Origin of the sequence: Desulfonatronovibrio magnus (assembly GCF_000934755.1) — a bacterium.
In the GTDB taxonomy this organism is placed as follows: domain Bacteria; phylum Desulfobacterota; class Desulfovibrionia; order Desulfovibrionales; family Desulfonatronovibrionaceae; genus Desulfonatronovibrio; species Desulfonatronovibrio magnus.
This window is the reverse complement of the sequence record NZ_JYNP01000037.1, coordinates 1-57,671: the sequence shown is the minus strand read 5'-3', so window position 1 is coordinate 57,671 and position 57,671 is coordinate 1. Positions and strand designations below refer to the sequence as shown.

At 45.8% G+C, this 57,671-nt stretch carries 41 protein-coding genes (1 of these 41 running past the window's edge); 20 read left to right on the top strand and 21 right to left on the bottom strand.

Going from position 1 to position 57,671, the window contains the following annotated elements; translation table 11 throughout:
* The 4 genes from LZ23_RS05200 to LZ23_RS05185 form a co-directional block, all read right to left on the bottom strand.
* A protein-coding gene (locus LZ23_RS05200; protein WP_045212197.1) for a type II secretion system F family protein crosses the window boundary here: on the bottom strand, positions 1 to 1,024 show its 5' portion. The gene continues 179 nt to the left of window position 1, outside the view; the window shows 1,024 of its 1,203 coding nt (coding positions 1-1,024); the start codon lies at positions 1,022 to 1,024; its stop codon lies off the left edge, out of view.
* Positions 1,025 to 1,103: 79 nt separating this feature from the next.
* Positions 1,104 to 2,591, bottom strand: a complete 1,488-nt coding sequence (locus LZ23_RS05195) for a GspE/PulE family protein (RefSeq protein WP_045212195.1) — start codon at positions 2,589 to 2,591, stop codon at positions 1,104 to 1,106.
* Positions 2,584 to 4,647, bottom strand: coding sequence for a secretin GspD/PilQ domain-containing protein (locus LZ23_RS05190; protein ID WP_045212193.1), 2,064 nt, complete (start codon positions 4,645 to 4,647; stop codon positions 2,584 to 2,586). The genes LZ23_RS05195 and LZ23_RS05190 overlap by 8 nt, the downstream gene beginning before the upstream one ends.
* Before the next feature lie 158 nt (positions 4,648 to 4,805).
* Positions 4,806 to 5,603: a PDZ domain-containing protein gene (locus LZ23_RS05185; RefSeq protein ID WP_045212192.1), complete on the bottom strand. Its 798-nt coding sequence runs from the start codon at positions 5,601 to 5,603 to the stop codon at positions 4,806 to 4,808.
* 820 nt (positions 5,604 to 6,423) lie between these two features.
* Between LZ23_RS05185 and LZ23_RS05180 the strand changes: the two genes are divergently transcribed.
* The 5 genes from LZ23_RS05180 to LZ23_RS05160 all read left to right on the top strand — a co-directional run bounded on the left by LZ23_RS05180 (position 6,424) and on the right by LZ23_RS05160 (position 12,686).
* Complete coding sequence (locus LZ23_RS05180; RefSeq protein WP_045212190.1) at positions 6,424 to 6,972, top strand: hypothetical protein; 549 nt, start codon at positions 6,424 to 6,426, stop codon at positions 6,970 to 6,972.
* 54 nt (positions 6,973 to 7,026) lie between these two features.
* Positions 7,027 to 8,277: an efflux RND transporter periplasmic adaptor subunit gene (locus tag LZ23_RS05175; protein ID WP_052507132.1), complete on the top strand. Its 1,251-nt coding sequence runs from the start codon at positions 7,027 to 7,029 to the stop codon at positions 8,275 to 8,277.
* Between the two features lie 5 nt (positions 8,278 to 8,282).
* The gene (locus LZ23_RS05170; RefSeq protein WP_045212208.1) at positions 8,283 to 11,357 is read left to right on the top strand and encodes an efflux RND transporter permease subunit; all 3,075 of its coding nucleotides are present in this window, start codon (positions 8,283 to 8,285) and stop codon (positions 11,355 to 11,357) included.
* 17 nt (positions 11,358 to 11,374) lie between these two features.
* Positions 11,375 to 11,671 carry a PG0541 family transporter-associated protein gene (locus LZ23_RS05165; protein ID WP_052507131.1) on the top strand — a complete coding sequence of 99 codons (297 nt, stop codon included), beginning with the start codon at positions 11,375 to 11,377 and terminating at the stop codon, positions 11,669 to 11,671.
* A gap of 97 nt (positions 11,672 to 11,768) precedes the next feature.
* The gene (locus LZ23_RS05160; protein ID WP_084590899.1) at positions 11,769 to 12,686 is read left to right on the top strand and encodes an AEC family transporter; all 918 of its coding nucleotides are present in this window, start codon (positions 11,769 to 11,771) and stop codon (positions 12,684 to 12,686) included.
* 83 nt (positions 12,687 to 12,769) lie between these two features.
* Here LZ23_RS05160 and LZ23_RS05155 read toward each other — a convergent pair whose 3' ends face one another.
* Both LZ23_RS05155 and sfsA read right to left on the bottom strand, forming a co-directional pair.
* Positions 12,770 to 13,645 (bottom strand): DMT family transporter, encoded by an 876-nt coding sequence (locus tag LZ23_RS05155; protein ID WP_045212187.1) that lies wholly within the window; start codon positions 13,643 to 13,645, stop codon positions 12,770 to 12,772.
* The gene (gene sfsA / locus LZ23_RS05150) at positions 13,639 to 14,343 is read right to left on the bottom strand and encodes a DNA/RNA nuclease SfsA (protein ID WP_045212185.1); all 705 of its coding nucleotides are present in this window, start codon (positions 14,341 to 14,343) and stop codon (positions 13,639 to 13,641) included. Before sfsA ends, LZ23_RS05155 begins: the two co-directional genes overlap by 7 nt.
* 733 nt (positions 14,344 to 15,076) lie before the next feature.
* On the opposite strand from sfsA, the gene LZ23_RS05145 reads away from it, so the two are divergent.
* The 3 genes from LZ23_RS05145 to amrB all read left to right on the top strand — a co-directional run bounded on the left by LZ23_RS05145 (position 15,077) and on the right by amrB (position 19,823).
* Positions 15,077 to 16,096 carry a sigma-54 interaction domain-containing protein gene (locus LZ23_RS05145; RefSeq protein WP_198145904.1) on the top strand — a complete coding sequence of 340 codons (1,020 nt, stop codon included), beginning with the start codon at positions 15,077 to 15,079 and terminating at the stop codon, positions 16,094 to 16,096.
* A gap of 193 nt (positions 16,097 to 16,289) precedes the next feature.
* Positions 16,290 to 18,977 (top strand): tetratricopeptide repeat protein, encoded by a 2,688-nt coding sequence (locus tag LZ23_RS05140; RefSeq protein WP_198145903.1) that lies wholly within the window; start codon positions 16,290 to 16,292, stop codon positions 18,975 to 18,977.
* A gap of 45 nt (positions 18,978 to 19,022) precedes the next feature.
* Complete coding sequence (gene amrB, locus LZ23_RS05135; protein ID WP_045212181.1) at positions 19,023 to 19,823, top strand: AmmeMemoRadiSam system protein B; 801 nt, start codon at positions 19,023 to 19,025, stop codon at positions 19,821 to 19,823.
* Between the two features lie 105 nt (positions 19,824 to 19,928).
* On the opposite strand, the gene folD is transcribed toward amrB, so the two are convergent.
* The 4 genes from folD to LZ23_RS05115 form a co-directional block, all read right to left on the bottom strand.
* On the bottom strand, positions 19,929 to 20,780 hold the full coding sequence (gene folD / locus LZ23_RS05130) for a bifunctional methylenetetrahydrofolate dehydrogenase/methenyltetrahydrofolate cyclohydrolase FolD (protein WP_045212179.1): 852 nt from the start codon (positions 20,778 to 20,780) through the stop codon (positions 19,929 to 19,931).
* A 2-nt stretch (positions 20,781 to 20,782) separates the two neighbouring features.
* The gene (gene eno, locus LZ23_RS05125) at positions 20,783 to 22,075 is read right to left on the bottom strand and encodes a phosphopyruvate hydratase (protein ID WP_045212177.1); all 1,293 of its coding nucleotides are present in this window, start codon (positions 22,073 to 22,075) and stop codon (positions 20,783 to 20,785) included.
* Between the two features lie 15 nt (positions 22,076 to 22,090).
* Positions 22,091 to 22,894, bottom strand: coding sequence for a type III pantothenate kinase (locus LZ23_RS05120; RefSeq protein WP_045212176.1), 804 nt, complete (start codon positions 22,892 to 22,894; stop codon positions 22,091 to 22,093).
* A 144-nt stretch (positions 22,895 to 23,038) separates the two neighbouring features.
* Positions 23,039 to 24,151, bottom strand: a complete 1,113-nt coding sequence (locus LZ23_RS05115; protein WP_084590898.1) for a (Fe-S)-binding protein — start codon at positions 24,149 to 24,151, stop codon at positions 23,039 to 23,041.
* 861 nt (positions 24,152 to 25,012) lie between these two features.
* Between LZ23_RS05115 and panC the strand changes: the two genes are divergently transcribed.
* From panC to LZ23_RS05080, 6 genes are all read left to right on the top strand, one after another.
* Positions 25,013 to 25,858: a pantoate--beta-alanine ligase gene (gene panC / locus LZ23_RS05105; protein ID WP_045212171.1), complete on the top strand. Its 846-nt coding sequence runs from the start codon at positions 25,013 to 25,015 to the stop codon at positions 25,856 to 25,858.
* A gap of 100 nt (positions 25,859 to 25,958) precedes the next feature.
* Positions 25,959 to 26,318, top strand: coding sequence for an aspartate 1-decarboxylase (gene panD / locus LZ23_RS05100; RefSeq protein ID WP_045212169.1), 360 nt, complete (start codon positions 25,959 to 25,961; stop codon positions 26,316 to 26,318).
* On the top strand, positions 26,311 to 26,976 hold the full coding sequence (locus LZ23_RS05095) for a DUF502 domain-containing protein (RefSeq protein ID WP_045212168.1): 666 nt from the start codon (positions 26,311 to 26,313) through the stop codon (positions 26,974 to 26,976). Before panD ends, LZ23_RS05095 begins: the two co-directional genes overlap by 8 nt.
* A complete protein-coding gene (gene metK, locus LZ23_RS05090) occupies positions 26,973 to 28,142 on the top strand; it encodes a methionine adenosyltransferase (RefSeq protein WP_045212166.1) in 1,170 nt (389 codons plus the stop codon). The genes LZ23_RS05095 and metK overlap by 4 nt, the downstream gene beginning before the upstream one ends.
* Positions 28,143 to 28,868: 726 nt before the next feature.
* On the top strand, positions 28,869 to 29,675 hold the full coding sequence (locus LZ23_RS05085) for a MotA/TolQ/ExbB proton channel family protein (protein WP_045212164.1): 807 nt from the start codon (positions 28,869 to 28,871) through the stop codon (positions 29,673 to 29,675).
* Between the two features lie 154 nt (positions 29,676 to 29,829).
* Positions 29,830 to 30,732 carry a DMT family transporter gene (locus LZ23_RS05080; RefSeq protein WP_045212159.1) on the top strand — a complete coding sequence of 301 codons (903 nt, stop codon included), beginning with the start codon at positions 29,830 to 29,832 and terminating at the stop codon, positions 30,730 to 30,732.
* 244 nt (positions 30,733 to 30,976) lie between these two features.
* Here the strand turns inward: LZ23_RS05080 and LZ23_RS05075 are convergent, their stop codons facing one another.
* From LZ23_RS05075 to LZ23_RS05060, 4 genes are all read right to left on the bottom strand, one after another.
* On the bottom strand, positions 30,977 to 31,399 hold the full coding sequence (locus LZ23_RS05075; protein WP_269745160.1) for an alpha/beta hydrolase family protein: 423 nt from the start codon (positions 31,397 to 31,399) through the stop codon (positions 30,977 to 30,979).
* Between the two features lie 21 nt (positions 31,400 to 31,420).
* The gene (locus LZ23_RS05070; RefSeq protein WP_045212153.1) at positions 31,421 to 33,298 is read right to left on the bottom strand and encodes a hypothetical protein; all 1,878 of its coding nucleotides are present in this window, start codon (positions 33,296 to 33,298) and stop codon (positions 31,421 to 31,423) included.
* A gap of 777 nt (positions 33,299 to 34,075) precedes the next feature.
* Complete coding sequence (locus LZ23_RS05065) at positions 34,076 to 35,407, bottom strand: amidohydrolase family protein (protein ID WP_045212152.1); 1,332 nt, start codon at positions 35,405 to 35,407, stop codon at positions 34,076 to 34,078.
* Between the two features lie 407 nt (positions 35,408 to 35,814).
* On the bottom strand, positions 35,815 to 36,591 hold the full coding sequence (locus LZ23_RS05060) for a hypothetical protein (protein WP_045212151.1): 777 nt from the start codon (positions 36,589 to 36,591) through the stop codon (positions 35,815 to 35,817).
* 244 nt (positions 36,592 to 36,835) lie between these two features.
* On the opposite strand from LZ23_RS05060, the gene LZ23_RS05055 reads away from it, so the two are divergent.
* Entirely contained in the window at positions 36,836 to 37,345 is a 510-nt protein-coding gene (locus LZ23_RS05055; protein WP_045212150.1) for a hypothetical protein, read from the top strand.
* A gap of 547 nt (positions 37,346 to 37,892) precedes the next feature.
* Here the strand turns inward: LZ23_RS05055 and LZ23_RS05050 are convergent.
* Entirely contained in the window at positions 37,893 to 39,194 is a 1,302-nt protein-coding gene (locus LZ23_RS05050) for a sigma-54 interaction domain-containing protein (RefSeq protein ID WP_045212149.1), read from the bottom strand.
* Positions 39,195 to 39,523: 329 nt separating this feature from the next.
* A complete protein-coding gene (locus tag LZ23_RS05040) occupies positions 39,524 to 45,076 on the bottom strand; it encodes a hypothetical protein (protein WP_045212146.1) in 5,553 nt (1,850 codons plus the stop codon).
* Positions 45,077 to 46,315: 1,239 nt separating this feature from the next.
* Here LZ23_RS05040 and LZ23_RS05030 point away from each other — a divergent pair.
* The 3 genes from LZ23_RS05030 to LZ23_RS05020 all read left to right on the top strand — a co-directional run bounded on the left by LZ23_RS05030 (position 46,316) and on the right by LZ23_RS05020 (position 50,594).
* Positions 46,316 to 46,891 (top strand): flavodoxin family protein, encoded by a 576-nt coding sequence (locus LZ23_RS05030; protein ID WP_045212143.1) that lies wholly within the window; start codon positions 46,316 to 46,318, stop codon positions 46,889 to 46,891.
* 587 nt (positions 46,892 to 47,478) lie between these two features.
* Complete coding sequence (locus LZ23_RS05025) at positions 47,479 to 49,269, top strand: PAS domain S-box protein (protein WP_045212141.1); 1,791 nt, start codon at positions 47,479 to 47,481, stop codon at positions 49,267 to 49,269.
* A 266-nt stretch (positions 49,270 to 49,535) separates the two neighbouring features.
* Positions 49,536 to 50,594, top strand: coding sequence for a radical SAM protein (locus LZ23_RS05020; protein WP_084590897.1), 1,059 nt, complete (start codon positions 49,536 to 49,538; stop codon positions 50,592 to 50,594).
* A 2-nt stretch (positions 50,595 to 50,596) separates the two neighbouring features.
* Here the strand turns inward: LZ23_RS05020 and amrS are convergent, their stop codons facing one another.
* The 3 genes from amrS to LZ23_RS22335 all read right to left on the bottom strand — a co-directional run bounded on the left by amrS (position 50,597) and on the right by LZ23_RS22335 (position 54,881).
* Entirely contained in the window at positions 50,597 to 51,760 is a 1,164-nt protein-coding gene (gene amrS, locus LZ23_RS05015; RefSeq protein WP_052507129.1) for an AmmeMemoRadiSam system radical SAM enzyme, read from the bottom strand.
* A gap of 1 nt (position 51,761) precedes the next feature.
* The gene (locus LZ23_RS05010; protein ID WP_045212140.1) at positions 51,762 to 54,191 is read right to left on the bottom strand and encodes a fused MFS/spermidine synthase; all 2,430 of its coding nucleotides are present in this window, start codon (positions 54,189 to 54,191) and stop codon (positions 51,762 to 51,764) included.
* Between the two features lie 180 nt (positions 54,192 to 54,371).
* The gene (locus LZ23_RS22335) at positions 54,372 to 54,881 is read right to left on the bottom strand and encodes a hypothetical protein (RefSeq protein ID WP_052507128.1); all 510 of its coding nucleotides are present in this window, start codon (positions 54,879 to 54,881) and stop codon (positions 54,372 to 54,374) included.
* Positions 54,882 to 55,921: 1,040 nt separating this feature from the next.
* Here LZ23_RS22335 and LZ23_RS05000 point away from each other — a divergent pair.
* Entirely contained in the window at positions 55,922 to 56,107 is a 186-nt protein-coding gene (locus LZ23_RS05000) for a hypothetical protein (protein WP_045212138.1), read from the top strand.
* Entirely contained in the window at positions 56,107 to 56,412 is a 306-nt protein-coding gene (locus LZ23_RS04995) for a DUF2325 domain-containing protein (protein WP_045212136.1), read from the top strand. The genes LZ23_RS05000 and LZ23_RS04995 overlap by 1 nt, the downstream gene beginning before the upstream one ends.
* 43 nt (positions 56,413 to 56,455) lie before the next feature.
* On the opposite strand, the gene LZ23_RS04990 is transcribed toward LZ23_RS04995, so the two are convergent.
* Both LZ23_RS04990 and LZ23_RS04985 read right to left on the bottom strand, forming a co-directional pair.
* Entirely contained in the window at positions 56,456 to 56,878 is a 423-nt protein-coding gene (locus LZ23_RS04990) for a DEAD/DEAH box helicase (RefSeq protein WP_045212135.1), read from the bottom strand.
* Positions 56,829 to 57,356, bottom strand: a complete 528-nt coding sequence (locus LZ23_RS04985; RefSeq protein ID WP_045212133.1) for a hypothetical protein — start codon at positions 57,354 to 57,356, stop codon at positions 56,829 to 56,831. Before LZ23_RS04985 ends, LZ23_RS04990 begins: the two co-directional genes overlap by 50 nt.
* Positions 57,357 to 57,671 lie beyond the last annotated feature (315 nt).

The following is a 57,671-nucleotide window of genomic DNA, read 5'->3' as shown; positions in this document are numbered from 1 at the left end:
CGGCTCTCTGACCGGCGCTCAAGGCAGTGAGGTACATGTCTGGAAAGATGTCCTGTCTGGCAAGAACCTGCTCCAAGGGATTGCCTGCAGCCACTTCTGAGGATGCCTCGCTGATCTGTTTTTGGAAAAATAATGAGCCAGCCCCTTTGGAAGCACTGTTCATGGCCTGGACCAGAGATATGCCTGATTTAAGCTGAAATGACAGCAGGCTGGAAAAATCGGCCAGAATGGAGTTGCGGGCCAGGGGGATTTTCCAGATTAAACTGTCTCGCCTGAATTTCAGAGCCGGATATTTTCGAAAGCAGTACCGTATGATTAGAAAAAGACAGATAAAAGTCATAAAAAGAGGCAGGCCATAAGTGTCAAGCCAGTGGCCTGTACTTAGAAGCAGTCTTGTGCTAAGGGGAAGTTCCTGCTCTGTGGCAGAAAAAATCCCTGCCACACCGGGCAGTACTGCGGATAATAAAAAATATACAGCACCAATGCCTATAAGCACAACGATCATTGGATAAGACAGGGCAGTAATGAGCCTGCTTTTCATATCGTGCCGTTTTTCTTCATAAAAGGCCATTTTTTCAAGAATTTCGCCTAACTTGCCAGATTGCTCCGCTACCTGTATCATGCCGATATAAATTGATGGGAAAGTTTTGGGGTGGCGCATCAAGGCTTTTGAAAAAGAGGAACCTGATTCTACAGAATCCCTGATATCCAGCCATATTCGACCAGAACTGCCTTTATTCATGCGTCCCAGGATATCTAAGCTCTGGGCAAGTGAACCTCCTCCCAGAAGCATCATGCTCAGGTAGTAAAAGGCCTCATCCAGACGGATGCTGTTTTTAAATGGATTCAGTGTCTTAAGTTTCCATTTTCCACTTAGAACCTCTTCTCTGACCTGAGACAGACTTACAGGCGTAAGCTGCTGCTCCATGAGACGTCTGAAAGCAGAGTTCCGGCTGTCTGACTCTAAATATCCCTTTCTGGTTTTTCCCTGGGTGTCTAAGGCTTTATAGCTGTAAGTCGGCATATCAGTGAATTTGTCTGTGTTGCGATAAGTTCTGGCAGGTTATGAATCTGGTTTTTTGGAAAAAGCGTAGTGACCCGGACTAAAACCTTGTTACCCGCAGTACCTCTTCTATGGTTGTTTTGCCCTGGGAGACTACCTGAAGACCATGCTCCAGCATACCTGCATGTCCGGAAGAACGAATTTCGGCGCGTATTTCTTCCACAGTGCACTTTTTTATCATCATGCCGCGCAGATTTTCGGTGACCGGCATGATTTCAAAAACTCCCTGTCGTCCCTGAAATCCTGTCTGGCGGCACCTGGCACATCCCTGACCCACAACCTGGGTTGCCATGTGTATGTTCTGCCGCTCTAAGATGGACCTTGTTGCAGTGCTGATGCTGGTTTCAACAGAGCAGTGAAGGCAGTTCAGCCTGACAAGGCGCTGGCCCACGGCCATAATCATGGAAGATGCCAGTAAAAAAGGTTCAATGCCCATTTCCAGCAGCCTGGTTATGGCTGTTGGCGCATCATTGGTGTGCAGGGTAGTCAGGACAAGATGCCCGGTTAGAGAAGCCTGCACAGCAGTGGATGCAGTTTCATGGTCCCGAATTTCTCCTACAAGAATGATGTCCGGGTCCTGACGCAAAAAACCTCTGACAGCTTTGGCAAAGCTTACTCCGGCAGCCCGGTTGACCTGGACCTGGTTAACACCTGTTAGATGGTATTCCACAGGATCTTCCACGGTCATAATATTTATTTTGTCATTAATAACTTCAGAAAGTGCGGCATACAGGGTTGTAGTCTTGCCGCTTCCAGTGGGTCCTGTAACAAGGATAATGCCAAAAGGAGAAGACATGATGGAGCGTAAACTCTCGACATCAGTGCTCTGCAAGCCCAACTGGGAAAGGGAAAGGATATTTTTGGTCCGATCCAGGACACGCAGTACTGCCTTTTCACCGTTGAGAGTGGGCATGGTGGAAACCCGCAGATCAATTCTTTTATTTCCCACTAGAACATCAAACCTGCCGTCCTGAGGAGCTCTCGTCTCTGCAACATCCATTTTGCCCATGACCTTGATGCGGGCCAGAACTGTTGGCTGCACCCTCGTATCAAGTTTGCGCACTGTATGCAGCTCTCCATCCATGCGGAAGCGAATGGCAAAGTGTCTGTCATGGTTTTCAAAATGTATATCGCTGACTCCCTGGCTTATGGCCTGGTGCAGGGATTTGTTTACCAGACGGACAATGGGTGCGTCTTCGTAAGACCAGCCAAGCAGATCTCTGTCTGCTCCCTGAGAATCTATATTCTGATCGTCTTCGTGGGAATGGGAGTCGCTTTCCTCTTCCCATAAAGACAAGGCCTGTTCAAGGGCAGGATAGAATACTTCTTCGTCAGCTATACTTGTACGTATGTTTAAACCGAGTTTCCAGACGAGATGGTCCGCCTGGATAATGGCTTCAGGCGTTAGAAGCATGACATTAAGCACTCCGTTTTCAAGACTGACCGGAAGAAAGTGGTTACGCTGAGGAAATGCCAGGTAGGCATTTACGACTTTTTCAGGGAGTGAATTAAGATTGAAATCATTCATTACGGTCAATAAGAGGCTCTGGCAGATACATATTCATATCAATTTCATAGGATTGTCTTTGCTTTTCAGATCTTCCCCAGAACTCTCTTTCCAGAATTTCTTCATGTCTCTGTCTTGCCTGACGGACCTCATCCATGCGTTGTGAGGTGAGTTCATCAGCCTGCTCCAGGGTTTCAATTATGCGCGCGCTTAAAAAAACCATGAGAGTTGATTTGGGAGCAACAATCCTTTCCCTTCTGAACAGCCAGCCTATGCCGGGTGCTTTGGAAATGCCGGGTACTGCTCTGCGTGTCTGTGAAAAGGCATTTTCAATCAGACCTGAAATGACCATGGTGGAACCGCTGGGCAGCTGAACATTGGTTCTGGTATTGCGGTTCATGGTGATGGGGGCCAGATTGTCTGTGGCGTCAATGACGTTCTTGACCTCCTGTTGCACATCAAGGCGAATGACCCCGGATTCAGTATTAATAATGGGGGTGACCAGCAGTCTGATACCTACATCGCGATAGTCAAAACTCTGAATGACATTGTTGTTCTGGTCTACTCTTTCGCTTACGAGGTAAGGCCTGTTTTCACCAATAAAAATTTCTGCCTCGGAGTTGTCAAGAGTCATGATCTGAGGAGTTGACAGGATGTTGAAGTCAGTTGCTGTTTTGAGGAAGTTGACCAGGGCTCCGAGAGTGGAAAATTGTTTACCTGCATAGGTTATTGTGTTGCCAAGAGCTCCTACGGAAAATCCGCCAGGTGCCACAGGAGGAGCCGGCCTGGACAACAAAGGTCCCAGACGTGAATCAGGAGCGACAAAGCCTCCTGTGACTATGCCGTCAGCCCCTCCGCCACCTGCAAGCCATTCCACCCCGAAATCCTGACTGTGCTCCAGAGTTGTTTCTACTATTAGGGCCTCCACAAATACTTGTGAAAGGGGACGGTCAATATGTTCCACGATGCGATCAACCTTGGAGACCATGCTTGGATCTGCCAGCACCAGCAGAGAATTTGTTTCCTTGTCAGGGGATACAACAAACATTCTGGTGCTAAGACGACCCTGGTCCCTGTCACGAGTGGCGTCCGGAGTACTTAAAAGCTCTCGCAGCACTTCAGAGGCAGTTTCAGCTCTGGCATTTTTTAAAGGATAGATGATAAGGCCTGTAGATCGCTCTGATATGCTATCTAAACTGTCAATCAAACCCTGGACAGTACTGATCTGGTCCCGGTCTCCAGCAACCATAAGAGAATTGGACCACTCTACAGGCAGGACAACAGGGGCTTCTCCCATGCGGCCTCGCTCTAAAAGGCCTTGATACAGTTCTACAATTTTAGATGCAGCGTTGACAGCGTCTGCCTGATCAAGGTGAATGAGCTCAGCTGTCCAGTCAGTTCCCAGACTTTGCAGAGTTGCAGCAATATCAGAGATTTTGTTAATGTTCTGTCTGGTGTCGCGTACAAGCACTGCTCTTGCCGGCGGAACCTCTTGAATAAGACCGTACCTGGAAATAAAAGGCTTCAAAAGTTCGGCTGCCTGACTGACAGGAGTATTCTTGCTCAGCTGGATGATTGTGGTTATAAGCTCTTGATTTTCTCCCGGACCGTGTGGGTATAAGAAGGGATCTGTTACACCCTGCACAATGGGGCCCGGCAAGATATATAAAATTTCGTCCCGGGAAATAAGTTCAAGATTGTTCCCAGCTAAAATGCTTTCAAACACAGCAAGCAGTTCCGGCTCACTCATGGGCTCGCTGGTGTGCATGGTGATGGTGGCTGCCGGTATATGGTCTTCCCTGAAAACAATGTTGCTGCCTGTGAATCTACTGATAAAGAGGATGAATTCTTTAAGAGCCATACCGTCAAGGTTGGCGGTCATCTCTCTGTTTTCCAGAGCTTCATCCCGGGCATGTGCATCTGCAGAAAAAACAGTCAAAGGTTCAAAGGGCAGTGTTGCCAACGCAAACCATAATAGCAGTATTAGAATGGCTTGTGACAGCGCCCGGAGTGAAAACAGGGACAATATTGTATGTTTCTGGCTGGAAGAAAACAGAACTGGTTTTTTCTTACGCATTTTTTACCATTTTATGTGTCGGAAGTTTCATGTCATACTTAATATTGGGGTTAAAACCCTGTTGTGACGGTTTGGCACGAGGGCTGTACCGGCTTCAGGACTGTCCCCAATTGACTTTTCTGAAACGCCTGATGCTCCCGGTTGCAGGCTCAGCCGCATTAGTTGATTTCGATGACAATGCTCATGTTGTCGCCCCGGCGCAAAATGTCCATGGTGACCAGAGAACTTTGGCTCAGGGAGGAGTATGCTCTTAAAAGTTCTGTTGGCCCACTGATCTGTCTACCATCAATTCTAAGCAGCACATCACCTCCGCGCAGACCAATTTTCTGCAGAATGGATCCAGGACGAATATTGCTGATCTCAAAACCTTTTGTTTGTCCCTGATGGGAATAAGGACTGAATCTGGCCATTTGCAGAAGAGAGTTGGGGTCATTTACTATGGGCGCTACATCCTGTCTGGTCATGGTTATCCGGTTAGATGAAGCCTGGCTTTGGCTGTTGGCAGTTCTCTGGCCTTGCTTTTCAATTTGTTGCCATAGGGCCAGGGTCCTGGTTTCACTGCCGGACTGCCATGTGCTTGAGTGGAAGTTTACGGCCACAAGACGCCATCCGTCAAGGGATTCACCAAGCGCAATGAGATGAGGCTGCTGCTGAACATTAACGAGAGCGAGTTTTTCATCTCCGTAAAATACTCCTGCCAGTCGCCAGTCTGAAGGGTCTGATTCCGATTGCACCTTAAGTGGTCTGGGTGATACGTCGGGTATCTCAAGACGAAGAAGGTTGGTGGAAAGAATGACGCCTTCCATGGATGGTTCTGAATCCTGCAGGGGCGCACTTTGCTCCTGCAAACCTGGAATTACTGGACTCACTGACCTGAACTGTACGTAGCCTGATATGAGATAGGCTATGCCAAGTCCGAGGAAAAGAGGCCATAAGGATATCAGTCTTGCTATCATAAAGTCTGTTTAATGGTTAGTAACTTACCGTTTCAATCCTGTAGAAAATAACAAGAAAGTTTTTTTAACCTTGAAAGAGCAATAATGCCCAGGAACCTTATTCTTCAGCCTTCAGTCTGAAAAGTACGGTTATCACCCCAACTTAACGATTCGTGTTTAAATTGAGTTGTGGGCACAGCCCGCATTAGTATCTGAATTACTGAGTGAAAATTAACGCCACTGGCTTCCAGGTTACAGTATGAGCATCATTAATAGTACACTGAAACATATATTTACAAAATGCCAAATTTTTTAAATATCGCTGTAGTATTACAGAGATTATAAAATTAATTGTGTTGACCCGGATTGAGGGATAATTTATCAGCCCATTCAAAGAATAAGTTCTTAATAATTACTTGGAGCAAGATATCACCATAGCGACGCTTTTTTATGCTGGAAGGGGACTTGCTCTTTTGCCGCCAAATAGTCTGCCTGTTTTACGGTTTGAGATCGGCAAAAGTGCCTGCACCCTCTCTCGTACACAGGGGCAAATTTTTACCTGGACAAGTATTTTTAGAGTGAAAAAGTCTGTGACAGCTAATTCTTTTTAATGTAGTTTTTTGTCTTAAGCAAGAGCGCTTTGCATGAACCAGTGAAATCTGTTAAGCATTGCTCTTTGACTTTGCTGTTCATTTTTTTTGTTTTCTGCTGCAGGATTGAAGCGGTAAGTCTAATAATAACCACATCAGTTCAACTATTTGCATAGATAATGCTTTGTGTTTGGAGTTAAACTTGACACGACAAAAGCGCTGAGCTGATACACTTTCAAAAGGAGGAAATAATGAGGTCCAACGAATTTATACTTTATAGTGGCGGGGCAAAGGGTGCTGAAGCCTGTTTTTGCGAACTGGCGGAAAAACATGGTTTTGACGAGGTTAACTATAGCTTTGAAGGCCACACCATCGAAAGAACCAGAGGAGTCAGATATCTGACCAGCGAGGAACTTGCCAGAAAAGACGTGAGCATTACATATGTTTCCGGTCTCATGAGCAGAACTTATTCTCGGGCTCCAATATTCCGCAAGGTGCTGCAGACAATATGCTGGCAGGTTTCCAGCGGTATGGAAATATTTGTTGTAGGTCAGATCCAGGATGACAAAACTGTCAAAGGAGGAACCGGGTGGGGTGCTGAGTACGCCAAAATCTGTAACAAACCTTTATATGTCTTTGATCAGGTCAAAGAAAACTGGTTCAGATGGAATGAAGGAGAATGGGCTGAAATAAAGGAGCCGGTTATTTCTAAAAATCATTTTACAGGTACAGGCACCAGATTTCTTGAGTCCAACGGCAAAGAGGCGCTCAAAGAGTTGTTTAAAAGATCATTTGCTTAAGCCGCTGTTGGTAAGACAGGGGGAAGGGTCAACTCGTGCTGGAGAATAAATGTTATGAGTACAGAAACTCAATACAGGTCCGATGAAAGGAGCACCACCCGGAAGGTGATGCTCAAGCTTTTTGGTCCGTGGACCTTTTTTATTATAATTTTAAGTGTGGCCGGATATTTTTTCATGCAGACCATGGGGCAGGAGGAAGAAGAGGTGCAAGCACCTCAACGCCCTCCTGCTGCTGTGGAAACTGCAAATGTTATTGAGGTTACACTGAGTGAAACTGTTCGCGGCATCGGCACATTGAGGCCTGCTCAAAGAGTTGAGATTAAACCGGAAACTGGAGGCAGGATAGGTTCGATACACTTTCAGGAGGGCAGCTTCGTAGAGCAGGATCAGATACTTTTTTCTATAGAGGAGCAAAGGCAGGTGCAGCGCTTGACCTCCAATGAGGCGGCCCTTGAAGAAGCAAAGGCCAGGAAAGAGAATCTGCGGCGCAACTATGAACGTTTTGCCAGTCTTTTTGAAGAAAATTTAATTGCTGAAGATAAATTTGACAGTGTGAAGACAGACCTGGAATCAGTGACCGCTGAAGTCAGGCGCTTGTCGGCTCAGGTGGCTCTGGCAAGAGAAGACCTTTCTGATACTGTGATCAGGTCACCTTTTTCAGGTTATATTTCCAGGCGTCTGGTTGATACTGGAGCATATGTTTCCTCCGGGCAGGTACTGGCTTCCATGTACCAGACCTGTCCCTTAGAAATTTCAGTTATGATTCCAGAACTTTATATACCGAGAGTAGCTGCTGGTCAGAAGATTCATGTCCAGGTCTCAGCTCATCCGGATCAGAAGTTTTCCGGCCATGTTACTTTTATAAGCCCCACAGTTGACGAATCAACCCGTAGTTTTGAGATCAAGGCATCCATACCCAACCTTGAAAATATGTTGAGGCCCGGCTCTTTCGCTTCGGCCCAGCTTATACTGGGATACAGACATGATACCAGGATAATTCCGGAAAGATCTCTTGTGGCTACAAGAGAGGGTTATCTGGTTTTTGTGGTGGTAAATGATCAGGAGGTTGTTGAAAGCAGAAATATTGAAATCGGGATGCGCAGGCCGGGTCTGGTAGAAATTGTCAAAGGCCTTGAGGTTGGAGAAGAGGTTGTGGTGGCCGGGCATATGAATCTCAATGACGGCGCTGCAGTCAACATTGTGAAGCAATTGGGAAGTGACTGGGCAGAGCTTGATGAACCCACTGCTCCCGGCTCGTCCGGCAGTGATCACATTGTGACCGATCAAGCTGTTGACGGAGGTTGATACAGGTGATCTGGAATTTTTGTATTCGCAGGCCGGTGATGACCATTGTCATCTTCATGGTTTTCGCAATTTTTGGAGCATATGGCTATTTACAAATGCCTGTTCAGGAAAATCCTGATGTTGAATTTCCTGTGATCAGTGTGACTGTTGTATTGCCCGGTGCAGCCCCGGAAATCATCGAACAGGAAATCATCGACCCCCTTGAAGCTGAGATCAATGCCATTGAAGGTCTCAAGGACATTACATCAACTGCAAGCGACGGCCTGGGCCAGGTGGTGGCTGAATTTGAATTATGGCGCAACCAGGATCTTGCTGCTCAGGATGTGCGTGATGCAGTGGAGCGGGCCAGAAGGATGCTCCCTCAGGATGCTGAATCACCTATTGTGCGCAAGCTTGACCTGGATTCACAGGCCATCATGTGGATAGCTCTGGTGGGAGATGAGCGCTGGGATGAGATCAGGCTCAGTGAATACGCGGATAATATACTAAAGCCCCAGTTGGAAACTCTACGCGGCGTGGGCCAGATCATGGTGGGCGGAGCCAGGAATTATGCTGTTAGAATCATAATTGATACTGAACGCCTCGCTGCTTATGATCTTGTTATTGATGATGTGGTTAATACCATACGAAGTGAAAACGTAGATATTCCCTCAGGCCGTATTGAAGGAGTGTCGAGAGAATTCTTGATCAGAACTAAAGGGCAATTTTCGGAAGCGGAGCCCTTTAATGATTTGATTATAGCATACAGGGACGGTTCTCCTGTTCGACTGTCTGATGTTGGGCAGGCTGTTGACGGTGTTGAAAGTGACCGGCAGATTGCCAGATTTTCAGGCGAGCCGTCTGTGGGGCTGGGTGTTGTAAAGCAGACCGGTGCCAATACTGTTGAGCTTGCCGAACTTGTCAGGTCCAGGGTCAAGGAGCTCGCTCCGGGATTTCCTCCCGGGCTTGAATATCGACAGGCTATGGACGCATCCATTTATATCAAGGAAAACATCAATGACCTGCAGACGACGATTCTTATTGCGGCTTTTCTCGTGGTCTTTGTTGTCCTGGCATTCTTGCGCAGCTTAAGAGGAACCATAGTGGTAGCTCTGGCCATTCCGACCTCTCTTCTCATTGGCCTGGCTTTTATCAATATAATGGGCTTCAGCATCAATGTTTTAACCATGCTGGCTCTGATTCTGGTTATAGGCATTGTAGTAGATGATGCCATTGTTGTGCTGGAAAGAAGTTTTTATCATATGGAAAATGGTGCTTCGGCTGTTCCTGCTGCGAGAGTGGGTACCACGGAAGTTGCTTTTCCTGCGCTGGCCAACTCGCTTTCTCTTGCAGCTGTGTTTATTCCAGTTGCCTTTACAGGGGGAATAATAGGGCGTTTCTTTTTTGAATTCGGGCTTACCGTAGCTGTCACAGTATTTGCTTCAACGTTTGTCGCCCTGACTCTTACCCCAATGCTCTGCTCAAGGCTGCTGAAATATCAGAAGCGAAAAAGTTTTCTTTACCAAATGTCGGAACGGCACCTGAAAAATTTTGAGAGAGCTTATGTATGGGTCCTCAGGGGGGCCTTCAAGCGAAGGGGGCTTGTGGTAGCTGTGGCCATTTTTGCCTTTTTTCTGGGCATTGCCGCATTGATGAGCATCCCTCAGGAGTTTCAGGCTGATGAGGACAGATCAAGATTCATGCTTGTTTTTGAAACCCCGGAAGGCTCAACAATCAGGGAGACAGATGCTTTTGCAGCCAAGATTGAAAAGGCCCTTGCTGATGACCCTAATATCAGTCATCAATTTCTTGCAGTAGGACTTGGCCCGGCCGGACCGGGACAGCCCAATAGAGGGATAGCTTTTGTAACCCTGACTCCGCGACAGGATAGGGAAAAGCATCAAAGTGAGGTAATGCAGAATTTTCGGGGTGTCATGGCCCAAATCCCGGATGGACGGGCTTTTGTGCTGGAATTGACACCTGGTGGAGTTGGGGGCTCGCCAATTGAAGTTGTGTTAAAGAACCCTGATCTGTACGAACTGGATGAGCTGCAAAATGAAATAATGGGGTGGATGCGTTCCCGCCCGGAATGGTTTGTAGGGGTCAGGACCAACCTTGAGCTGAACAAGCCTCAGATCGATGTTTCCATAGACAGACAAAGAGCGGCCGAGATGGGTGTATCTGTTTCAGGTATATCCAATACATTACGCTACATCCTGGGAGAAGTGGACATATCCAAGATTGAACGTCTCTCGGAAAGATATGATGTTATTACAGAGGCCAAGGGCAGGGGCAGTATGACCCCGGATTTCCTCAGAAGTATATATGTCAAAAATAATGATGGCAGCCTGATATCTTTAGAAAGCTTAGTAACCATAGAAGAGACTGTCGGGCCCAGTCAAATTCATCGTTTCAACAGGATGCGCTCAGCAACCATTTCTTCATCCATTCCACCGGGAGTGGCCATGGGTGATGCAGTAAATCTTCTTGAAGAGCATCTGCAAACAGAGCTGCCACCTCAGGCTGAGTTTGAAATGGCAGGTATGTCGCAGGTTTTTGAAGAGTCATTCTATTACCTGACCATTACAATTATCTTTTCCATTATTTTTATTTATCTTGTGCTTTCTGCTCAATTTGAGTCTTTTGTGTATCCGCTGACCATTATGACTTCTCTGCCCCTTGCAACGGTTGGTGCTTTTGGATCATTATGGCTCATGGGAATGAACTTTAATGTTTACGCTTTTATCGGGTTGATCATGCTCATGGGGTTGGTTACGAAAAATGCGATCCTGCTCATTGACTATACCAATGTACTTGTGGCCAGGGGCAGAAAACCCATGGAAGCTGCTCAGGAGGCTGCGCGGGAAAGATTCAGACCTGTCCTGATGACTGCCTTTTCAACCATTCTGGGTATGATGCCTATTGCGCTGGGATTCGGTACAGGCGGTGAAGCCAGGTCTCCCCTTGGCATTTCCATTGTTGCCGGGCTTTTCACTTCAACCGCTTTGACTCTGATAGTCATTCCAGTTGTTTACACCTTGTATGACCAGTTACAGAGCTTTATCCTCAGACTCTGGGGGGTAGAGGCAAAAAACGTCTGACAAGTCACGAGAGAATTATGAAATTTGTACATATCAGCTTCAGGTTTGAGTATACAGACAACATCGATGCCTTATTAGATAAACATCGCATAGATGATTATGTGCGCTACCCAATGGTGGAGGGCAAAGGCCAGGATGGCAAGCACATGGGGACTCAGGTTTTTCCGGGCAATTTTACTGTAATCCAGGCCCGGGTTGAGCCAGATCAGTTCCCGGGCCTTATGAGCGATCTGCAGGAGTTTCGCTCCAGTAAATCTTCACATCAGCATTTAAGAGTCATGGTGCTGCCTGTAGAAGACAGCCTGGGTTTTTGAGCATTTCACCGGGGAGACCCGGGATTGATCCTGAGTTTAATTTTGAAAAATAATCGGTAACTTTTTTGCATGCAATGCCCGCTTTAGAGAACCATAATTGTATAATGTATTCCTGGCACTTTCCCCAATCTTTATTTTGATTGTCATGGGCTGGATTTTCCAGCGTGCTCAATTTCCTGGTCCCACATTCTGGCCTATGGCTGAGAAAATTACATATTTTGTTTTTTTTCCGGCATTATTGTTTTTAAGTCTATATCAGGCAGACTTCAGTGAAGCAGACTTTCCTGTTTTAATCGTTGCAGTAAGCGCTCCCATGCTTGCTGTTTGCCTGTTAATGCTTTGTTTCAGGCCGCTGATCAGGATATCTGATCCTGCTTTTTCCTCACTCTTTCAGGGAGGGCTAAGACCTAATACATATGTAGGCATTTCTGCAGCGTACATTTTTCTTGGTGAAACAGGCCTCACTTTATCTGCTATGGTTATCGCAATAATGATTCCACTGGCCAACACCATAAGTGTGGCCGTAGTAACCAGGATGGGTGACAACCACAGCAAGGGGTGGCTGCGGGCTTTTAAATCTTTGCTGACCAATCCGCTGATTATTGCCTGTGCAGCGGGCATAGTGGCTAATTTGTCAGGCTTAAGGCTGGGACTGGGAACGGATGAAGTTGTGGGCATTCTCAGTCAGGCATCGCTGTCTCTCGGGCTTCTCGCTGTGGGCGCGGGGCTTGAGTTCAGGGGATTAGTGTCAAAATGGCTGCCAATTTTCTGTTCAAGTATTTTCAAGCTGGCAGCTTTGCCTCTCTTGATGGGCTACTTTGCATTATGGCTTGGTCTTGAAGCTGAAGTGGTTTTTGTTGCGGTTATTTTCGCATCGCTGCCATGTGGTGCTGCAGCCTATGTGCTGGCCAGGCAGTTGGGAGGCAGCTTAGATATGATGGCGGCAATCATAACTGTACAGACCGTTGCTGCCATGATCAGCATGCCACTGATACTGGGTCTTTTTTCCGGGTGAGTGCAACAGATAGATTGGTAAAAATATCGCTTCAAACCTGTCTGCCCTGAGTAACAAATCCGAATAATTTTCTGTAAAGCTGATCATTCCTCAGCCCTGATACCTGCCTGCATTATTACTCCGCTAATAATTACTGCTGCTCCTGCGTAACCCCAAAGGCCAAGATTTTCCTGCCAGAATAAATATGCCAGCAAGGCTGCCACAACCGGTTCCATGGTTGCGACTACAGCAGCCTGGGAGGCCTTAAGTCTGGCCAGACCTCTGGAATAGACAAAGTATGCAACATAGGTAGTGAAAAAACCGAGAAAAATCAGAGCAGGCCAGGCATTAATATCTGGCCAGGTAATATTGATGAACGGGATAAGCCCAAGAGCTCCCAGAATGAGGATCCAGAAGAAAATTGTGACTGGATGGTAACGGGCAAAAAGCTTTTTGCCGAAAATATAATACAGTGCGTATGTAAAACCGGCAATCAGTCCGAAGATAATGCCCGCAAGGGAAAATTCATGTCCGGCAATATCGTCGGAAGCAGCGGAAATCATGGCCACCCCGACAATGCATGCAGTGATACTGAGTGCTCCGGGTAATGATATTTTTTCCTTGAGAAAAATCATTGCCAGCACAGCCACCCAGGCCGGGGCAGTGTAAAGCAGTACAGAAGCTTTGGCAGCCCCTCCAAGGTCAACTGCCAGCTGGTATGACCCATAAAAACCAGTTACGCAGACCAGTCCAAAGACAAGCATAACAGGAAAATCATTCCTTTTGATTCCCATTTGCTGAATGGATATTGCGTGCAGCGCAAAAAAAAGCCAGCCAATAATTGCTCTCCAGAATGCAACTTCCAGCGGAGTCATGCCTTGAGCAAAGGCTGATTTGGCCACTGGTCCAATGCCGCCCCATAAAGCAGCTGCTGTAAGAATTAGAGCAAAACCTTTGATTTTTTCCAGATTGCTTACCATTTCAGGGATAACCTCGAACCCAGGGTAATGGCTGTTTCAGATATTTCAGTCTTGAATGCCAGGACTTCAAGTCCATGACTTACTGCATCATACATGGCCCTGGCAAATTCTGGATCTATAAAATCTGCAGGGCCGAAACATTTACAATCAGGGCGTTGTACCAGGTAAAAACAGGCCACCCTGTGTCCGGAACGGGCAAGAGAAGTGAGCTCCTTCATATGCTTTGCAGCTCTTGTGCTTATGGCATCTGGGAAACAGGCTCGTTCATCTTCCACCAGTGTAACATTTTTGGCTTCAATCCACATAACTCCGGAAGGGCCTTCAAGGCGCGCATCGATTCTGCTTTGTCCTGAACCTGCTTCTGCCTTGAAGTGTGTAAATTCCTCCAGTTCAGGTATCAACCTGTTCTTCCAGCATAGTTTAAGCATTTTGTTAGGGGTTTGAGTATTGACTCCTACCCAGAAATCATCATTTCTTACCAGTTCCAGTGTATAGGGAAGTTTTCTCTTGGGATTATCTGATACTGATGCCAGAAGTCTACGCTCAGGGCGAAGAAGGCCCAGCATGGAACCGGAGTTATTGGTGTGCATGGTCACAGGGCGATCTTGTGCAATAGCTTTGATGATGAATCTTTTTTCTCTGCTCACAAATCGGACATGTATGACTTTAGAAGGTAAAGGAATGGATTTTGTGGACAATTTTATTTACCTGTATTTTAAAAATAATTAATTGTGGTCCTGATAGTCAAAAGCTTTCGTGCTACACCTAGAATTACCTGTAACTCACAAAGTAACTGGAATCATATATGTAATAAATTCAGACTATTATGGTGTTATCATACAGATTGCTTCGGTCGCTTAGGCTCCCTCGCGGGTGACAGGTTTTGAGCAACTACATCCCTGACAGCTCAGGTGTCATTGCGAGCGAGTCTTCGAGCGCGGCAATCCCTAACGCGCCAAGGCTATTTCAAGTTACTCACAAGTTCAGTCCCGGGCAGCCCGGGGGAGGAGCTTATAATTCTCAAGTTGTGATGAATGGTTACAAAAAATAGAATTTCCGGATGAAAATTAATGAAACGTATTGACTTTACGTCATTCTTTTGACAGCAAAAAGTGAACAACACGATATCAGTTTTGCTTTTTTATGGAAAGTACAGGTTCTGCTACATATAATTTTTAAAATAATAAATGAAAACAGATGGTTGTCATGTTTGATTTGCCTTTGCTGGTAGCTTGGATATTTATTCTTATAGAGTAAGGTTTTTTTTAGAGAGGGGCATAAGGGCACTGCCAGTTTATAATTACCCATAAGGCAGCCTGGTCTGTCAAACAAGCATTAGCTGGCAAAGCCTCTTCTTGATGATATTTGCGGATGTCCGTAGAGGTGAGGGTTGATTTTACCATAATACGCTCAAAAGGATAAAATAATACGATGAATCTAAAGGAAAACGCAGCTATGGATAAGACTGGTATAATCGGCGAGAGCGACGTGCTCGAAGATGTGTTCAAGGTTCTAAACAAAGTAGCGCCGACAGATACTACTGTTCTGGTTACCGGAGAATCTGGCACCGGCAAGGAGCTTCTGGTCAGGGCGCTGCATAAAAACAGTCCCAGAAACAGCAAACCTTTCGTGCCCATCAATTGCGGAGCAATCCCAAAAGAACTCCTGGAGTCCGAGCTGTTTGGTCATGAAAAGGGTGCATTTACGCATGCCATCAGATCCAGGCCGGGCAGGTTTGAACTGGCAGATGGGGGCACTGTGTTTCTGGATGAAATCGGAGAAATGGACCTAAGTTTGCAAGTAAAGATTTTACGCTTTTTGCAGGAAAAAGAATTTGAAAGAGTTGGCGGTTCTCGTTCTCTTAAAGTGGATGTTCGCGTTATTGCTGCTACAAACAGAGATTTGGAAAAAGAAGTGGAACTGGGTAATTTCAGGGAAGACCTCTTTTACCGACTTAATGTCATTCCCATGATTTTGCCCCCTCTGCGTACAAGAGGCAAGGATGTACTTTTGCTGGCAGATTTTTTTCTCAACAGGTTCTGCGAAAAAAGTGGTTGTCCTAAGCTCAAGATTTCTTCACAGGCCAGAGAAATGCTTATGAATTATTCATGGCCGGGCAATGTTCGTGAACTGGAAAATTTCATGGAGAGAATGACCATTCTTTGTGATGGCAGCCAGATCACACCTGAAGATCTGCCGGATAAAATTTTGTTGGCAAGCGGGGTAGAGCCTCAAGAAACCAGGGTTGAAGTGAGAAGCTTTGATTGGCCGGTTCTAAGTGATATGAATGAAAGGAAAATGAATCTTAAAGAATTTCTTGATAAAATTGAAGAGAATCTGCTGATAGAGGCGTTACGTACTGCAGAGGGTGTCAAAAATCAGGCTGCTGAAATTCTGGGCATAAAGCGCACTACCTTGATTGAGAAGTTGAAAAAAAAGCAGCTTAATTGAGTTTCTGGCAACAAACTGGAAGCGCTAACGGGCTGAATTAGTTTTGTTAAAATTTTAGTTGCCTTGAACTCCACCTCTGATTTTCATGAATATGCTCAACTGACAAAAAATTCCAAACCGCCTGGGCGGTTTATTGGACCATATGAAGCTAAAGCTGACTCTCATTATATTTTTTCTGAGCCATTTGTGTTTAATGATTCATATTGACAGCATGGCGTTGGAATACAATTGGGGTTCTCATCCTGATCACGAGAGGGTTGTGTTTGAATTTCAGGGCGAGAAGCCTGGTTTCGATGTACTGCGTACTGGAAGGCAGGAGCTGACTCTTAATCTCCCTGCCGATATATGGCAAAGAGAATCTCAGCCATCCCCTGGTACCTTTCCTGAATCGGACCTTTTGGAAAGGCTCGATATTCACAACAGCAATATTGTACTATCCACCACTACCAGTTCATTTGGCTTTATTTCATTTGTCAGTCAGGATAATGTAGTTATTGATATTTTTTTTGATTCCTTTGGCGATGCCTGGAGTGACCATGATTTTGTGTCGGCTCCTCTCGACCTGGAGCCTGTACCCCCGCCAGTTCCAGATGATACTCCCATAGAGCAGCCTGCAGTCAGGGAAATTTTACCTCGAGCAGATGGATCCCCGGTTGTGGATCAAGATGAGCCCCCCGCAGATGAATCGGATGTCAGACATCGCCTCAGGATGCCTGTTCAAATGACAACTCCGGAACAAGTCAGTTTGATGCAGCCCGATGATGAGCCTGGAGCCAATATTGTCAGGCGGTCCATCAGCAGGGTTGAGTCTGAGCCTCCCCCCCCTGAAGCAGAAATTCAAGAACCAGAAGTAACGGAAGCTGATCCAATAGCACAAGAGCCTGCCCCTGAAGTTGTTTATCCAGATCTTGATTATCCTGAACAAGTACACGATATGTATGCTGACCGTATTTTTGCGGCTCAGGCCATGATGAGCGGGGCTGATTTCAGGCCGGCAGTCAGATTGCTCGAAAGCATGCTTGATGATCCGGAATTGCCAGAAGAGCATCTTAAAGAAGTTCTTTATACCTATGCCAATGCTAACTTTCAAATGCTCAGATCAGAGATGAGAGACAACTACACTGATATTGTGGCGCCATTTGAGAGAGCAATAAATTATGATCCCAACTCTCCAAGGGTGGCGGATGCCTTGATGAATCTGGGCTATATTAACCTCAGGGTTGGTAATGAACCTGAAGCCAGGGGCTATTTCAACCTTTTAAGAGACAGTTTCCCTGATGACCCCAATGTTCCATCTACATATTTTTACTGGGGGGATTATTTCGAGAATCAGGGACTTTATGAGGAGGCTGTTGAGCAGTTTGAATATATTATCCAGGAATTTCCTGAGGATGATCTTGTGCAGCCGGCTGCTCTGGCCCTGGCCAGGACGTTGAGTGAGCTGGATTTTCATGAAGACGCCCTGGATATTCTTGACTTTATTGAAAACAGATGGCCAAGGTATTACATTGATGATCCGGATGCACTCATTCGTGCCGGATATATTTTGTACCAGAATGACAAGCTGGATGAAGCCAGAGAAAGATTTCTGCACTATATTAATCTCAGGCCGGATGGCGAACACGTGCCAGTTTCCATGGCCAGGATTGGAGATATTTATCTGCTGCAGGGCAGAAGGGATGCTGCGAGAGAGATGCATGAGGAAACCGTGCGCAAGTATCCGGATGAAGAGGGCGGGTTGATTGCGGCTATGCGTCTGGCTGAAGAGGGGATATACGATGATCCCAGATTGAGTGATTTTGATCGTCCCTTTTCCATGCGGCCCAGGGCCATTTACAGAAGAATAAGTGAGGAGTTCCCTGAAAGTCCGCTGGCATCGGTAGCGCTTCTCAAACTGGCCATGTGGGATATACATCATGGCTATTTCAATTATATAGAATCATTAGAGGCAATCGAAAGGTTTTACGAGCTTTACTCTCACAAGGAGCTCTGGCCCAGAGCCTTAGAAATAGGTTTTGAAGCCTTTTCCTCGGTGGTGGCCCAGGATTTTCCAGAAAAAGATTTTGAGAATATAATAGAAACATGGGAGACTTACTCCTATCTGAACGAGCATCCAGAAATGCTCAGCAGTGAGGCCAGAGTCGCCCTGGCCAGTGCTTACTGGCATAGTGACAGGGCAGGGGAGGCCCTGGCCCTGGCGCAACCGCTTCTTGATGAACCAGAAATTGACGAGCACAACTATGCGGCTTTATCACTCTTAATGAGTATTTATCTTGAAACATCAGACTGGGAAAGCCTCAAGGATCTGGCATCTCATGTACGAGACTGGGACCTTCCCAGGGATGACAGACTGCAGGTAGATTATGCTGAAGCTCTGGCTATGCAGAATACTGCGTTGGAAGATGAAGCGCTGCCTATCTGGAGACGACTGGCAGTAGAAAGGGATTTTCCAGGAAGTCAGCGGGCTTTTGCATTGTTTTTCCTGGCCTGGGATGCCTTTGAAAGGTCTGACTATCAGAATGTATATATTTTTGCCCAGGAAGCGTTGGCTCAGTTCATGGAACAGGAAGAGCAAAATGTAAACCGTATCATGACCTGCCTTGATATGCTTATAGAAGCCACCTCCAAAACCGGCAGGGTGCGGGAAGCTCTGGTCTGGGCCCTTGAATATGAAAACTATATCACCAGAGACGACCCTGACTGGCCGGCTTTTCAATACCGGCTGGCCAGAATTTACAGGATGAACAATCAATTCGAGCAATGGGAGAGAACATTGCGCAGAATTATAAGAGAGTTTCCAGATGATATGTACAGCCGAATGGCTCGCTCTGAAATTAATACCAGAAGATTGACAAGTGATGCTGAACAGTATCGTCCATAAGAGGCTTATTCCTCAAAGGAGCACTACAGACAATAAGGAGGAGATATGAATAGACAGCCAGTAGTAGCAGGGCAGTTTTATCCTGGCAATGAAGCTGCACTGAAAGATAAGGTAGCTGGTTACTTACATGGAGAGCGTGACAGCCAGAAGACGCTGCTGGCCATGGTGCCTCACGCAGGTTATATTTTTTCCGGTAAAGTAGCAGGCCGGACTCTGGCCAGGGCTAATCTGGCATCCAGGGTAGTTCTGCTGGGTCCCAACCACACAGGACGGGGAGCAAAGATCTCGGTCTGGCCGGATGGATCCTGGATTATCCCAGGTGGCGAGATAAAAGTCGATCAGGAGTTGTCATCCGTGCTGCTGGGAATTGATGGTTTTACCGCAGATTATGATGCTCATGCGGGCGAACACTCATTAGAGGTTATCTTGCCATTTTTGTCCGTAATCAGGGCTGATTTTTCCATGGTCCCTGTAGCTGTATCTCAGACTGATCTTAACAATCTTCTGGCTGCTGGAAAGGCAATTGCCCATGCTGTCAGGCAGAAAGACCTGGAAGTGAGCATAGTTGTCAGTACTGATATGAGTCATTATATTTCGCATGAAAATGCCAGTAAAGTTGATGCCAAAGCTCTAGAACAGATCCTGGAACTTAATCCGGAAGGCTTGTATGAGACAGTACGCGCCAATAATATTTCCATGTGTGGAGTATTACCCATGGTAATGGGTATGGCATGCGTCAAGGAACTTGGAGCAAAGAAAGCCGAGCTTGTATCCTACGCCACTTCTGGAGAAGTGAATCAAGACTACTCACAGGTAGTGGGATATGCTGGAATGATCATCAGTTAAATCGGGTGGTGCGCCGGATCCAAGGGAATGTCCACTCTGGGGCTATACCCGGGAAGATCCGGCACTCACTGCAATTTGACTGTTTTATAGATTCAATCTGTAGGTTTATGTTATTTTCATGCGTATTTTCCAGGACAACACAGTGTTACTGAGAAGGGCGGCAATGGTCATGGGACCAACCCCGCCGGGAACAGGTGTCATGGCCCTGGCTTTGGTTTTGATGCCTTCATAGTCACAGTCGCCGGTCAGTCCATCCTCAGTGCGGTTAATGCCAACATCTACCACAACTGCCCCAGGCTTCACCATATCCGCTGTTATGAATTTGGGAATTCCTACAGCCGCAAAAACAAAATCTGCCTTGCGCACATGTCTCGGGAGATCCTGAGTTCTTGAGTGGCAGACAGTGACTGTTGCACTGCGTCCAAGCAGCATTAAAGTTAGAGGTTTGCCCACAATGTTGCTGCGACCAACGATAACGCAGTCTTTGGCGCTCACGTCCAACTTGTATTCGTCCAGCATGGTCATGATACCCAATGGAGTACATGAACGAAAGCCTGGCAGCCCAAGGGTGAGCTTGCCGACGTTTTCGGGATGAAAACCATCCACATCTTTTTCAGGACTGATAAGTTCAAGGCATTTCTGGGAATTCAGCCCGGAAGGTAAAGGCAGCTGCAGAAGAATACCATCAACTTCTGGGTCTGCATTGAGTTTATGGATGAGAGCCTCAAGTTCATCCTGAGTTACATTAGAGCTTAGCCTGTGTCCGAAAGACTTGATGCCGATTTCATAACAGTTTTTTTCCTTGTTGCGTACATAGACTGCTGAGGCCGGGTCATCTCCCACCAGAATAACGGCCAGGCCGGGTGGTCTCCCGGCCTGGCTTTTATGACTATGCACCTGTTGCTTCAGCCTGGCTCTGATCTCGGCAGAGGTTGTTTTGCCATCCAGTACCAGCATGATTATTCCTCACCAAACCATTGCAAGGCCATGGCCGGTCCAAAATAGATGGCCTGGTCTTCAAGTTCTTCCTCGATGCGCAGCAGCTGATTATATTTAGCCAGTCGGTCGCTGCGGCATAGAGAGCCTGTCTTTATCTGGCCGGCATTAGTACCTACAGCCAGGTCGGCGATAAATGAATCTTCAGTTTCCCCTGAACGATGGGAAATTACAGTAGTATAACCTGAAGATTTGGCCATCTCAATGGTATCCATTGTTTCTGTAAGGGTACCTATCTGGTTCAGCTTTATGAGAATGGAATTGCCTACGCCTGAGGCAATGCCTTCGGCCAGAATTCCGGGATTGGTCACAAAGATGTCATCTCCCACTATCTGGACAAGACTATCCTCGGTCAAAGAAGTGAACTTCTTCCAGCCTTCCCAGTCTCCTTCTGCGTGGCCGTCTTCAATGGATACTAAAGGAAATTTGCTCATTAACTCTTTATAGTAGGCGCTTAGCTCATCTGCAGACATGACCAGATTTTCACCCTGAAAATGATATTTTCCATCTTTGTAAAACTCAGAAGCAGCAGCATCAATGGCAAGAGCAATTTCAGGCCCTGGCTGGTATCCTGCCTCTTCAATGGCTTTTATAATATATTCAAAAGCCTGGCTGTGGCTTTTGAGATTTGGAGCAAAGCCACCTTCATCTCCTACAGCCGTTGATAAACCATCCTTGGAAAGAATGGACTTGAGAGCGTGAAATGTTTCAGTGCCCATACGCAATGCATCGGCAAAGGTGGCAGCTCCAAGAGGCATGATCATAAATTCTTGAATATCCAGATTGTTGGGGGCATGAGCACCACCATTGATTATGTTCATCATGGGCACAGGCATGATTTTGGAGTTGATGCCGCCAATGTACTGATAAAGGGGCAGGCCTGAGTACTTGGAAGCAGCTCTGGCTACAGCCATGGAAACACCGAGGATGGCATTGGCACCCAGTTTGGACTTATTGTCTGTGCCGTCCAGATCAATCATGAATTCATCAATTTCTACCTGGCGCAAAGCGTCCATGCCGATAAGTTCGCCGCCGATATCCTCTAAAACATTCTTGATTGCCTTGCTTACTCCTTTGCCGCCGTACTCCTTTTCTCCGTCACGCAGTTCTACAGCTTCCCTGGTGCCGGTGGAAGCCCCGGAAGGAACTGAAGCACGTCCGATAAGGCCTGATTCAAGCAACACCTCCACTTCGACAGTGGGGTTACCTCTCGAGTCAAGAATTTGTCTTGCCAAAATGTCTGATATTATACTCATTGTATTCTCCCGTGGTTAAATGGTTACCTGGTGGGTTTTAATTATATTGTTAGCAAGGCATAGCTGTCTTAGTCCGAGCAGCAGTAATTGTGGCTGTAATTCCTGCATGGAAGGACAAAGAGGCAGCAGTTGTTCAGCTATGCCTCCCGTGCCTACTACCATCAGTTCTGACTCAAGTTTGGGCCTGAGTCGTTTTATCAGGCCTTCCACTAAGTCGGCAAATCCGAAAAGGGTACCCTGACTGAGGCTTTGCAGAGTACTCTTGCCAATTTCAATGTCCTTGCCGGCGTATTCAATACAGAACTGAGGCAGCTTGGCAGTCTGGGTGCTCAAGGCTCGTACGGAAGAGTTCAGGCCGGGACAAATGAGGCCGCCAAGATAGTTGTTTTTGGTAATGCAGTCAAAGGTGGTGGCTGTTCCAAAATCAATTACAATGATACTTGCCTGGGAATAAATATTTCTTGCCGCAAAAGCGGTTACAAGCCTGTCGGATCCAACTTCCATGGGTCTGCTGTACATGTTGTTGATGGGGATAGAAATATCGCCGGGTACAAAATAGCAGGGGCATCCGCAAAATCTGTGACAGGCTCGGGCCAGGGTTCCGTCCATGATGGGAACCACAGATGAAATTACCCATGCCTGAATGTTATGTGGTTCAATATTTTCTAAGCGAAAATAGTCGAGGATTCTAAGTCCGATAGAGTCTGGAGTTTCTTTTATGTCTGTGGGCAGCTTCAGCACAGATTTCAGGCCGCCCTGGTCGGTAAGACTGAGTTTGATATTAGTGTTACCAACGTCGAGAAGCAGGGTCCATGACATGTATTTTCCGGTTGTAGATTGTTTAGGGTAAACCGAGTTGAATATCTTCAGGAACTGGCCCGCAGGGCATTCAACCGGCGTGTGTTCAAAAAAGTTTCTGCTGGGCCATGTCAGTGTGTAAGATATAGTTTCAGATGATAATAGTCAAATTTTAATTGCTTCAAGCCAGTGGTCAGATATGATATTTGCAGGTGCATGATTAGCGAGCTGAAGAGCGCAGCCATTGCAGTCCGTGAGCACTCGGGCCTTGTATGTATTCTTGAATTTGTCCATAAACCTGGTTGCTATGGCAGCACTTAACCCGGAATTGATCATGGCAAAAAAACCGCCCATTCCGCAGCACTGATTGTCCAGGATGTTCAGATAAATACCTGCCTGTTGAAAAATAGAATAAAATATGGCGGGAGTTGACTTATGTCCGTGGCAGGGCTGGTGCCAGTAAAGAGACTCATCCTCTGATAAATTGCCGACAAAATGCAGGCTGGGCAGTAAAGAACTGAGGGGGAACACTGCTTCTTTGAATTTTTGACCAAGACTAAGGTCATGAGGCGAAAGGGCGGTATTTTTCAGTCCATGTGTGCAAGAGGCGCAGAAAGTAAAGATGCGAGGCTGTCCCGCATTTTGCCAAAGAGCAAGATTGTGCTCAAGGTCTTTAACTGCAGGACCAGGCAAGCCAGCAGAACTTAAAGGAAGGCCACAGCAGCGCCAGTCATGTATATCAGCAATTTCAAATCCACAACTGCTTAAAATCCTTAGAGCCTTTTTCTCAAGGCCAGGCATTAATGATCGAGCTGCACATCCTGGAAAGACTGCCGCTCTGCCGGATTGTTTTTGTAATGCATCCTGAAGGACGAGCAGTTCGGTTGCGGGTGCATGACTCTCAGCTGGTAAAAGTGGCAGGCTGCCAGGCAGGATGTGCTGAACTTTCGCGGCCGAGGCAAGGAGCTTGGGGTTGGAACGAAGAATCCTGGAAGCAAACCATATTTTCCAGTCCGGCCTGCTGGATTTGAGAATGGACAGCTCCTCAGGCAAATTTATGCCCCGTGGGCATATCCGCGAGCATCTGCCACATCCTACACATGTTCGTGAAGCATTAATTATGTCCTGCAGCTGAACACCATGCTCAGATCCCTTATCTAACAGGTATGATCTGCCCCGGGGGCTCATTTCCTCCAGGTTGGTAATCTCAAATACCGGACATACTTCCATGCACCTGCCGCAAAGTATGCAGTTATTTCGTGTCTGCTGCCTGCTCATGTATTACTGTCTAATTTTATCCCTGTGGTTTGGCAATAGATTGGCAGCAAACATTTTTGAAAGATATACCTGGAAACCTGCCACAAATAATTGGACATTTTAAAGATTTTGGGTTAAATTTATATGTTTTATTGTAGCAAGGTGTTGTGTTGCTTCAGGAGGCTGTCACTTTTCTGGAAATTGGGACAGTCCCTGCGAGGTACTTAAAAAATCAGCCTTAGCACGTTTGAGATTGCCGCGCTCGAAGACTCGCTCGCAATGACACCTGAGCTGTCAGGGAGGTAGTTGCTGAAAACCTGTCACTCACGAGGGAGGCTAAGCGACTGAAGCAATCTGTATCTTAAAACAATAATCTGAATTTATTACATATACGATTGTAGTTACTTGTAAGCTCCTCACCAGGGCGGACCGGGACCGAACTTGTGAGTAACTGTCTTTAAAGTGGAGCCTGCATCCTGCAGGCTATTTAATTCCAGGCGGCTGGAAGCCGCCTCCACCTTGAAGAACAGTCCCATATTTGGAAATTGGGACAGTCCCCGCGAGGTACTATAAAAAAGATTGATGCTGCATTGGTTCCTGTAAGTAATTTGGTTTGATGGCAAAATTTACACAGCGAGGGACAGTCCCCCTCCGGGCTGTAAGCCTCCGGGCAGGAAGCTGTGCTAAGCGCAAAGTTCACATCTTTGACGGAATTTTTCAGGCAAATGTGCATCAATCATAAGCAAAAATCGAAAAATCGAAAAATATGAAAATTGTAAACGTTTGATTTTATTAGCAAAACGATTCTAGTTGCTTGTAAGCTCCTTTCCAGGGCGGACCGGGACCGTTGTAAGAGCCAAACATACCCTAACATTGATAGTTATGAAGTTAGTTAACAGTATTTCTGAAATGCAGAACATAGGTCTGTCTGCCATTGTTGGCGGTCAAAAGCTGGCTTTTGTGCCCACCATGGGTTTTTTTCATGATGGGCATTTAAGTTTGATGCGCTGGGCAAAGGAGCACGCAGATGAGGTTGTAGTTTCATTATATGTTAATCCAGCGCAATTTGCCCCCAATGAAGATTTGGACAGTTATCCCAGGGATATCGAACGTGATATGGAGCTTGCTCGCGATATTGGTGTTGACCATATGTTTTTTCCATCCACCAGAGATCTTTATCCTGCCGGGTTTGATACCTGGGTCGAAGTGCCAGGTCTTTCCAGAACATTGTGCGGCCGATCCAGACCTCAGCATTTCAGAGGGGTTTCCACAATAGTATGCAAACTGTTAAATATTGTCCGTCCTTTCATGGCTGTTTTTGGACAGAAAGATCGGCAGCAATTGCTTATTATTGAGAAAATGGTCAAAGAGCTGAACATTCCAGTATTGATAGAAGGGCGTCCTACCTGTCGTGAAGCTGATGGTCTGGCCATGAGTTCCAGAAATTCCTATCTGAGCACAGAGCAAAGAAATCTTGCGCCACATATTTATCAGGGGCTCAGGATTATAAAAGATGAAGTGCTGTCTGGAAATACTAATCCCCTAAAATTGGAACAAAATCTCAAAGAATACTATCTTCATAATATTCCAGGGTCTGAGATAGACTATATTAAGATTGTTGACGCCAACACCTTAGAGCAACCGGACCTGGCCGGTAAAAATTCATTTATGGCTGTGGCAGTCAGGCTTGGAAGGGCCCGGCTTATTGACAATATTGTTTTGGGTTAGTTAGCTGAACAGTTAGGTTTTTTGTAATCATTTGTTTTTAAACACTAACCACGAACCACGAACCAGAAACCTGGAATCAGGAACCAGGAACCAGAAAGTCATGAACATTCGCACATTTTTACAAGCCAAAATTCACCGAGGAACTCTCACAGGAGCTAACCTGGACTATGAAGGCAGTATTTCAGTCTGCCCTGAGCTTCTTTCCGCCTCAAACATCCTGCCTTTTCAGCAGGTGGATGTATATAACCTTGAAAACGGTGAGCGTTTTACCACTTATATTATTAAAGGGGAGGAAGGCGAAATAAGGCTCAATGGTGCTGCAGCACATAAGGGTAAAAAGGGGCATAAGGTCATTATAGCCGCTTATGTCGGACTGTCTCAGGATAGCTATGCCTCTCACATGCCAGTACTGGTCTTTGTGGACAAGAACAATAAGGTTCGAGAAATAACAAATGGATGATAAACATGAAAATCTGACTCTTTTTGGAAGAATCAGGAAATTTCTCAAAGTCAATATTATTGCCGGACTGCTTTTTCTGACCCCAATAGCAGCCACATTTTTTCTGCTCAGGCTGACCATTGGCTGGCTGGACCAGATACTGCTCATAATTCCTGCAAAGTTTCGTCCTGAAAATTTTTTGCCTTTTCCTGTTCCAGGGCTTGGGCTCATCGTCCTGGTAATAGTGCTGATCTTGTCCGGTGTGTTTGTTCGCAATTATATCGGTAACAAGCTTGTCAAGATTTGGGAAAAAATCATTGATTATATTCCCATAGTCAACAAGATATATACAGCTGTCAAACAGCTTATTGACACCATTGCCAGAGGAACCTCCAAGGATTTCAAACGGGTGGTGCTTATTGAGTATCCCAAGGAAAACGTATTTGCCATGGCCTATGTAACCGGGATAGCTGTGGGAGAGTTGCAGGAAAAGACAAGGAGAAAAATGATTAATGTCTATGTGCCCACAACTCCTAACCCAACTTCAGGGTTTTATCTAATGGTTCCTGAAGATGAAACTATTCCTTTGGAAATGTCCGTTGAAGAATCTTTTAAATTACTTATGTCCGGTGGAATAATAACCCCGGAAAGAAAACAAAAACAGGGAGGAAATACATGATCTCATCCAACAGCCGTTATCTTTTTACTTCAGAATCTGTAACCGAAGGGCATCCGGATAAAGTAGCCGATCAGATATCAGACTCAGTTCTGGACACCATCATTGCCCAGGATCCCAATGCCCGTGTAGCCTGCGAAACACTGGTTACAACAGGTCTGGCTTTTATTGCAGGAGAAATAAGCACTGACGCTTACGCTGATTTTCCAAATATTGTGCGTGAGACAGTTAAAGATATTGGTTATAACAGCTCAGACATGGGGTTTGACTACGAAACCTGCGCAGTAATTTCGTCCATTGATAAGCAGTCCCCTGATATTGCAGTAGGGGTTGACCGTAAAAGTCCTGAAGAGCAGGGAGCTGGAGACCAGGGAATGATGTTTGGCTTTGCAGTAAATGAAACCAAGACCTTGATGCCGGCACCAATTTATTATGCACATAAACTTTCAAGACGTCTCTCTTATGTGCGCAAGGACAATATTCTGGAATTTCTGAGACCAGACGGCAAGACTGAAGTAAGCGTTGAATACATAAATGGAAAGCCCACCAGGATTCATGATGTGGTTGTGGCCTGCCAGCATAACGAAAATATTTCCTATGAAGATCTTGTGGAGGCAGTAAAAGAAGAGGTTATATTCAAGGTACTGCCTGAAGATATGATAGATAAAGATATACGCATATTTATCAATACCACTGGAAGGTTTGTGGAAGGCGGTCCCAAAGCGGACTGCGGTCTGACCGGTCGAAAAATCATTCAAGATACCTACGGTGGCATGGGTAACCATGGTGGAGGAGCATTTTCTGGAAAAGATCCTTCCAAAGTGGATCGCTCCGGTGCTTATATGGCCAGATATATTGCCAAAAATATTGTAGCTGCTGAACTGGCTGACCGGTGCGAGGTGCAGGTGGCATACGCCATTGGAGTTGCAGAGCCGGTTTCAGTTCTTGTTACCTCATGGGGTACAGGTGAGGTTCCTGACGAAACTCTTTCTCAGGCAGTCAAGGAGGTTTTTGATCTTAGACCTTACCATATCATCAAGAGGCTCAACCTTCAGCGTCCAATTTATAAAAAATCATCCTGCTACGGTCATTTTGGACGTGAAGATGTAGATTTTACCTGGGAAAAGACTGATGCTGTTGAGGATCTTAAAACAGCTTGTAAAGTTTAGGGATCTAACGCGTGCTTTGTCCAACAACCCACATTAAACAAGAATCGTTAATTTGTGCCAAAACCTTTTCAGGCTGAAGGCAGAAGGCTGAAGACTGAAGACTGAAGACTGAAGACTGAAGGCAGAAGGCTGAAGAATACTAATCTTGGGCATGATTGCTCTTTCAAGGTTAAAAACATTCTTGTTTTTTTCTACAGGATTGAAACGGTAAGCTACTAAAATGGCATTTGTCCATAACCCCCACGCTCGAGAGCATTTTCAGGATGCTCCGCGTCCACAAGTTATGGCAGAAAAGTTCAAGTACGCTCCCGCGCAGAGCGTGGGAGCGATAAAACTCTTTCAGTTACTCGCAGTTTCGGGCCTGGAGGCGCCCGCATGGAGCGCTTCTAAGTAACTAAAACCAAATTATCAACAAAATCAGACAGTTATAGTTTTTACAATTTTAAGATTTTTACATATGGTTGATTCTCAATTACCAGAAAAGTTCCGTCAAAGATGGGAAATTTGCGCCTGGCACAGGGACTGTCCCTCGCTGTGTAAATTTTTTCATTAAGGCAAATTTTTTACAGGAACCAATGCAGTATTAATCTTTTTTATTGTACCTCGCGGGGACTGTCCCAATTTCCAGAAAAGTGACAGTCTCCTAAAGTTACTCACAATTTCGGTCTCGGGCCGCCAAGGTGAGGAGCGTTTCTAAAGGGCTGGATCCAAAAGAATACAACATCAATGAACCAGAATCTATCTGAAAAAGTAAGGAGTTTTTTCCTGGCCAAATCAGCCAAAGAAAGTTCAAGGCTTTCCAGTGACTTTGACCTTCTGGAAATGCCGGTTGAGGCAGTGATGGCCTACTGGCTTTCCATAAAAAAAGTGCTGGATACAAAGGGGCAAGCCTTTTTGTCAACTGAAAGGGACAACACCACTGAACCTTTTGTCCATCATTTGCTTGGTCTTTTGTTGTCATCGCTTGGCCCGGAAAAGCTGGAGCGGTTTGGAGGAATTAAAAAACAGTCCATCCTGCGCGATTTTCAAAGAAAGTTCATTCTTATGTCCATCTCAATTCTGGGCATGTCCACTAATGAAAATCCGCAAAAGGTTCTAATCAGAATTATTTCCAAGTTTCCCATATCCCCGATTTACGAGCGTCAGGTCTTTGATGCTGCAGCCACAGTTTTAAAGAAAATGGATGAAGGCAGTTTGAATAAGGATAAGTTCCTGAATATTGACCACCGCATGAAAATAGAGTCTCTGATTATCAATCTTATTATTTACAATATGCTGGCCCGTCGTCTCGGGAAAAGGGAGTTGGGCGAATATGTGCAGCATATCCGTTCATTTTATTTTGTAGAGGGTCTGTCTTTGATAATTGACGGTTTTGATTATGACTTCATCAAGCATCGGTTGAATTTACAGAAAAAGGAGATTCTGGATCTGACTGAGTCAAAAATGGACATGTCTCTGCATATGTGTTCGGGAATAAAATCAGGGTTAAGCTATAATGATCTGCATCTTGTAGGCTCTTCTTACCTGTTTTGAACTAAAAGACGGGTTTAACCGCCTTCTCCTGCAAATAAAAAAAACTTCTTTCTTCCTTTGCGCCCTTTGAGTCTTGAGTGAGTCTTCCAACGGGCTGTTAAAATATTTTGTTTGAGTTGCGGGGTACAGCCCCAGTTAGTTAAGAGGAGACCTGGTGAATTTAAATACTATGTTTGTAGCGCTTGCAGCGTTATGCTGGGGCCTGTCAGGGGGGATCGGAGGCATTCTCACTGGCCAGGGCTGGGATCCGGTAGTTGTTTCCTTTTATCGAGGGGCTATTGGATTTTTGTTTGTGCTTGTCTGGTTAGCTCTGCGCCCCCGTGGCAATGGTCTGGCCTGTGGGCGTTTATGGCTCTGGTCGGCAGTTGCAGGTATTGGTGTGGCTGGAAACTTTTCATTTTACTTCATAAGCATAGCCGAAGGCAGTGTCGCTGTTGCAGCAACATTGATGTACTGTGCACCGGTGTTTGTCTACCTGGTATCTTTCACGCTCAAACTGGAAAAACCCACTATCTTCAAGTGGGCAGCCATTGTTCTGGTTATGCTGGGCATTGTGCTGCTCACAGGTATTTATGATATTGGAGCAGGAGAAGTTACACCATTGGCCGCTGGTGCAGGGTTGCTTTCCGGGTTATCCTACGCAGTATTTATTTTTGGCTTTAAATATGCTGCACCCCACGGCAGCCCCCAGGCGATTCTGGTGATTGCCTTTGCAGTCCTGGCTGGGATACTTTTCTGGCTGGGCGATGCTGACCAGACTGCTGCAGTCCTGAAGACTCCAAGCTGGCCGCTGTTTATTATTTTAGGTGTGGTTGGGGCTGGATTGTCTTTTATCTTTTATATTGTCGGGCTGAAGCATACTGCACCGGCAGTAGCTTCTATAATAGCAATGGTGGAGCCGGTCACAGCTTCTCTGTTCGGAGTGGTTGTTTTAAGCGAAACTTTGGCTGCTCTGCAGGTTTTAGGCATGGGACTGATCCTTGTTACTGTCACCGCGCTTAGCGTGCATTCAGGCGCAAAGGATGAGCCTCTTCCTCCTGAAATATCGTCCAGATAGTTGCATCCCTGGGATTTCACGCGGTGCTGGATCATATATTCCTGGGTGTTGTGGAAAGCTGTGATGATAGTAGTCTTTAAAGTAAACGGGCTTTGTCGTTATTATCATGAGCAGGCACTCCAGGATCCACTATGTTGCAGGTGGATCCCGGAAGAGCCAGCATCTGAGCCATATCCAAGGGTCTAAACTATTACAGAAGCTGAAGGGTCAGGGTTGAAAATGTCAGTTGAAAGTATAAAACAACTTACTGCAAATACTTTCTGAACCACTGAATCTGTTCCTGGGCAGCGTATAGTTTGTTGGGATCTTTGCTGATTCCATGCTGCTCATCCAGAAATCTGAGCATCCTGGCCGGAGTTCCGGCGGAATGAATGTCATAAAAGAAATTCTGGGCTATACCCACAGGCAGAAAATCGTCCACACCGTGAAAAACCAGGGTTGGAGTGGTTACGCTGCTGCCGTGAAATCCAGGAGAGGCCTGATAATAATGGTCCCGGGCCATCCAGGGAACACTGCCCATGAGATAGGCAATATGCGACGCATAACCCATCTGAAACTCGGTATGCAGATCCAGCAGACTGCACTGGGTTACAGCCGCGTCCCAGATTTCAGGATGCCGGACAATGCTCTGGGAGGTCATGTAACCGCCATAGGAGCAGCCGGTAATGCCGGCACCTTTATCAGATACCTAGCCTCTGCTCTTGAGCTGCATGGCTATGTCGGCCAGTTCGTCAATATCTATCTTGCCAAAATTCTGCCCCTGGACAAGTTCTGTCCAGTTGTCTGAATCCCAGCCAGGCCTTTCCTGCAAAGGGATCATAAGAACACTTATGCCCATTCGTGGCAAGAGGGTAAGAGGGGCTTCAACTCTGTTTATCCACGTATTGATCATGGAGTCGCCTGGTCCTCCGTTCTGCCAGAAAACAACCCTTTCATTTCTTGGAGGCCACTGCATATTTTCCGGGGCAAACCAGTATCCCTTGCGGACTTTTCCGCTCTCCAGGGTAAATTCTACAGGGTGTACAGCGACACCGGCAGCCAGGCTGATTTGAGTATTCATCTCTGTCAAATGAACTGCTTCTCCGCTGTCCAGATTCAGGCTCAACAATTCAGGAGCCTGATCTGCACTGCTGACCACCATAAACATGGACCGGTTATCAGGGAGTATCAGGCTGGATCTGATATAGCCTCTGTTGTAGAGCCTGGCTTGGGATCCGCTGTTGATATCATAGTGATATACTGCCATATCAAGGCCATCAATGAGCTCAAAGATCAGCTCATGGGTGCTCAGCCAGTTAATGTCGGGTATTTGGCCAGGATAGTTGAAAGGAGGGCTGTCAATGACATTATGGATATTTAGTTCATTGTCCACTATAAGATAGCTTGAAGACGCGGTCTTGATATAAACTGGCTTTTCTCTACCTTCCAGGACCGCTGGATGCTGAGTCATCAAGACCACCAGGTCTCCTGAGGGACTCCATACCGGCTTGGAATTGTTTGGAAACCTGGGATAGAAACCAGGAGTATTCCTGGCTTCCATGATTTTGGGTTGCGGGTTTTCAAGGCTCTGGATATCAAAAAAAAGTATACTGCTGTTGGTGTGCAGGGGGTTTTCTGAAGGCGCCAAAAGTCCTAAAGCCTCCTGGACATGAACATGGGTCAAAGACTCAACAACACCACCCTTGCGTACAATGTTTTCTATATGTTTGCCCATGTAGTTGTGCACCACAGTTAAATTTTTGCCATCTGGACTGAAAGATGCTGTGGGGATGACAGAAGCGGCGTTAAAAACAGCTAGTTCATGGACATCCATATTATTTAAGTCCACCTGAAGAAGAACTGAGTCTTCGGCAGTGATTTCCAGACCATCCTGCTCATCAAAAGCTGCCATTTTTTCAAGTATGGTGATGGTTTTGACCTTGGATGATTCCCGCTTTTCCCCTTGTTTCTGGAGTTGCGCGCGATCGTGTGGTGCAAGCACAAGCAGCTTAGAAGCATCTGGAGACAGGGCCAGAACATTGCCGCTTACCGGCAAAGGGTTATCCTCAACAAAAGTTCGGCCGTTGTTTTTATTTGTGCCTGCCATAAAAAGTGTTTCATCATTTTCATCTTCCAGAATGGAAACCAGATAATTTTCATCAGCCCAGGCAGTCTCTACCACAGGCATATCTAGAAGTTCAGAAGTAACAAAGCCTTTATTATGATCCACAAAGTTCCAGAATCCCTTCAAAGTTTCTTCTTCTGGATGGACCGCCCTTAAAGCCACTGTATCACCGGCTGGGTTCAATTCTGTTTCAAATTGTATATTCCATATTTGGTTAAGCTGACGAATCTTTTCCAGTTCTGCTTCAGGCAGGATATCTGCAGGAGGATCCTGCCAGTTGACAGTTACCAGTTCAGGATCATCTGCCAGAGCTTGAAGGCTCATCCCAATTACAAAACACATGGCCAAGATCAGGATCAAGCCCCTGAAGCTTAGAATGGCACATAGGCCGGAATCATTATGTTTGGTGTATCCTGTAGATGGGTTAGTTAAAAAACCGGATCCATTACTTCGTAAGGACATACTTTTACCTCCGTTTGTTCAAATCAGTTGCAACGAACCTGCGTTGGGGGGCAGTGACATTTAAGGGCCAAAAGCTCAAGAAGCAGGCTTAAGTTCATTGTGTATTTATTGTGCAGGCTGAGCATTACTTAGGCCAACCTTATTGTTTTAAAAGCTCCTCACCCCGGCGCGCCCGGGACCGAACTTACAAGTAACTATAATCTTTTTAATAATAAAATCAGTTGGTTACAGTTTTCACATTTTTACGATTTCTGCTTAGGATTCATGCACATTTGCCTGAAAAGTTCCGTCAAAGAAGGGAACTTTGCGTCTGGCACAGGGACTGTCCCTCGCTGTGTAAATTTTTCCATTGAAGCAAATTACTTCCAGGAACCAATAATGCAGCATCAACCTTTTTTATAGTACCTCGCGGGGACTGTCCCAATTTTCAGAAAAGTGACAGAGTCTTAAAGTTACTCACACGTTCGGTCCCGGGTCGCCCGGGACCGAACTTCTGAGCAACTTGAAATAGCCTTAACGCGTTAGGGATTGCCGCGCTCGCCCCAGTTGAATGGCTGCGCCAAAACTGGGTTTATTCTACGGGGTAAAAAGACTCGCTCGCAATGACACCTGAGCTGTCAGGGATGTAGTTGCTGGTATTTTAACCTTGAAAGAACAATCATGCTCAAGATACATATCCTGCAGCCTTCAGCCTTCAGCCTTCAGCCTTCAGTATAAAAACGGTTTCGCCCCAAATTAACGATTCTTGTTTAATTTTGGTTGCGGGCACAGCTCGCCTTAAGGATTAAGATTAAGACTTTTTCGAATGCCCTCGGCAATTTCACGAACTCTGTCCATGATTTCCTGTTCATCAACAGTGGTCATCCTGCGTCCGCGCATGACCACTTGACCGTTGATCAGAACCGTATCCACATCTGCTCCTGAAACACAATAGGCCAGGTGTGAATATTCGTCATACATGGGGGTTAAGTGCGGTTTGTTCATGTCAATAATACATATATCAGCCTTTTTACCTGGCTCTATAATGCCTGTTTGATTTTCCATGCCCAGAACTTTTGCTCCATCACACGTGGCCATGCGAACGACTTTTTCTGCAGGCATGACAGTAGGGTCAAGCAATGATGATTTTTCCAGTTTAGCAGCTGAATCCATTTCCTGAAACATGTCTAAGTTGTTATTGCTTGCGCAGCCGTCTGTGCCAAGTCCCACTGTGATGCCCCTGTGCAGCATGGCTGAGATTGGCGCTACTCCGGAAGCCAGCTTCATGTTGCTCTCAGGATTGTGCACAACCTTACAGCCATGATCAGTAAATAAACGCATGTCATCATCATCAAATACGACACAATGAAAAGCAAAAAATCTCTCATTTAGCATGCCCATTTCTTCTAAGAATGATGTAGCTCTTGTTCCAAGCTTTTCCTTTATCTGTCTGGCTTCATTTTTGTTTTCCAGAAGGTGCGTGGACAAAGGCACCTGATATCTGTTAGACATATCACTGGCAGCCTTCAAAAGATCAGGGGAACAGGTATAGAGGGAGTGCGGCTCAACCATAACGTTTATAAGAGGGTCGTCTGCCCATTTCAAGATGAGTTTTTCGGTATATTCCAGCCCTTCTTCCGGTGTTTTGGCGTTGGGGGAGGGAAAATCAAAGAGCACTTCTCCTATGAGGCAGCGCATGCCTGCCTGTTTGGCAGCTCTCGCTGTTTCATCCTCAAATATATACATATCTGAAAAAGTAGTGGTTCCTGACTTGATCATCTCAACGCAAGCCAGAAGGCTGCCCCAGTATGCAAGATCCTGACTGACATTTCGCGCTTCTGCCGGAAAAATGTAGTTGTTGAGCCAGTCCATAAGTTCCATGTCATCGGCAATCCCCCTGAAGCAGGTCATGGCTGCGTGGGTATGGGCGTTGATCAGTCCGGGCATGATCAGTGAGCCGGGCAGATCAATAATCTGATCCGCACTGTAGGACTGAGTTATCGTGTCCTGGCTGCCCACGGCAATGATCCTGTCCCCATCAATGGCTACTGCCCCGTTTTTGAACTTATTACTGTTTTTATCCATGGTCAGGACAGTACCACCGGTCACCAGGGTATCAATACGCTTCATTACTGTTTCCTTAATTTGTTTAAGTTGCAATTGGTGATAACTTTCTGCGGCCATTTGGATAAGCTGAATTTTGCAGCAGCAAAATTATCAGAAACTGCCACGGGACATACCTACAGCACAAAAGAATGTTCTTACGTAGAGATGCAGTAAAACGCCGTGGAAAAGAGTTTTGTCGGCTCTGGTGGGTTGAAACTCTGTAACTCTATCAAAGTTAGATTTAAAGTATCTGTTTAGCGCTTTGGATGTGGCATGGCTTCCTGCCCGGAGGCATACAGCCCGGAGGGGGACTGGCTCTTCCAGGAACACACTTATCCCAAAAAAAGCGCCATTTTGAGCACAAATTGATGCTCAAGTGGGTCCCGGAGTACCTGACCCTGCTTTCCTTAAAAGCGCTAAACAGATACGATTTAAAAAAAGGGGTCATCTAAGAAGCTGGGTTCAGGATCGAGAATTTCCATTACTCTTTTTTTCAGACGGTATGAAAAAACATTTCTGTCCACCATGGACTGCAGTCGATCATCTATCATCTCTAAGGGGGCAAGTCTTAGAAAGTCCAGTATAGCTGAAATCCATTGACGGGTTGTGTTGTTGGAAACAGTGTTCTCAAGATCTGAAAGCAGTATCTCAAGAAGTTCTTGATTATTTTCCTGGCTCCGGAAATGTCTTAAAATTTCAACCTTAAATTTGGCTTGTTTTAAAGTTTTTGGAGGTCCCTGCTCATTTAAAAGATTGACAAGTGCTTCTCCTGCCTTTTTATTGCGCTGCATTGTAAGTGCGCCAAGAGTGCCGATTGCTTTTTCTCTTTTTGCACTGCTGGATGAGTAAAGATCCTGGAGGTAACGTTCTACAGGCATATTTTCAAAGTCTATCTGCTGTATATCATGGATAATCTGGTTTTCATCAACAAATAAACTATTAAAATTCGAAGGTTCAGAATCAAACACAGAGTTATCAAACTCTGCAATATCAATTGCTTCGATAGGAGAGAAATCAGGACAGCCCTCGCATTTGAAATCAAAGCTCTTTTTCTTGATTAGAGAGTGACAATTTTCAAAATTAAACTCTAAGATTTCATCGAGGTAGGGTTCAAATTCAGGGTCCAGAAGGCAGATGCCCATATGAGTCGGGCCCTGACCGTCAGGCAGACAATGCGTACAATCTATACATTCAGGGGGTTGGCTCATGGTTTACTCCTTCATTTTAGATCTTGCCATTATGCTTATTAATCCTGAAAAAGGCAAATGATTTTTGAACGTGATGGAATATGAATGAAGGGACGTTAAGTTTTCTTGCTCTTTATGGAGCTTTAGCTTAAATGACATCTATTCATTCAATCGGGGTTGAATAGCTCCAAGAAGCCGGCCCACAGGGCATGCAACGAAAATAGTTCTGGAAGCAGGCACAACCTTAAACACCCTGGAGGCTGTCATGGTTAAAAAAATTTTCCTTTTTGCATTGTTTTTGTTCTTGTCTTTGAGCAGTGCCAATGCTGCTGATTTTTCATCGGCGGATGTAGAAAAATTTATCAAGACATATGAGGAAATGATGCCCTATTTTGATGAACTTGATGACATGGATGTATTTGAAGATGATTTTGGATTTGATTTAGCGTCCATTCAGCAGGGTTTTATGGATGCATTTGCTCATAATGATTCTTTGAAGAATATCATAAATAAGCATGGCTACTCATCCGTGGAACAATTTTCAGAGAACAGTGCCCAAATTATCAGAGCCTACATTGGCTATTCGGCTCAAGATGGATTTAAAGAATTTGAAGAATCCATATCCCAGATGAGTCCGGCAGAACAACAGGCTTTTGAAAACTCTCCATTTTATCAGGCGATCATGTCTACAAAAGAAGCAATAGCAGACATCCCTGAGGACAACATTGCTGCCATTGAGCCGTATATACCTCAGTTAGACAACCTTTTTGAATAGCGGTTCGTCTATCCAAGGTCATTAGGGGTTTTGAAAATGAACCGTTTTCTGTCAGTATTTATTCTGGTTTTTTTGGTGGGTTCTCTGATATACAGCACCTATTCCTTTTCGCAGGGAAGATTTCTGGAGGGAATGTCTGTATTTCCTGCACTGGTTGCATGTTATTTTTTTGTCATGATATGGCAAAAAAAACAAAATGATGATGAATAATTACAGAGCTGGAAGCTTCAAGCTGCAGCTTGACTTATATTCTAAGGCGAGCTTTGCCCGCAACCCAATTTAACAAATGATCGTTAAGTTGGGGCGATAACCATAATTTTCAGGCTGAAGGCTGAAGGCTGAAGAATAAGGGTATTGGGTATTATTGCTCTTGTCAGGGTAAAAAATTTTTCTTGTTTTTTTCTACAGGATTGAGGCAGTAAGTTACTAAACAATCAAGGCCTTGAGGCCAGTGCTGGATATATGACCGCAGCCAGGATGCAGGAAAAATGGTGCTGCAAATTACGATCAAAAAGGCCTTGTAATTCCTGCTGGCATAGTAAGGTTATCAGCCATCACTTTCAAAGAGTCTTTTCATTTTTTTACGCAAACCTTCCCTGCTGATGCCAAGAAGTCTGGCTGCCTGAGTCTTGTTGCCCCGGCTGAATTTGAGTGCCTTTTCAACTAGATGCTTTTCAGATTCCACCAGGCTTTGGACAAGTGCTGCAGGCTCGCTTGCCGCAGTATTGGTCTGTTCAGCTGTTTTATTCTCAAAGCTGTAGTCATCTCTGGAAAATGGTTCCAGTCCGGAAGGGTCTGAGCATCTGATACCTTCAGAAAGATCTTCCAGCCTGATGGTCGTGGAGTAAGACAATGCTACCAGTCGCTCCACCTCGTTTTCCAGCTCGCGTACATTACCCGGCCAGGAATAGTTGAGCAAAACGTTCATGGCCTCTGCACTAATCTTCATGGGAGTTCTGCTCATATTCTTACAATGCATATCAATAAATTTTTTTACCAGCAAAGGAATATCTTCCATACGCTCGCGCAGAGGCGGCAAGTTTAAAGATATGACGTTGAGTCTAAAAAAAAGGTCGCTGCGGAAAGTTCCAGAGGCAGACTCTGTTTTGAGCTCTCTATTGGTAGCGGCAACTATCCTTATTTCCACAGGAATGGATTTCTTGCCCCCGACCCTGACTATTTCGCGCTCTTCAATGGCCCTCAAAATCTTGGCCTGACAGGAGAAAGGCATTTCACCAATTTCGTCCAGAAAGACCGTTCCTCCCTGAGCCTGTTCCAACAGCCCCTTGCGCATGGCCACCCCGGTAGCCACACCCTTTTCAATGCCAAAAAGCTCGCTTTCAAAGAGGTTTTCCGGAACCGCAGAGCAGTTGACAGCAACAAAAGGACCCGGACCTCGAAAAGAATTATAGTGCAGGGCTTTGGCTATCAGTTCCTTCCCTGTTCCTGTCTCTCCTGTAATGAGCACATTGGCAGAGGTGTCTGCAACCCGTTCCACTTGATCCAGCACCTTTCTCATTTCAGGGTTTTGAGCGATGATGCTTTTGGATGAAAAACGATCTCGCAGACCCATTTTAAGACCGGCGTTTTCTTTAAGCAGCTGCTTTTTGGCCTGTTGCAACTCTTTGAGCATTTCCTCCATACGATACTCTCTGGCTTCCACCTTGACCAGCATCATTCCAAATGACTCGGCCAGCTTTGCTATGCTCTCCGGGTAGATTTTCTGCCTGGTCATCTCAAACAGTTCATCTGCAGGTTCAAATCTGTTCCAAGCCAGATCATGACAGATTCGATCCATTTTTTTCAGCAGCTGGTCAACTTCCGGAGTCAAAATATTTTTCTTACTCATAGTGTGCTCTTTTACAAGGAGGCATGAAAAGTTTTTCAGGAATATCGCGAGTCTTTGACATCCTTATTTGCAACAGTTCAGTCCATTTTCAGGAAAGCAGGAGGCATGCAATCCGGGACCCGTTTGAGCATCAACAGATGTTTTTAAACGTTATCTTTTTGAGGGAAGATAAATTGCAAAAAACTGACACTACTGTGACATATTATGTAAGCTTGAAGGGGACTGGCTCTTTTGCCGCCGTGCAGTCCAACAGTTTCATGTATAGAGGTCGGCAAAAGTGCCTGTCCCCGGAGGCCGAGGCAATAATTAAATAAAATGTCGCTGTAGTGCTAAAAACCTGCAGATGCAGCATGCATCAACAGTTCATCAATGGTCCCAAGATGAATAATTTCCTGATGTTCTGATGGATTGTAATAAAGAAGTTGTCCCTCATAGCCGGCAAGATATACTCCTGCATCAGGATAATATCTATAATACACTTTATCTTCGTGAATGACAATTCTTCCTTGCTCAGGAAACAAATCTGGAAGAATTGACTCAGCCCAGTCCATTATACGGGAGGCCCTGTTGTGTATTTCCGCACCATCCAGCACTACCCGGGCAATATCCATGTCCGGAGCCAGAAGGGACGGCCCGCTGTATACAGGCCCCGGATCATATCCAAGGGTGTCGCGGGGTATGGATACGCGCACAGAATAGCCATCTGCTCTGCCATTGATGCTGAAATATTTTGTTATCAATTCTGCAGAGTTGGATTGCTGACTTACCACCTGCCGCACACTGTCCACTACTTTTTCCTGATCATCCAGAAGCTCCACAAGAAGCTCTCCTGATCTCTTTACGGGATGGTTATTCTTTACTGCAATATCAACTTTGATGGATCCATCCTGACCACTTGCTCCATGAATGGAAGGGGTCAGGGCTGTAAGCCTGAATGGATTGATGGAAACGCTGTGATATATAACTGTATCTAAGGCATCAACCCCTTGAATTTCCAGAGCATAGCTCCGTCTGTGATTGTAGGTTGGATCACTGCTCTCATCCACATTTTCTACAAACTCATAATTGTGGGCCTGCAGAGGTTCCAGGGAGAAAGGATCACTTTTTTTGATGACTCTGTCATTTTCAGTAACAACCACTACAGCTTCAGGAATCCTGACATAGTTCATGTTGCGCACCCGCACTCTGGTATGCCGGGTGTTAGGCTCTGGTCTCCAGATGGAGGCCTTTACAATTCTGACATCGGCAATACCCACAGTAGTTGAAGCTGTTTTGGAAGAAAGACCAATATCCTTGCCGTTAAGTGGTTTGACGCGAATGCTGAAATTATGTTTTACAAGTGGATCAGGCACTGGATATTTACCAGTCAAAATAATGCTCTCACCTGGTAGAAGTAAATCGCTGAAGGTCATGGTATTAACTACCTCGCCTCGAACATTCATAACTTCCAGAATCAGTCCATTGCAAAGCACAGTGCCAAAGTTGGAAACAATAAAATCAAAATGATGGTCAGTCCCGGGCTGCTGAGGAGCAAAATGCATTAAAATGGCATTTTCCGCCAATGCCAGATCAATGGAAGGGGTTACATCCGCTACCACGAGATCACTATTGCTGCGTCGGTATTGTTGACTGGATATATCAAAGCTTAGCACACGGTAGGTCAACACTGCAGAACCGTCATCGGCCATGAATCCCTGAGGGGCTTCAACCCGCCTCCCGGATTTTGTCAGGGGCACTGGTTGTCCCCATTGACCATGATCGCCCCTGTCTATATAGAAAGATGCCACCGCTTCAGCGTTGAGCTGCATATCGCTGTCAGTCCACAAAATTGCACGGACCTGACCATCTGCATCAAGCATCAGGTCATATTCGTCAGTTATCGCTTCTACATGTTTGCCAAACACACGTTCTGTCCTGGCTTTACCTTGAAAAATATCTTTCTGGTAATATATATCATGGTCCTGGAACCAGAATAAGGCCGCGGTGTTCTGGTGTCCTGCAAAAACAGGATGTCCGGTAATGTCAGGTTTGGCAACCACATCCCTGCTGATTCCGGATCGATAAAGTTTTAGAACCCGATCATCAATGGTACGCAGGTCACCATCAGAGTCTATGACAACAGCAGCCACTGGCGTGCTGCCGTCCATGGCTGCAGCATAGGCAACAACCGCGTGCTCTGTTGCCTGCATGACTACTTCTGAATTACGCCAGCCCCATCCATCGTACACACTGGCAACAATCTCGTTAAGCCCTGTGTTGCGAAAATAATTGTAATCGCTGTTTCGCAGATAGAAAAGCCCGAGATGTTCTCCGTCTGATGCCAGACGGGGATTGCTTTCGTACATTTCAGGCAGTGAAGTGACATGATCCCTGAAACCCCAACCAGGAATATAGCGCGCTACATGTACCTGACTGTGTCTGCACATTTCCTCAAGCATGCTGTCGGACAGTTCAATTTTTTTATTGATGTTCTGCCATGCCACAAAAAGTTGTCCTTTGTGGACCACTGCATGAAAAGACACATCACTGGTGCCCTGATCCAGAACATGTCTTGGTCGTTCATCAAATTTTCCTCCCACCCAGCGCACCATATACATGAGGGCTGACCTGTTGGCAGCATCACGCTGGGGATCATCGTCTATCCACAATAAAATCTCTCGATTGCCAAAACGCAACAAACGGGGTTCCGTTCCATCAAGGACATTGCGGATGACAACCTGCTCTTTGACCGGACCCAGCCTCGGAGGCGCATCCTCATATCCCAACCATTGAGGGATATCAGTGGAGCGAACTGAAGGTTTGTAGGCAGCCATATCAAAAATATCAGCTGACTGATTTTTTTCCAGAGTCAGGGCTTGGGGATTTGCCGTGTGATTGGAGTAAAGCTGCCAGGTATCCTCTGCAATAACTTTTTCATAGTGCAGAAAGGAGTTGACAACAATCCTGAATTCAGCACCGAGATGCAAATCAACCTTAAAAAGATCGCTAACTGGTCTATATTCAATAGGGATGTCCCCCTTGCCGGCTATACTGACGGAAGCAACTCCTTTCATTCCAACTCCACCCTCCAATTCAAGATTGGGAGTAAAAGTAAAAATGATATTGCTGAACAGTTCTTCCATCTTGCGCATTGCGGAGTGGTACTCAAATTCAGCCTTGACCTCTGCACCAACGGTCCCAGAGATAAAGCAGGGAACTATAACCACAACAAAAGGTCTGGTATGGGTCAGAGAGCCTGATCCGAAAATATATCCCCCGCCGTCAATTACCTCAAAGTCTCCATGTTCATCCTTGCTGAATTTCACAAACCCCATGGCGCTTACCTCGGCGTTCCAGGTTGTTGTATTCTGCATGGGCTGAGGCCTGACACCCCACTCCTGCAACTTGCGTAAGGCCTGAGTGTAATTTTTGCCTGCTTCTTTCATATCGCTGATAACTTTGGATGGAGTGACAAGTTTTCCATCTTCAAATCCATCTTTAAGTCCAAAAAAAAGGATTAGCTTGTTATCTTCATAAACCAGGTTGACCGACACAGGCAGAATTTCTATGCCAACAGTAGATTTGTCAAAAAATGGGACCTGATCGCCAACCTGGAATGCTTCAGTAGACGGCAACGTATTCATGGGGTCCGGCCAGTCGGGATTGTCGCGTATACGCAGGCCCAGGGGTACGGCAAATGTTCTTAAATCGGTCTCAATGATGGCGAAAACAGGCCTGTTGGCAACAAACTGCATCCCAGGGGTTAGTAAACTAAAGTCTGCACTGGAGCTGAATATTGCTTTGTCACCCTGCTGAATGCGATACCCGGTTATATTCCATCCGGGATTGTTTACATCCAGCACAAGGCGGGCTGTATTTTTTTTGTGACGCATAAAATCTACAGGTTCGGTAAGAAGGTCAAACTCTTCAATGGAGCCATGAGGCATCAGGCGGGCAGCCACAACTTCAGGAAGGGGCTGATCTTTGCGGGCCAGGGTCAGGTTCAGGGTATAATGATCATTTTCTGGAACAAATTGACTCCAGTCCAGCTGGCGGGTCATGTAATCTATTGAAGAGTCAGGCCTGGTAAACAGGCTGAAAAAACGCATCTGGGTGCTGTTGAGGATGAATGTTACATGGCCGGATTCGTCTGTAGGCCCTTGCACGCCATACGGACTGGCGTAATAGACTCCGGAAACTGGTTTACCACTGAAATGGTCATGCACAGTAATGGTAACCGTATACTCCTGCTCGGGTGCAGCCTCCTCTTCACCTGATAAAAACAGGGCGCTCGAGGCATGAAGACGTGTACCTGAAATATCTGAGGCAATGCGGGTGGTCATACCCATGACGGGCTGATCTGCAGTAATTTCAATCAGTCCCTGAAAAGGAGCTTTTTCCGCGGGAAGGGTCAAAACAGTGCTTGCCCTGCCAGCCATTTCAATGGATTTTTGCCCCGAGGGCTGGCCTTGGAGATCCATAAGCACAATGGTGCAGGTGATCGGGGCGGATCCGGGGTTAATCAGATTCAGGATGGTTTCTTCCTCATGGGTTGAAACTCCAGTTAGAAGAAGACGCGTTGAAGCATCCATCCAGGTCGGAGCCTGGGCTGCAGTAAGCACACGTGGCTGTGCTGAATCGTGCTCGTTGTAACCAAACATCCAATATGCACTGCCACCGAGGGTCAAATCCTGAACCCGCACCCTGACCATCCCTCCCTTGGAAAGGTCCATCCCGGCATCCTGTAAATTCCATTCACTGGTCTGGAAAGCAGGTGCATTAAGCTGCAGTGTCTGCACCAGGTTGCCATCAGGAAGATGATGGTCCAGCCAGAGAATGTGATCAGCAGCGTCTCCGTTGAAATACCCAAGCCGGGACCAGAAGCCCTCTTCATGCGCTATCAGCAGCGGCAAAAACCATTCATTGCCAATCTCATTTAAAGTGCCGCGCCTGAGTGCAGTCCCGGATGCGTCACCCTTTAATGAATCACCTCGAAGCATCCACCCGGCTAGTACATCTTCTCCTTCTGAACCTTTGCCGAGAAGAATAAGACTGGCACTCAATCCTGCGAGAGGGTCCATTGTTCCGGCTATATAAGCTGTCAGTTCAGCTCCACTGAAGCCTTTACTGGTCATATCAACAATTTCTGTTAAAAAATCATCTTGAGGATGGAGCATGATTTGAGCATATGGGGCAAGATTTTGAGCAACCTGAGCAGACAAAACCTCATCATCACCCTGAATATTTATCCATATATCCATAGGAAATGGACTGATATTCGCAGCAACTACAAAAGGTTGCCAGGCTGTAACAACTATGTCTTCCTGTATGAAGCGTTCCACAAAAACACGTTGATGCGGGTCCGTAACCGGCACTGAAAGCAAAACATTTTCACCACCACCCACAGGCCGGTAGCCAATGGACACTGTATTTAACGCATTCGGACCATGATCTTCATCACTATAGATGCGTATGGCTGTCACTTTTGAAAGAAAAGGAAGGTCAAAAAGTTCATCCAAGCCAAACACCACTGCTGAGTCCGGGCTAACATCAATTTTTTTACCGCCTTTAACCAGAGACTCATCTCCCGGATCCGGAACCTGTCGGCCATCATGATTAAAACCCTGAACAAAATAAGTCTGAGGACGGTCACTTCCATTGGCTATCTCCACAAATGTCTGCCAATATTCGCTTTGCACAACCAATGGGACAAAAAGTTCACGGCCTGAATAAAATACCTTACCTGTGCTTGGAAAAACCTCCTCCATTACAGCATACGTTCGATTATCTGCACCACTTACAAATTGTGAAGCTGCTGCATAATTATGCGAAAAAACAATAAGAGAAGCATTAACTATAAACAAAGTGAAAACCAAATAAACATACCTGAAATAATGATTCATTACTTTTTCCTCTTGACAGGCAGATTATGAAGCCTCAATTTTTCCCACGACAGTGCCTGTCCCCGGGGGGGAGGCAATAATTTAATAAAATGTCGCTGTAGTTTTATACAGTTTCCTTTTATCACAAGTTCATGCAGTCTTCACATGCGCTCAGAACAGCAGACTGATCTTGTGCTCACAGAGCATGAGGATAACTAAAAAACTATTGCCAGCACGTATGGCTAACTCTGGTCATGCTGGCGCAAAACATCACCTGTCTCCTGCAGTGTTCAACGCAGTCACCGCGGACCAGCACAGGGGTACAAAGGGCACAATCTGCGTATGTGCCGCATTTACTGGCCAGCATTTCAGCAAATGTTTCCCTGCAGCATTGAGAACATTGAGTATCGTAGCTTTCGCATCCATCAAGGCACTCAACAAGATTAGTATAAGCCTCGCCAGCCATTGCCGGCGAACCCATTAATAGGCACAAAAAGAAAAAAATTGAACAAATAGCAAATTTCCTTAGCATGACCAGACCTCCTGTAGTACTGTTTGCAATATTTAGCTTTACCCAAGATATATGTATAGCGCTTTTTTGTAATGTTGAGTATTTTATCGTAAAGCACAACTCATGCCAATTAAAAAAAAACGTAATAGCTTGATCATTTTTCTGCAAAGCAGGGGCAGGTGCTCCGGCACTCGCGTGAGCGATAACCCGTGTTTTAACGTGCCATTTATGAGGCAGGTGGGGCTCCAGCAAGAGCCAGTACTGTGCCACAACCAAAAGTCTAAGGAGGGCTGTGCCCACAACCCAGTTTAAACAAGAATCGTTAAGTTGGGGTGATAACCGTACTTTTGAGACTGAAGGCTGAAGGCTGAAGAATATGGTTCCTGGGCATTATTGCTCTTTCAAGTTTAAAAAACTTTCTTGTTATTTTCTACAGGATTGAAACGGTAAGTTACTAAACTGTCACAAAAAACGTTGTCCAGTCATGTTGCCATAAGTATCAGCCGGATCATGCCTGGGATTTGCGCCAATATAGTTGTCATCTGCCTGTTTTGTTGTCACTTGAAAAAGAAAGTGCTCAGGCGAGGATTAAGACTGAGCACTGGGCAATGGGACTGTCCATCGCCAGGTATGATCTGAGATAGAAGTAATATTTTATTTCCGGAAAAATAATGTAATTATTCAACATGTTACGAATTTTCAGAGATTAAAATTCTTTAAATGTAGCTACAAAAAAGGAGGTTATTGTAATGAAGGTCGCAGCATTTAATGGAAGCGCCAGAAAAGATGGCAATACCGCCAGCCTGTTAAGGCATGTTCTGCATCGTCTTGAACGAGAAGGAATTTCCACAGAGCTTGTGCAGCTTGGAGGCAGGCACCTTCAGGGATGTATTGCATGTTACAAATGTTTTCAGAACCAGGACAGGCACTGCTCTGTCACCAAAGACATGCTCAATGAGTGTATTGACAAGATGCTTGAGGCTGACGGCATCATTATGGGATCCCCGACTTATTTCGCCAATGTCAGCACAAATATAAAATCCCTGATAGACAGGTCCGGGCTGGTAGCCAAAGCCAATAACGATATGTTTGCCCGAAAGACAGGAGCTGCAGTAGTAGCTGTCCGCAGGGCCGGTGCCATTCATGTTTTTAACTCCATCAATCATTTTTATTTTATCAGTCAGATGGTGGTGCCTGGCTCAACTTACTGGAACATAGGGCAGGGGCTTAACCCGGGAGATGTGGAAAAGGATGATGAGGGCTTAAAGACCATGGACAACTTAGGTAAAAATATGGCGTGGCTTATGAAAAGACTATATAATTAAGCGTACAGTCAAGGCCGTTTTTAAGCCAGGCAGGAATCAGGCACACCGGGACCCACTGAACATCCAAGCCAGTGTATCAAAAAATAAAAAAAGCTTGACAGGTTTCTGGTCATATTTCTACTAATCCAGTAGCAAATCGATGGGCATTGAAACTTGAAAAATGAAAATGAGCTAAGGACGACACCCCTATATTTATATGAAGCTTTAAAAATATCATAATAAAAAAAGTTATCTGCTTATTGCCAACAGCAATTTTCCGTTATAAGGCTTAGAAATCAAACAGAATTATTCTGGACAACCTTAAGAAATCTTTGAGTAATATCTTAACAAACTTCATGAGTACAGCACATATTCTTTACTGGACAAGGAATTGCTTCAGCTGACTCATAAACAACACTAATGGCTTGGTCCAGGGACTTTTTATTTTGCAAAGGCCTCAGGGGACAGTCAGGCACTCAATCCAAGTGCCCTGTTAATTTGGGCAAGAGATTTGTTTCTGATGCGCTCAGCGTCGGAATGTTCCCTGCTTATCTCAAAAATCCAACTGTTACTTTTACTAATTTTTACACCTAAAGAGGCGAGATAACATGGCAACAACATTAGGCAAACGCGTTTTATTTTTTCGTACACTTTGTGGGATTTCACAAAAAGAACTTGCGGCAAGGCTCGGGATTACCATCCAGCATATGAGCAGGATAGAGCGCTGCAAATCAGATCCATCCTTAGAAATTCTCAGAAAAATTTCCAAAGAGCTTAATATTGATTTATGTTCACTGTTTATGTTTTCATCTTCATTAATGAACGATATTCCGGAAGAAAAGTATGCTCCAGAGCATTATACACCACCGGTAAGAACGGGTGCTGTATTCATTAATAAGCAGTCTGGGCGCATGAAATGGTCTAATAAGATGTATGTGCTTCTGGGCTTTGAGCCATTTACCATCAGTTCAAAACTGAATCATCTGTTGAAGAATTTTCATCAGGATGACCAGCAGAAAGTCAGGGAATTTATTGATCAGACTTCCTCTGATACCAAGCCAGAAGCTATATTTGTCCGTTACTGTAAAAAGGGTAGAGAACGAGTGTTCAACTTGTCTTTTGACGAGAGTGATCAAGACACTATTGTCAGTGTTACTGATGTTACAGACCTGTTTTTTTACTTGGATTATTTCAATCATGAAAGAAAAAAAATTGAAGACTACGTCGCTCAAATAAACCAGGAACGCGCTGCATTGTCTGAAAAATATGAAGAAATGTCAGCTAATGAAAACAATCTGATCCAAAGCCTGGAAAATTATGAATCAATTGTCAGAGCTTCCCAGTACCCACAGGCTTTTATCAGCACCGACCTGAAGCATCAGGCCGCGAATAATTCTTATTGCAGGATGATGGGAGCGACTGTTAAAAATATCGTTGGCCAGGATTTTGAGGAAATATGCAAAACAAAGTTTGGAAATTTCAATTACCATAAGAAGATTGAGCCCTGGACCAGGGCTGCACTCCAGGGAAAACATATTTACCATCAGGAGTGGTTTACGTTTGCTGATGATGATTTAAGGTACATGAGCATAAAGTTGTCACCCGCGTTCAAAAATGATGAAGTAACAGGGCTGGTTTTTTTGCTCAATGACATGACCAGGATGAAAGAAACTGAAGAGCTTTACGACAGTCTCGTTAATACTTCCAATGATATGATACTTAAATTAGGTCCGGATAACAGGGTCGTATTTGTTAACTCTGTGGTGGAGAATGTTCTGGGTTATAGAACTGCCGAGGTGCTTGGTTGTTCTGTCCTTGATTTTGTTGTTTCGGATAGTCGGGACAAGCTTCAGGCCTACTATGACCAAGTATCTTTGGGCATGAAGCTGCAAATTGAAGTTGATATGCTGCACAGAAGCGGAAAGGTTGTTCCTGGATGGATATCTCTTTCGCCCATATTGAATGAAAACGGTGTTTACAATGGTTCTATTGTTATGGCCATGGACATATCCCGTTTGAAGCAGGCAGAAAAGGAATTAAGCCTTAAAACCGAAATGCTCAATGCATTTTTTCAGGCCTCAAGGGATTTAATTTTCCTTGGAAACAGCACAGATGGAGTGCTTGAAATTAATAAAGCCTGGAAAAAGCTGCTTGGGCATGAAAAATCACAAATAAGAGGTAAGAAATTTTTGGATATTATCCACCCTGATGACCTGCAGGCAACTCATGATACTATAGAAAAAATCAAAGAAGGCATTGAAGGAACTCATTTTGTCAATCGTCTGCAAACAGCTGCCGGGGACTACAGAACTATAGAGTGGAACGCCATGCCCATGGAGGGCAATGCAAACCTGACCTGCGGAATTGGCAGAGACATAACCGACAGAAAAGCAGATTAAATGAGCTTCGCTGTGCACTTCCGCACTTTTGAAAATAAGGAGCATTACGCGTTTCTAATATGGGCCGTGCCCACAACCTGAATGGAAAGAAATACTTTGCCGAAACCTGGGGCATTCCCCTATTGACTTTTAAACGCGTATTGCTCCCTGAAAAAATGGCAGATCTAAAGGAGTAAACCCTGGATCAACCCTGCCAGGGAGGCGGTGAACTGTTTTTCATTTATCCAGGATGAGACAGACCGCTGATTCTGTGGAGGTTAAGAATAATGAATACCACGCGCAGAAATTTTTTAAAGACCCTTTGCCTGACTTCGGGATCGCTTTTGTTCAGCAGTCAGGTTCTTGCCGGAAAACCAGCAGCCGATGCCAAAAACTGGGAGCCGGCATATGCCATGCTGGCGCGGCAGAGTACTCTTAAGTCCAGGGTGGAGCAGGCCATGGACAAAATGAAAAAGTGCGACCTGTGTCCTCATAAGTGCGGAGTTGACCGGCTTAATGGACAACTGGGATTTTGTCAGGCCCCGGCAAGGGCAGTGGTGCACAGTGCTGGTCCTCATTTTGGAGAGGAGCTCCCCCTTGTGGGACGCGGAGGATCAGGGACCATCTTTTTTTCCAACTGCAATTTAAGGTGCGTGTTCTGCCAGAACTGGCCCATAGCCCATGAAGGACGGGGAAGGGAAGTCAGTGAAGAGCAGTTGGCAGATATGATGCTGGATCTGCAGCGCAGACGCTGTCATAATATCAACCTGGTCACCCCGACTCATGTCATGCCCAACATTCTCAAGGCAGTGATGATAGCCCGTGAAAAAGGATTGCGTCTGCCCCTGTGTTACAACACCGGAGGGTATGAACTTGTGGAAAATATCAGGCTGCTGGATGGCATTGTCGATATTTATCTGCCAGACTTGAAGTTCATGGACCCGGATGAATCGGCAAAGTATGTGCTTGAGGGGGCGGGGGATTATCCGAAACACGCTCAGCAGTCCATCCTTGAAATGTACAGACAGACCGGAAACCTGGTTACTGACAGGAGTGGGATCGCCCTCAGAGGGTTGATGGTCAGACATCTTGTCATGCCCAACAGGGTGGCCGGAACAAGAGAATTTGTGTTGTGGATGGCGGATAATCTGCCTGCAGATACTTATGTGAATATCATGTCTCAGTACCGGGTGGAACATATGGCTTTTGAGTATGAGAGGATTTCCAGAGCCATAAACTCAAGAGAGTTTGTTGAAGCCATAGACTGGGCCATTGAGGCCGGACTGACCAATCTTGATGAAAGATCCATGTCCCAGTATATGATTCATAAACGTCTGGTAAGCTGACCTTAAGCCCAGATGCCGGGGATCTTGTGTCCGCAATGATCACATTGTCCATTGCTGATCTCCACCCTGTCCACGATAAATCCCAGGCGGGTGATGATCCTGGCTTTGCATCCCGGACAGAACGTGCTTTCAGCTTCATGTCCGGTGACCTTGGCTATGTAAACATAGTTTATGCCTGCCTCCATGGCTTTTTCCCTGGCCATTTCCAGAGTGGATACAGGTGTTCTGGGTAGACCTGACAACCTGTACAGGGGATAAAACCTGGCAAAGTGCAAGGGTGTATCAGGGCCGAGTTCCCTGACTATCCATTTGCACATTTCCGCAATTTCTGCGGGCGAGTCATTAATGCCCGGAATGACAATGGTGGTCACTTCTACGTGAATGCCTGACTTTTTCATCAAGAGCAGGGTGTTCAGCACATTACTTAACTCTCCTCCTACATATCTGCGATAAAAATCAGCATTGAATCCTTTAAGATCCACATTGGCAGCATCCATTGCCTGACAAATGTACGTCAGAGGCTTTTCCTTGATATAAGCTGCAGTATGAACAAGGTTGAGCAGGCCTGCTTCCATAGCCAGTTCAGCCATCTCCATCATGTATTCAAAAAAAACAACTGGTTCGCCAAAGGCATAGCTCATGGATCTGAGCCCTGCTGCTTTGGCCTGTTCAATGACCTGATCAGGAGGCATGTGGTAAGCATGTATATCTTCAGGCCTTACCAGGGCCATGTCCCACACCTGGCAGAATTTGCACCTGAGATTGCAGCCTGCAGTAGACACAGACAAGGCTCTGGATCCGGGCACCACATGAAAAAAAGGCTTTCTCTCCACAGGGTCCTGCTGGATCAGGGCCGGATTAGAATGGGCCAGGGTATACAGCTTACCGTTTCGGTTCTCGCGTACCCTGCAGAGTGACCTTTCACCCTGTTCCAGAAGACATTCATTGGGGCACAACAGGCATCTGGCTTTTTGCCCATCTTCCTGTTCATACCAGCTGGCTTCAACAGGACTGGTAAAGCCCTTGCCTCCGCCTGTGCTGTCCGGGTTGCCGGCGTGAGAGGCCGACGTCCTCATTGCAGGCATTCCTGTCAGACATAAGGCGCCTGCACCGACTGTGCAGGTCTTGAGAAAATCCTTTCTTGATAACAAATATTTCTTTGGCATACTATCTCCTGGTGATGAAAATTGAACAACAGGCAGCACAGCTGGAAAGAGCCGCCAACATGAAACAGGCGTGTATACCCAGCACCGGCGCTGCTGCTACTCCAGCCACAAGAGCTCCTGCACATGCACCACCCAGCTCAGTGGCGTAGACCCTTCCTGCTGATTTTTCCGCTGTATTTCCAAGGCTCATATAGCAGGCTGCAGTCAGGGGAAAGTCAATTCCGTTGATAAAGCCTGCGCTTAGAGTAAGCAGGGAGAAGACAGAGAAAATTACTGCCGGGCTGTGCATGCCTGCAGTCACAGGAATGATGAGCGCCATGAGAGCGGAAGCAGCAGCCATGAGCAGCTGAATCCGTCCCAGAATGGTCAGGCTGGATTTATTCTTGATTTTCTGGCTGGCTGCGTAAGCACCAGCTGCCAGCCCGGTCATGAACATGGCAATAATCAGCCCCACTGTTTCGTATATAAAACCATATATGCTCTGAAATGAAAAAATCAAGGCTACCTGCATGACCATGGTGGAAAATCCTGTACTGAAAGCAGTAAACAGGACTGCAAAACGCAGACCCGGCAGGGAGTGCTTTCCCGGCTTAAGCATTTTCAGTCCGGCCACAATGACAACAGGAAAAAGAATAACCGGAAAAAACCACCAGAACTGGACCTGGAGCAAATGGGCAAGGGTCCGGCTTTGTCCTGACCGGGTCACTTCATCCCAGAACATGAGGGTGTAGAAGTAAACAATGGGCCTGAAATCTGAGTTGATAAAGTATCTGCTGTCTGGCGGTGGAAGCCTGTGCTCGGCCTCTTTCTGAACTGCAACCGGTTCAGGATTTACAGGAACAGGGGAGGGACCTTGAAGATGGGCAAGGCTTGAGCGGCCATGATTGCGAATGGTCCAGTTCACTCTTCTGAGCTGGGAGTCTTCCAGCAGAAGATGAAAATGAAGTCCGGAAAACCCCTGGGCCTGAATGCTGCGATTCTCAAAGCGGTTTCTCAGCAGCGCAGGGTCGTGGGAAATTTGTCCCGGCTGATCAGTGGCAAAATAAAAAAGAAAACTGTCTCCCACGGGCAAAACTTTCTCAAAAACCGATGCAAGGGTATGGTAAACTGCTGCATTGCGATTGGCTACGGACCTGGAGCGTAAGTCATGTGTACTCATGAGCCCTGTTGCCAGAACTCCGCCTGGTCTTAAAATCCTTTTGGCCTCATCATAAAACTCTCTGGTATAAAATCTGTTGAGTACAGAAGTTGCCGGGTCCGGAGCATCCACAATGATCAGGTCATAGCTGCCCCGGGCCTGCTTGACATACAGCCTGGCATCAGAATGAACCATGTTCACCCTGGGATCATTTACTGCATCCACTGTTGCTGGTGGGGCGCGTTTTAAGGCAGATCTGGTCAGCACCGGGTCCAGCTCAACATAGCTGACCTCAGCCACTGGATGCTTGAGTATTTCCGCCAGTACTCCTCTGAGTCCCCCTCCAATGAGCAGGACTTTTTCAGGGGAAGGGTGCTGGGTCATGGCAAAGTGAGCAAGAACAACAGCTTCCTGCTCTTCAAATCCCGGTACCAGGGTTTCAGGCCCGGCCGTGGAGAACATGAGATGCCCGCTCTGAAAAAAACTGTATTGATCCTTGCGTTTGAGCACTGCAATACTGCCATGTTTGGATTGCAGAATTTCCTGCAGTTCATGCTCAGGGGTCAGGCGCTGCCATTTTTTTGTCCAGGCATGCTCATCAATGAAGATCATGGCAGGCATAAGCAAGACGGCTGTTAATGGAAGAACCAGCCACGCTTTCCTGCTGCCTGAAAATGGTGAAAGTACTGTATTGTTTCGGGAAGAAGCCATAATCCAGACCGGCAGGAGCATGGCTGCCATGACAAGAACAGCTGTTTGAAAGGAGTTCAGGACATGGACAAGAATGAAAGTGAAGATAAGCCCGCCCAGCATGTTGCCTGCAGCTTCAACAATATAAACCTTGGAAGCGCCTGAAGTGTCGTGCTTCTGATCCAGTTCCCGCCATACCCTGGACAGAATTACAAACTGCGCTCCCAGCAGGATGCCTATAATGCTTATGGCCAAAAATGAGGACTGGATCATTTCCCACAGGGACAGATAAGTGCCTGGGGCAACATCAAGGATTTGTCTCAGGGACCTGCAGACATAGATTGTCAAAGGCAGGCAGATAAAGGCAGTTAGTGTGCTGGCTTTGAGCAAGGCAACAGGCTTGGCAAACCTGTGAATTATTCTGGCAGCAGCACTGCTGCCCACACCTACCCAGACCATCCATGCACAGAGGATGGTTCCGATGGAAAGCTCGTTTCCATGAAAGACCATCAGCAGTTCACGCAGGATCAGGACCTGAGAGACTTGTGAAGCCATGCCCAGAGCAAGGCAGGCGAAAATGCAGGGATGCCTTAAATCTTTCATGTTATTTTGTAAGCGCTTTATTCGGGTGTGTTCAGGAAGGAATGTGTCAGGAACGGGATAATACGGAAAGGTCCGATAAAGTGAAGTTGCACAACCTAAATAGTTAGCCCGCAAAGCGCACGACTATAGTCAATTTCATGGGGAAAGCAAGGCTGCGCAGGATTTGAACCGAAATAAGAATCAGGCGGCCAGTTGCTGTTTAATTATTGACACGTCAAGCGCAACCTGATGAATACGTTCCTTGAGATTATCGTGCTCTTCCCGTCGGACAAAGGCCCTGGTGAGTTCATCAAGGCGCCGGTTGTTAGTATCAATCCTGTCAGTATTCTTCATAATTTCCATTTTCAGCTCAGCCCTGGTCTCATCAATGCGCGCCGTTAATTCACTCTTAACCCCATCAATACGCTTGTTGGTCTCATCAATGCGCGCTGTTAATTCACTCTTAAACTCATCAATACGCTTGTTGGTCTCATCAATGCGCGCTGTTAATTCACTCTTAACCTCATCAATACGCTTGTTAGTCTCATCAATACGCCTGCTTTGATCAGCCAGGTGAAGGTTTACATCGTCCAGTCTTTTATTTGTCATGTCCAGGGTGGCCTTAACGCCAGCAATATCGTCCCTGATGCTCTTAAATTCGGGCATCATCCATTCCTGTATAACAGAACGTACAGCATCCTTTATGTCCATGGTTATCTCCTTCATGCAAGATTGTTTCTGTTTGACGCTTACAAGTAACTAAAACCAAATAAGCAATAAATTCAAAGTATTATGGTTTTGCCATACAGATTACTTCGGTCGCTTAGGTTCCCTCGTGGGTGACAAGTTTTCAGCAACTACATCCCTGACAGCTCAGCTGTCATTGCGAGCGAGTCTTCGAGCGCGGCAATCCTTGTTGCGAGCGAAGCGAAGCAATCTCGTGTTAAGGCTGATTTTTTAGTTACTCACACGTTCGGTCCCGGGCCGCCCGGGTAAAGCGCTTTTAAGGAAAATGGTGTTCAAGACTTCGGGACCTGTGCTTGAGCATCAATTTGAGTTCAAAATAACTCATTCCTGGGACAAGTAGGTCTCGGAAAAGTCAAGCCAAATGCCATATCCAAAGTGATAGGCAGATACGCAAATTTTATTTGTAAAATATCAGATGATTCTTAATAGGGCAAGAAATAAACATCATCATTTCGAGTGGTTAGACTACATGCTTGTCTAATCATACAAGACGCAAAAGGGTCAAGTAAATTCAGGGTGTTACGCGAGAGCTTTTGTGATTGTTGATAATATCCAGGTTAAAAAAATATCCACCCACAGGTAAAAAAAATGAGTATTTTGCCAAGGGTCACGGCAACTGATAAACACAAATGGCTTGCTACGCAACCACTTTGATGTTGATGTTCTTTTTCGCCTCGCACAAAGTAGCCCAGCCGTTGGACGCTGGGATATGCAGCGAGGGTGTGGGAACAAATAACTACCCTCGATCCCAGGCAGGAGCCAGGGATCGTTTTGGTCTTGCGGCTCCTGCTGCTTCTTAAACATGTGGCTGGAGCCTGGGAACAAGAGCAAATATAATGCAATTTGTAAGTATTTGATTTTATAGCCAATATGATTCCAGTTAGTTAGAAGATTTGTTAAAGTTTGCAGCAAATTCAATATTTTTCCAACAAAATGTTGACATTAAAACAGGATGAAGATAATGATACTGAAAATCAAAAGCGCTAAGCGTAAAGGAGAAAAAAATGACCACCAGAACAAGTTTGAGTGGGTTGAACCACAAGTCATGTCAACACCTCAGGGATGAAATTCAGCAAACAGCAAATAGTAATATTGAAACCATGGAAGAGTATACCAGGTTGATTCGTCTGGTTAGAACAGGCTTTTCCAGAAAGCATAAACTTTATCCGGATAAAAACAAGGAGGAGTAATGACTGCAGCATTAATTGGAGGTATGGACAGGCTTCAGCCTCACTACCAGAAAACTGCGAAAAAGGCCGGCTATAAGCTCAAGATGTTTACTGGAACTGAAAACACCATTAACGAGCGTATAGGCAATATTGATCTTTTAATAATTTTTACAGGAAAAGTATCTCACAGCGCCCGTAAAATTGCTCTCAACGCGGCCAGGGCTGAGAATATCCCAGTATTGATGTGCCACTCATGCGGAGTCTCAACATTAAAGGAGTGTCTTGAAAACAAGACATGCCCATATAAAGATGTCAATTCCCAGTAAAAAGATTCAATTGGAAAATATTTTTCCGGCTTTGTCCGGATCTTTAACTATTGTGATCCCGGATAAGTTCAAGCATATCCTCCAGAGTAAGCTTTGAGCCGGTATCAGTGCCTTCGAGCAGGCTTGTGGCCAGGTCACGCTTGTGGGTATGCAGGGCCAGAATCTTTTCCTCTATGGTGTTTCTGGTCACAAGTCTGTAAATGGTCACAGGACGGGTCTGTCCTATTCGATGAGCGCGGTCCGAAGCCTGATCTTCAACTGCTGGATTCCACCAGGGGTCTAAATGGATTACATAGTCTGCAGCCGTGAGATTCAGGCCGAATCCCCCAGCCTTGAGGCTGATGAGAAAAAGGTTTCCTTCCCCGGCTTGAAACGCATTGACAGCGGTGTGTCTTTTTTTTGCAGGCGTGGAACCGTCAAGATACTGGTACTTGACTTTTTTCTGGTCCAGATACTGACGCGTCAAACGCAAATGGTCCACAAACTGGCTTGATCAGTTCTGTTAAAGGGGGGTATTTGTCCAGCTTTTTGGAATCTTTCAGGGTTTGCAGAGGTTTTTTCTTACCGAATTTATGTAGGATCAGTGCTGCCTCGCGAGCAAACCAGACAAAACCGTTTTCATTTGCTGTGTTGAAGTGCATATTCAGTTGACTCAAAGTATTGGAAGAAACATCCTGCCCTGTCCAGTGAGTTCCGAGAGCACGTACAAGTTCAAAAAGAGATTCTTTGCGATAAGTCAGCATGTTGCCAGTCAGTGAACTATCCTTAAGTGGAATTTTTCCCATAATAGTCTGGGCAATTTCTAAGAGCAAACTCTGGCTGTCAGCAAAAAGAGAATAATTTTTTTTCTTGTTTAGAAAATTGAGCTGAGGCTGAAGAAGATCATGCATCTCTGCATGGTCCCGGGCCATCGCTGCCATGGTGTAGAAGATGCCCGCAATCATAGTTGCTTGTAAGCTCATCACCCGGGCGGACCGGGACCGAACGTGTGAGTAACTAAAAAATCAACCTTAACACGAGATTGCTTCGCTTCGCTCGCAACAAGGATTGCCGCGCTCGCCCCAGTTGAATGGCTGCGCCTACACTGCGTGTATTCAACGAGGTAAAAAGACTCGCTCGCAATGACAGCTGAGCTGTCAGGGATGTAGTTGCTGAAAACTTGTCACCCACGAGGGAGCCTAAGCGACCGAAGTAATCTGTATGGCAAAACCATAATACTTTGAATTTATTACTTATTTGGTTTTAGTTACTTAGAAGCT

Excerpts from the sequence above, each read along its gene's own strand:
- LZ23_RS05155 (WP_045212187.1), bottom strand. The coding sequence starts at position 13,645 with ATGGTAAGCAATCTGGAAAAAATCAAAGGTTTTGCTCTAATTCTTACA.
- LZ23_RS05190 (WP_045212193.1), bottom strand. The coding sequence starts at position 4,647 with ATGCGTAAGAAAAAACCAGTTCTGTTTTCTTCCAGCCAGAAACATACA.
- LZ23_RS05195 (WP_045212195.1), bottom strand. The coding sequence starts at position 2,591 with ATGAATGATTTCAATCTTAATTCACTCCCTGAAAAAGTCGTAAATGCC.
- LZ23_RS05065 (WP_045212152.1), bottom strand. The coding sequence starts at position 35,407 with ATGAAGCGTATTGATACCCTGGTGACCGGTGGTACTGTCCTGACCATG.
- amrS (WP_052507129.1), bottom strand. The coding sequence starts at position 51,760 with ATGCCAAAGAAATATTTGTTATCAAGAAAGGATTTTCTCAAGACCTGC.
- LZ23_RS05085 (WP_045212164.1), top strand. The coding sequence starts at position 28,869 with ATGAACCAGAATCTATCTGAAAAAGTAAGGAGTTTTTTCCTGGCCAAA.
- LZ23_RS04985 (WP_045212133.1), bottom strand. The coding sequence starts at position 57,356 with ATGATTGCGGGCATCTTCTACACCATGGCAGCGATGGCCCGGGACCAT.
- metK (WP_045212166.1), top strand. The coding sequence starts at position 26,973 with ATGATCTCATCCAACAGCCGTTATCTTTTTACTTCAGAATCTGTAACC.
- LZ23_RS05180 (WP_045212190.1), top strand. The coding sequence starts at position 6,424 with ATGAGGTCCAACGAATTTATACTTTATAGTGGCGGGGCAAAGGGTGCT.
- LZ23_RS05165 (WP_052507131.1), top strand. The coding sequence starts at position 11,375 with ATGAAATTTGTACATATCAGCTTCAGGTTTGAGTATACAGACAACATC.
- LZ23_RS05185 (WP_045212192.1), bottom strand. The coding sequence starts at position 5,603 with ATGATAGCAAGACTGATATCCTTATGGCCTCTTTTCCTCGGACTTGGC.
- LZ23_RS05000 (WP_045212138.1), top strand. The coding sequence starts at position 55,922 with ATGACCACCAGAACAAGTTTGAGTGGGTTGAACCACAAGTCATGTCAA.
- LZ23_RS05115 (WP_084590898.1), bottom strand. The coding sequence starts at position 24,151 with ATGAGCAGGCAGCAGACACGAAATAACTGCATACTTTGCGGCAGGTGC.
- LZ23_RS05055 (WP_045212150.1), top strand. The coding sequence starts at position 36,836 with ATGGTTAAAAAAATTTTCCTTTTTGCATTGTTTTTGTTCTTGTCTTTG.
- LZ23_RS05120 (WP_045212176.1), bottom strand. The coding sequence starts at position 22,894 with ATGTCATGGACCCTGCTTCTCGACGTTGGTAACACTAATATCAAACTC.
- LZ23_RS05025 (WP_045212141.1), top strand. The coding sequence starts at position 47,479 with ATGGCAACAACATTAGGCAAACGCGTTTTATTTTTTCGTACACTTTGT.
- LZ23_RS05175 (WP_052507132.1), top strand. The coding sequence starts at position 7,027 with ATGAGTACAGAAACTCAATACAGGTCCGATGAAAGGAGCACCACCCGG.
- panC (WP_045212171.1), top strand. The coding sequence starts at position 25,013 with ATGAAGTTAGTTAACAGTATTTCTGAAATGCAGAACATAGGTCTGTCT.
- LZ23_RS05070 (WP_045212153.1), bottom strand. The coding sequence starts at position 33,298 with ATGTCCTTACGAAGTAATGGATCCGGTTTTTTAACTAACCCATCTACA.
- LZ23_RS05030 (WP_045212143.1), top strand. The coding sequence starts at position 46,316 with ATGAAGGTCGCAGCATTTAATGGAAGCGCCAGAAAAGATGGCAATACC.
- LZ23_RS05140 (WP_198145903.1), top strand. The coding sequence starts at position 16,290 with ATGATTCATATTGACAGCATGGCGTTGGAATACAATTGGGGTTCTCAT.
- LZ23_RS04995 (WP_045212136.1), top strand. The coding sequence starts at position 56,107 with ATGACTGCAGCATTAATTGGAGGTATGGACAGGCTTCAGCCTCACTAC.
- LZ23_RS22335 (WP_052507128.1), bottom strand. The coding sequence starts at position 54,881 with ATGGACATAAAGGATGCTGTACGTTCTGTTATACAGGAATGGATGATG.
- LZ23_RS05050 (WP_045212149.1), bottom strand. The coding sequence starts at position 39,194 with ATGAGTAAGAAAAATATTTTGACTCCGGAAGTTGACCAGCTGCTGAAA.
- LZ23_RS05010 (WP_045212140.1), bottom strand. The coding sequence starts at position 54,191 with ATGAAAGATTTAAGGCATCCCTGCATTTTCGCCTGCCTTGCTCTGGGC.
- LZ23_RS05040 (WP_045212146.1), bottom strand. The coding sequence starts at position 45,076 with ATGAATCATTATTTCAGGTATGTTTATTTGGTTTTCACTTTGTTTATA.
- LZ23_RS05145 (WP_198145904.1), top strand. The coding sequence starts at position 15,077 with ATGAATCTAAAGGAAAACGCAGCTATGGATAAGACTGGTATAATCGGC.
- LZ23_RS05020 (WP_084590897.1), top strand. The coding sequence starts at position 49,536 with ATGAATACCACGCGCAGAAATTTTTTAAAGACCCTTTGCCTGACTTCG.
- LZ23_RS05060 (WP_045212151.1), bottom strand. The coding sequence starts at position 36,591 with ATGAGCCAACCCCCTGAATGTATAGATTGTACGCATTGTCTGCCTGAC.
- amrB (WP_045212181.1), top strand. The coding sequence starts at position 19,023 with ATGAATAGACAGCCAGTAGTAGCAGGGCAGTTTTATCCTGGCAATGAA.
- panD (WP_045212169.1), top strand. The coding sequence starts at position 25,959 with ATGAACATTCGCACATTTTTACAAGCCAAAATTCACCGAGGAACTCTC.
- LZ23_RS05095 (WP_045212168.1), top strand. The coding sequence starts at position 26,311 with ATGGATGATAAACATGAAAATCTGACTCTTTTTGGAAGAATCAGGAAA.
- eno (WP_045212177.1), bottom strand. The coding sequence starts at position 22,075 with ATGAGTATAATATCAGACATTTTGGCAAGACAAATTCTTGACTCGAGA.
- folD (WP_045212179.1), bottom strand. The coding sequence starts at position 20,780 with ATGCTGGTACTGGATGGCAAAACAACCTCTGCCGAGATCAGAGCCAGG.